Source organism: Kitasatospora sp. NPDC054939 (assembly GCF_053610105.1).
The window spans coordinates 1-57,671 of the sequence record NZ_JBSGXP010000016.1 but is presented as its reverse complement, the minus strand read 5'-3'; the positions used below and the strand labels follow the sequence as shown (position 1 = coordinate 57,671).

Here is a 57,671-nt window from a genome sequence, read left to right as displayed (position 1 = left end):
CCACGCGGTCGCCGTGGGCGAGGGCGGGCACCAGGTAGGCGAGGGACTTGCCGGTGCCGGTGCCGGCCTGCACGAGCAGGTGCTCGCCGTGGTCGACGGCGTCGGCGACGGCCTCGGCCATCCGTGCCTGGCCGGGCCGCTCCACCCCGCCGACCGCGGCGACGGCGGCGTGGAGCAGCTCGGGGATGCGGGCCCGGGGGACTTCCTCGGCGGAGGTGTCGGCCGTGTCGTCCGCGTCGTCGGGGAGCTGGGGTTCGGAGTCGTTCGTCATGACGCTCCCACCCTACGGCGCGGGGCTGACAATCCGGTCCCGTTGGCCGGGCAGCCCGCCGGGGCCGTTGTCGCGCAGGCCGTCGGGGTGGAGGGCGTTGGGGACCTTCCCGTGGACGGCGGCGTGCGGGCGGTGCGGCCGGTCGCGGTAGCCGTCGAGGAGCAGCCGGTTGCGGTTGAGGCAGAGCCGGTCGATCTCGGGGTGGAAGAGGTCGAACAGCTCGTGGCGCTCGCGCAGCTCGGGGAAGCGGGCCTGGTGGCGGAGGACCTCGGCGCGCAGCAGGGCCCAGAACTCGGCCTCGGGCAGTCCGGTCTGCGCTTCGAGGAGGGGGGCGAGGTAGCGGTAGACGCCGATGAAGAGGCCGGAGTGGAGGAACTGGCAGAGTCCGTCGGGGGCCTCGCGCAGCAGGACCCGGTCGACCTCCTCGGGGAGGTCGCGCAGCTCGGGGAGGTCCTGGTCGCTCAGGTTGACGTCGTCGACGAAGTCCTTGACGGCGAGGCGCACCGGGGCGTCGGTGTCGTCGAAGACGACGATGGCGTTCTCGCCGTGCGGGGAGAAGACCAGGCCGTAGCGGTAGAGGAAGTGCAGCAGCGGCGGGAGCATGGCGGCGAACAGCCGGGTGGTCCACTCGGCCGGGGTGAGGCCGGAGCGGGCGACGAGTTCGGCGGCGAGGGCGCGGCCGTCGGAGCCGGTCTGGAGGAGGGCGGCGAGGGTGCGGGCGCGTTCGCCGGGGTCGAGCGCGGGGCCGAGGGGTTCGCGCCAGATCGCGCCGAGGAGTTCCTTGTACTGGTAGGGGACCTCGGGCAGCTCGCGGTAGAGCGGGTGGTCGACGGTGACGGAGGCGATCTCGCCGAGCAGGACGACCCGGCAGTCGTCGCGCAGGAAGGGGTCGGCGTCGCGCAGGCCGTGGATCCAGGCGGTGACGGCGGGGGCGGCGAGGGTGCGTTCGGTGGGCAGGCCGCGCCAGACCAGGGTGTTGAGGACGGCGAGCGGCAGTTTGACGGTGCAGCGCTCGGGGCGGCTGTGGTTGAAGAAGGAGCGGATGGACTGCTGGGGGAGGCGGAGGTCGCCGTCGCTGGGCAGCGGGCGGATCTCGCCGGAGGCGATCCAGGGGGCGAAGAGCGGGACGACGGTCTCGTCCCACTGCCAGGGGTGGACGGGCAGCAGGAGGTAGTCGTCGGCGTCGGGGCCGAGGGCGGCGCGCAGGGCGTCGGGGTCGTCGAGTTCGCGGGCGTAGAGCCGGGCGGGGTCGGCGAGGGCGGGGACGCCGCGGTATTCGGCGAGCCGGCGGTGGACGGCGATCCAGGGCAGCGGCTGCGGGGTGCGGGCCTCGGGGGTCCAGCGGGCGGCGTCGGTGGCGGAGAAGCCGAGGCGGCCCTTGTTGGGGACGATCCACGGGTGGCCGCCCTGGCGGCCCTCCAGGGCGGGGTGGTCGAGGTCGGCGAGTTCGGCGGCGGTGAGGGCGGTGGCGAGCTGGTGGGCGTCGGCGGTGAGGGTGGCGGTGAGTTCGCGGATCAGGTGGCCGGTGGTGTCGCCGCGCAGGCCGAGCGGTTGCCGGGCGTACTGGAGGAAGCGGAGCGGGTCGAGGCCGTCGGGCCGGGAGCAGCGGACGGAGTCGGGGTCGACGCGCAGACTCCCGTAGGCACCGCGGCGGGCGGTGAAGCGGTAGTCGGCCTCGGGGAGTTTCAGGACGTGGTCGGCCCCTTCGGTGAGCGGGGTGATCAGTTCCTCGTACGTGAACTCGCCGAGCATTTTGGCCAGCAGGGTCCGGCCGGCCTGCTGCCAGTGCTCGGGGGTGAGGTGCGGGGGCAGGTACAGCGGGGATTCAGCGGCCGGCGGTAGCGGCACGGGTGGGCTCCTGGGGTCGGGGCAGGGCGGGTGCGGCGGGCGGGGTGGGCCCGCGGTGCCCGGCGGACGGGGCGGACTGGGGGTCGGGGGCGCGGTCGGGTACGGAGGCGTGATCGGGTACGGAGGCGTGATCGGGGTCGGGGTCGGTCCGGGTGGCCGGCGGGGTGCCGCCCGGGGCGCCGGGTTTGGCGGTGGGCGGGGCGAAGCCGGTCCAGGCGGTGCGGGTGGGCAGCCGGTGGACGGTGCGGCCGGTGAGGGCGTTGAGGACGACGGCGGCGCGGTGGGCGCCGAGTCCGAGATCGGGAGTGCCGACGCCGTGGGTGTGGAGTTCGGCGTTCTGGACGTACAGGCCGCCGGTGACCTCGGGGAGGGTGGCGACACGGTGGTCGAGGTCGACCCGGTAGCGGCCGGCGGCGTCCCAGTCGATCAGGTGGGCGAGCGGTTCGAGGGCGGCGGGCCGGGCGGCGCGGTAGCCGGTGGCGAGCACGACGGCGTCGGTGCGCACGGTGTGCCGGGTGCCGGAGTCGGTGTGCAGGCAGTGGAGTTCGAGGCCGCCGCAGGGTCCGGGCCGGGCGTCGGTGACGGCGGTGCCGGGAGTGATCTCGACCGGCAGGCTGTCGATCGGACGGCCGACGGTCTGCTCGTAGAGGTGGTCGTGGATCTCGGCGAGGGTCTCGGCGCTGGCGGCCTTGTGGAGCTGCCACTGGTCGGCGACCAGCCGGTCGCGGGTGTCGGCGGCGAGGGTGTGGAAATAGCGGGTGTAGTCGGGGGTGAAGTGCTCCAGGCCGAGCTTGGAGTACTCCATCGGGGCAAGGGCGCGGGTGCGGGTGAGCCAGCGCAGCCGGGTGCCGTCGTCGCCGCGCCGGCGCAGCAGGTCGAGGAAGGCCTCGGCACCGGACTGGCCGCTGCCGACGACGGTGATGTCGCGGGCGTCGTCGAGGCCGTCCCTGCGGTCGAGGTAGTCGGCGCTGTGGAAGGCCGCGGGGTGGCCGTCGATGGCGGCGAAGGCGGCGGGCCGGACGGGCTCGGTGCCGACGCCGAGGACGAGGTTGCGGGCGTGCGCCTGCTGGCTGCGGCCGGTGCCGGTGGCGCGCAGGACGGCGCGGAAGAGTCCGTCCTCCCAGTGGATTTCCGTGACCTCGGTGCCGAAGCGGCAGTTGGGGAGGCGGTCGGCGGCCCAGCGGCAGTAGTGGTCGTACTCGCGGCGGGGCAGCTGGAAGCGCTCGGAGAAGTAGAAGGGGAAGAGCCGGTCCTGTTCGCGCAGGTAGTTGAGGAAGGACCAGCGGTTGGTGGGGTCGGCGAGCGAGACCAGGTCGGCGAGGAAGGGCACCTGCATCCGGGCGCCGTCGACGAGCATGCCGGGGTGCCAGCGGAAGGCGGGGCGCCGGTCGCAGAAGAGGGTGCGCAGGCGGTCGACCGGTTCGGCGAGGGCGGCGAGGGAGAGGTTGAACGGGCCGAGGCCGACGCCGAGCAGGTCGTACGGGCCTGGCTGCGGTGTGTCCATGGGGGCGGTGGTGTCCTAGGTTCGGGGGCGGGCCGTGCCGGGGCTGCGGGCCGGTCGGTCGTGGGCGCGGGCCGGGTCGTGGGCACGGGCCGGGTCGTGGGCACGGGCCGGGGTGCCGATGCCCGCGGGGGCGTAGTCGTGCGTCGGGACGGGCGGGCGGGCCGCGACCCGGGCGTAGAGCATCAGGGCGGCCCGCTTGGTGGGCAGGTCGAGTTCGCCGGCGCAGCGGAAGCCGGCCCGTTCGAAGGCGCGGACGGAGGGCAGGTTGCGGACATCGGGTTCGGCGACCACCCGGCCGCAGCCGGGGCGGGCCTGGAGGATCCGTTCGGCGAGGGCGGCGAGGAGCTGAGTGCCGAGTCCCCGGCCGCGGGCGCGGGCGGGGCCGAGCAGCAGGTGGAGGCCGGTGTCGTGGGGGCGGGCGGGGTAGTGCCGGGCGAGCGGGTCGAGGTCGGCGCGGTAGACCTCCCAGTAGCTCATCGGGGTGCCGTCGAGCAGGCCGAGGCAGGGCACGCTGCGGCCGTCGCCGTCGAGTTGGGCGCGCAGGTGCTGTTCGGTGATGGCGGGGGGCCCGTCGAGTTCCCAGAAGGCGGCGATCTCGGGGTCGTTCATCCAGTCGGCGACCAGCGGCAGGTCGGCGGGGAGCCGGACGGGCCGGAGCCGGAAGTCCCCGGCGTCGGTGGGCATGGTGCCCCAGCGGGGCAGTCCGTCGAGGAGGTCGGCGGGCCGGCGGGGGCCGGCGATCCGGGTGCCCGGGAGGGTGGTCACCGCTCGGCCACCGGGTTGGGGATGTCCACGTAGACGGACTGGGTGGCGACCGGGCCGACCAGTTCGTCCAGGCCGTTGATCCGGGTGAGCAGGTTGGCCTTGCAGGGCAGGGTGGCGGAGTCGAGCAGCAGGGCGGGCAGGGCGGAGCCGGTGGCGCCGGCGGCGGGGCCGGCCAGGAAGCGGCGCAGGGCGGCCAGCAGGACGCCCTCGTCGGCGAGTTGCTGGGAGCCGAGGGCGCCGATCAGGCCGAGGACGTGGTTGATGCCGAGGTAGTAGGCGAAGTGGTGGTCGATGACGGGGTCGGGCAGGAAGGTGTCGCTGTCGGCGCCGAGGCCGGGCAGGCGGGCGGTGAGCCGGTCGGCGGCGCTCTCCCGGTAGTAGTAGCCCTGGTTGTCGCGGTAGCGCCCGCCGCTGGGCCAGCCGTCGGCGTCGAGCAGGACGACGGTGTTCTGCTGGTGGGCCTCCAGGGCGATGCCGGCCCGCCCGTCGAGCCAGAGGACGGGCAGGACGACGGTGTCCAGGTAGCGCAGGAACCATTCGGCGGCGACGGTACGCACCGGGCGGCCGCAGCGGGCGGCGAGGGCGCGCAGGGTGTCGCCGATCCGGGAGGGCACGGTGGTGCCGGTGCCGGCGGGGCGTTCGGCGACCAGTCCGGCGAGGCAGTGGGCGCGGTCGCGGGGGCCGAAGGGCTGGGCGCGCAGGACGGTGTCGAGGCCGCCGGGGTCGCCGAGGCCGGAGTGGTCGACGCCGATCCAGGCGGGGTCGCGGACGATGTCGAAGCCGGGGTGGGCGGCCTGCCATTCGGCGGCGAGGCCGGATTCCAGCAGGCGGTGCATCTCCAGGCCGCGGTGGAGCTCCTTGCGGAGGTTCTCCCGGCGGGAGTTGGTGATCCGCAGGCCGAGCGAGAGCTTCAGCATCCAGGGGGTGCCGGGCCGGTAGACGGTGCGGACGGAGGAGGTCGGGTACCAGGGGGCGCCGTGCGGGCCGAGGTCGTGCAGCAGTCCGTCGGCGAGCAGGGCGGCGACGGCGGGGCGCAGCGCGAGTTCGCGGGCCTGCCAGGGGTGCAGGGGCAGGGCGGCGGTGCCGGGGGGCAGCAGGGCGGGGTCGCCGAGGAGGTCGGCGGTGAGCCGGTCGGCGGCGTCGGGCAGGGCGGAGCCGGCGGCGAGCAGGCTGCGGTCGACGGCGTACCAGTGGAGGCGGAAGGAGCCCTGGAGTTCCGGGGAGTAGACAGCGCTCTGGGCGGGGCCGAGGCCGTCTCGGCTCTTGGGGGTGGGGTGCAGCGGGTGGCCGAGCAGCAGGGACTGTTCGGAGGCGAGGAAGTGCGAGCCCTCGGGGCCGCCGGGGGCAGGGGCGGTGCGGTGGTGGGCGAGGATGTCGGCGGTGCGGACGACGGAGTCGGCGACCCGGGCGGCGAGGTCGGCGACCTGGCCGGGGTCGGGGCGGTCGGCTACGGCGGCGGCGAGCAGCGAGGCGGCGGTGACGGCGTCGACGGGCGCCTCGGCGGGGTGTCCGGCCCCGGCTGCGGTGGCGGTGGCGGCTGCGGGTGCGGCCGTGGCCGGGGCGTCGACGGCGGTCAGGGTGGCGGGGCCGAAGCGGTGCCAGCCGCAGGGCGACCAGTGGCGGACGGGGGCGGTGAGCCGGGCTGCGCCGCCGAGGACGGCGATCCGCAGGCGGCCGTCGGCGTCCGGGACGGCCCCGGTCTCGCGGGCCCAGCAGCGCAGCAGCGCCTCCAGGGCGGCCTGTTCGGCGGCGACGGCGGGGTCGGGGTGCAGCAGGAGGTCGGCCGCCTGCCCCTGGTCGTACGCCGGGTCGGCCGGGCCCGGCCGGGTCGACGGGAGGTCGGGCGGGGCTCCGGTGAGGGCGGTGCTCAAGGCTGCTCCTTGGTGCGCGTGGGTGCGGACGCGGGCGGCTGTCGAGGGGCCGGCGGGCGCTCGCACCGTCGCGTCAACCAAGGGCTACCTATCTTCGACGGATGATCACAAGGACGGATCACTCGTTGGAGTGAAGATCGGGAGTTGTTCAACACTCAGGAGGGAGATCGGGTTCCCTCGGCGGGACGGCTCCGCGAGGACGTCACGGTTCGGTGACCCTCCGTCAGTCACGCAACCGGGGCCCGGTCGGCGCCGTCATGGAGGCCAGTGGGAGACTCCATGCTGCCGAATGCAGCCCGAGGCCGCGGCACCTGCCGTGGCGGAACACCAGGGGGACCGACAATGCCAGTGATCCACAGGTCGGCCGTGGCCGCGGCACTCGCCGCGGCGACGCTCCTGTCCGTCAGCGCCTGCGGTCCGGACGGCCCCTCGGGCGGTGGCGGCACCGCGGCACCGCCGCCCACCAGTGCGAGCGCCGCCGGCGGGAGCGGCGGGGGCGGGGTGATCGGCGGGCTGACGCTGCCCTCGGGCATCCCGACCAGCCTGCTGGAGGGGCTGCCGAAGAGCTGGGACGACCTGAAGAAGTGGAAGTTCGAGGACTGGGACGCCTGGGCGTCCAAGCACGTCTTCAACAACCCGATCGTCAAGGACTTCTGGAACCCCGACAAGATGGGCGACTCCAAGCCCGCCGAGCCGGCCCCGCCCACCGCCAAGCCCGCCGGGGACGCCGGGGTGACCGACCCGGAGCCGCCGGTGGTCAAGGCGGTACCGGTGGCCCGTCCGTACCTGAAGCAGCCCTCGGGCAAGGTGTTCTTCACCGCCCAGGGCGGCCGGGGCAACTGCTCGGCCACGGTCATCGCCGACCCTGCGAACCCGGGGAAGAGCAACCTGGTCTGGACGGCCGGGCACTGCGTGCACCCGGGCAAGGGCGGCGCCTTCTTCAAGGACCTGGTCTTCGTCCCCGCGTACAACAACTCCGGCGCCTCCAGCGGCGGCAAGAAGGCCCCGCTGTCCGAACTGGCGCCGCTGGGCACCTGGTGGGCGGTGGACGTGGTGACCTCGCCGCAGTGGACGGTCGAGGGCGGCGGCACGGGTGACGCCGCCAGCCAGTACGACTTCGCGATCATGCGGGTGAAGAACCAGAACGACACCGGCAAGTCGCTGGAGGAGACCGTCGGCGCGGCCGTCCCGGTCTGGTTCGACGCGCCGCGCGAACAGATCAGCGCCGCCGCCTGGGGCTACCCGCTCTACAAGCCCTTCGACGGGCAGGAGCTGTACAAGTGCGAGGGCGGCCGGCCCGTACGGCTCTCCTTCGACCCGAAGCGGCCGTCGATGCTCACCATCGGCTGCAACATGACCCAGGGCTCCAGCGGCGGCGGCTGGTTCGCCAGGACGCCGGACGGTCGGACCGCCCTGGTCTCCAACACCTCGATCGGCACCCAGGACCACACCTCGCTGAGCGGCCCGTACCTGGAGACGGTCGCCAAGAACGCCCTGGACTACATCTCCCGCAAGAAGAAGTAGCGGCCCGCACGAAGGGCCCCGGCCTCCCGCAGGGGAGACCGGGGCCCTTCGTCGTCCGCGCCGCCGGGCAACCCCGGCGGCAGGGTGTCGTGCGCTGCCGGTCCGCCCGCCCCCGGTACCGGGGGCGGCTGCGGCGCCGGCGCTGCGTCAGCCCTGGCTCAGGGCGACCGAGTAGCCCTCCAGCTCGGCGGCCAGCTCGGCCGAGACCTTGGCGCGCAGCAGGGTGCCCTCACCGGTGTGCTCGGTGGAGAGCAGCTCGCCCTCGGCGTGCACCCGGGAGACCAGGTCGCCGCGGGTGTACGGGACCAGCGCCTGCACCTCGACAGCCGGACGCGGCAGCTCGTCGTCGATGAGCTTCAGCAGCTCCTCCATCCCGTGCCCGCTGCGCGCCGACACCACGATGGCGTGCGGCTCGCGGCGCAGCAGGCGCTGCAGCACCAGCGGGTCGGCGGCGTCCGCCTTGTTGATCACCACGATCTCCGGCACGTTCTGTGCCTCGACCGAGACGATCACCTCGCGGACGGCGGCCAGCTGGGTCTCCGGCTCGGGGTGCGAGCCGTCCACCACGTGCAGGATGAGGTCGGCGTCGGCGACCTCCTCCATGGTGGAGCGGAACGCCTCGACCAGGTGGTGCGGCAGGTGCCGGACGAAGCCGACGGTGTCGGCCAGCGTGTAGACCCGGCCGCTCGGGGTCTGCGCCCGGCGCACGGTGGGGTCGAGGGTGGCGAACAGCGCGTTCTCCACCAGCACGCCCGCGCCGGTGAGCCGGTTGAGCAGGGAGGACTTGCCGGCGTTGGTGTAGCCGGCGATGGCCACGGACGGCACCTGGTGGCGCTTGCGCTCCTGGCGCTTGGTGTCGCGGCCCTTCTTCATGTCGGCGATCTCCTTGCGGAGCTTCGCCATCTTCTCGCGGATCCGACGCCGGTCGGTCTCGATCTTGGTCTCACCGGGACCGCGGGTGGCCATGCCGCCACCGGACGAGCCGGAACCGCCACCACCCATCTGCCGGGAGAGCGACTGACCCCAGCCGCGCAGACGCGGCAGCATGTACTGCATCTGGGCGAGCGAGACCTGCGCCTTGCCCTCGCGGGACTTGGCGTGCTGGGCGAAGATGTCGAGGATCAGGGCCGTCCGGTCGACGACCTTCACCTTGACGACGTCCTCCAGGTGGATCAGCTGGCCCGGGGTGAGCTCACCGTCGCAGACGACGGTGTCGGCGCCGGTGGAGGCGACGATGTCGCGCAGCTGCTGGGCCTTGCCGGACCCGATGTAGGTGGCGGCGTCGGGCTTGTCGCGGCGCTGGATGACGCCGTCGAGCACCTCGGAGCCGGCCGTTTCGGCGAGCGCGGCGAGCTCGGCGAGCGAGTTCTCCGCCTCCTCGACGGTGCCGTCGGTCCAGACGCCGACGAGTACCACGCGCTCCAGGCGGAGCTGGCGGTACTCGACCTCGGTGACGTCTTCGAGTTCGGTGGAGAGGCCGGCGACCCGGCGCAGGGCGGCGCGCTCACTGCGGTCGTACTGGTCGCCGTCGTAGTGGTCGAGGTCCTCGTCGATGGCCGCGAGGTCCTCGTCCATGAGGGCGTCCGCCCGGAGGCCGTCGAGGCGGCGGCGGGCGTCGGCGCTGTCGCGGGTGTCGAACGTGGAGGTCATTCTGTCCTTTGGCTGCTGGTGCGGATGGCCTGTCGTGCGACCGTACCGGACGGTCGCACCCGGAGTCTGCCCAGCTGCCGCCCCGTCTACCGCTCGGGCGAGATATGGGCTACCCCTTCGGGGCCGCGGGTGCCACTGGGGCTTCTACGTTCGGTGAACGCCGCGGCCGGGCCGTGAATTCCCCATGATGGTCGCACGCCCCCCGCGGGCCGGTCATCTCCATTTCGCCCGGTGGCGCCGCCGGGTGCGCCGCCCCCGCTCCCCCGCTCCGCCGGGCCGCCGTCGGTGACGGGCCCGGCCGGGGCGTGCGGGCGGTCGACGTCGTACACCCCGGAGACCCGCAGCATCGCCCGGAGCAGGCCGGGCAGCACCCCGGGCTCGGGCAGCTCCACGGTGTAGGTGTGCCGCACCCGCAGCTCCTGCGGCGGCTCGACCTCGGCGGAGACGATGCCGACGCCCTCCGCGGAGATCGCGGCGGTGAGGTCGGCGAGCAGCCGGGGACGGTTGAGCGCCTCGGCCCGCAGGGTGGCCCGGTAGCCGTCCGGAGGCCCGCCGCCGGGACGCCAGCCGACCTCCAGCGCAACCCGGCCGGCCGCCCGCATCCGCTCCCCGGCCGGACAGCCCGCGCGGTGCACGGCGACCGAACCGCCGCGGATCGCCCAGCCGGTGACCTCGTCCGGCGGCACCGGGGTGCAGCAGCGGGCCAGCCGCACCGCCACCCCCGGCCGGTCGGCCACCTCCACCGGGGCGCTGCCGCGCTCGGTGGCGCGGTGCGCGGGCGGTGCGGGCTGTCCGGCGGACGGGCCGGTGCGCACCACCGGGAGCCGGGGCGGGCGGTCCGCCAGCCAGCGCTCGATCGCCAGCCGGGCACCGGGGGTCCGGGCGAACCCGAGCCATTCGGGGTCGGGCCCGGACGGCCGGGCGCCCGGGCCGCCGTCCTCGGTGAGGACGGCGAGCTGGTCGCCGTCGCGCAGCGCGGTGGAGAGGGCGGTGAGCCGGCCGTTGACCCGGGCGCCGATGCAGCGGTGGCCGGTGTCCTCGCCGAGCAGGTACGCGGCGTCGACGCAGCTGGCGCCCGCGGCGAGCTGAAGCGTTTCGCCGCCCTCGGTGACCACGGTGATCTCGCGGTCGTCGGAGAGGTCGGCGGTGAGCGCCGACCAGAAGGCATCCGGGTCCGGGGTCTCCTGCTGCCACTCCAGCAGCCGGCTGAGCCAACCGGGGCGGGCCGGGTCGGTCCGGTCGAGCTCGTCGCCGGGCTGCTCGGCCGCCCGGTCGGCGCCGGGCTGACGGGGGTCGCCGAGGGCGACCACCCCGGTCTCGGCGACCTCGTGCATCCGGCGGGTGCGGACCAGCACCTCGACCACCGCGCCGCCCTCCAGCACCACGGCGGTGTGCAGCGACTGGTAGAGGTTGAACTTGGGGGCCGCCACGAAGTCCTTGAACTCGCCCGGCAGCGGCGTCCAGCAGGTGTGCAGCTCGCCGAGGACGGCGTAGCAGTCGGCGTTCTCCTCGACCACCACGAGCAGCCGCCCGAAGTCGGCCGGCTGGAGCCCCTGCGGTCGGCCGTCGGGGCCGGGCACGGCGGTGCGCTTGAGCAGCACCCGGTGCAGCGAGACGCAGTGCCGGGGGCGCACGGTCGTCTCGGCGGCGATCCCGGCCTCGGCCAGCTGGCGGGCCAGCGCCCGGGCGAACGGCGCCAGCAGGGCGTCCTCCTCGGCCTCGTGGCCGGCCATCAGGGCGCGGGTGCGGGCGTACTCCTCGGGGTGCAGGGTGGCGAAGACGATGTCCTCCAGCTCCGCCTTGAGCACCTGGATGCCCAGCCGCTCGGCGAGCGGGATCAGCACGTCCCGGGTGACCTTGGCGATCCGCAGCCGGCTGGCGGGCTTCATGTGCCGGATGGTGCGCATGTTGTGGAGCCGGTCGGCGAGTTTGATCGCCATCACCCGGACGTCGTCCGCGGTGGCGACCAGCATCTTGCGGAAGGTCTCCGCCTCGGCGGCGGCACCGAAGTCCACCTTCTCCAGCTTCGTCACCCCGTCGACCAGGTAGGCGACTTCGGGGCCGAAGCCGTCGGCGACCTGGTCGAGAGTCAACTCGGTGTCCTCCACGGTGTCGTGGAGCAGCGAGGCGACCAGGGTCGTGGTGCCCGCGCCGAGTTGGGCGAGGATCATGGTGACGGCGAGCGGGTGGGTGATGTACGGCTCGCCGCTCTTGCGCTTCTGGCCGCGGTGGCTCTCCTCGGCGAGGAGGTAGGCGCGGCCGAGCAGGTTGAGGTCGGCCTGCGGGTGGTGGCGGCGGTGGGTCCGGACCAGCGGCTCGATGGCGTCCGGCAGCGGGGCCCGGCCGGTGGCCAGCAGGGCGGCGCGGCCCGCCCGGCCGAGGGCGGCCCGGCCGAACCCGCCGAGTGGCCGCCTCGGCCCGGACTGCGCCACGCTGATCGGCCGCCCCATGGGGGGTTGCCCGGCTTCGATGGTCATCGGCACCTCCGGCAGCGGTCACCGGAGCCGAACGCCGACCCGGTGGTCCATGCTACCGAGCACAGCACGTTCCGCGACGCGCTGCTTCCCGTCCGTCAGGGGCTTCACCCGATCGGGGGGATTCAGCGCGCCGCGAAATGGGCAAACCGCGCGGGCCGCGGCGCGGCCGTCGGGGTGAGCGGCCCGGAGGGCGGCGGGCGCGGGTGGGCGCGGGTCGGGGTGGGCGCGGCTTCGGCGGGCGCGGGTCGGACCGGGCCGGGCGCCGGCGGGCGCGCCGGGGGCTCAGCCCAGGGAGGCGAGCCAGGCCGGGTCCAGCACCCCGCTCGCCACGATGACCGCCGGGCCGGTCTTCTCCACCCGGCCGTCCGGGTACTCGGTGATCGCGAGCCGACCGCCCGCCACGTCCACGGTGTAGGTGACGGACTCGCCGGTGACCGAGGGGTCGGCGCCGTCCCGGCGGGCGGTGGCCACCGCGACCGCGCAGGCCCCGGTGCCGCAGGAGAGGGTCTCGCCGGAGCCCCGCTCGTGCACCCGCATCTCGACGTGGCGCGGGCCGCGGTCGACCACGAACTCGACGTTGACGCCCTCCGGGTAGACACCGGCCGGGCTGGTCAGCGGCGCGCTCCGCAGCTCCCCGGCGTCGGCCAGGTCGGCGACGAACGCGACGGCGTGCGGGTTGCCCATGTTGACATTGCGGGCGGGCCAGCGGTGGTCGCCGACCGCGACCTCGATGCCGTCCGGGCCCGGCAGGGCGGCGTACCCCATGTCGACGGTCACGTCACCGGGGGTCCCGTCCTCGGCGTCCTCGGCGATCCGCACCTGCCGGACGCCCGCCCGGGTGGCGACGGCGAGCTCGCCGGGCTTGGCCAGTCCCGCGTGCACCAGGTAACGGGCGAAGACCCGGACGCCGTTGCCGCACATCTCGGCGATCGAACCGTCGGAGTTGCGGTAGTCCATGAACCACTCGGCCCGGTCGGCCAGTTCCGCGGCAGCCGGGTCGGCGGCGGAGCGCACCACGCGCAGCAGTCCGTCACCACCGATGCCGGCCCGCCGGTCGCAGAGCGCGGCGACGGCGGCCTGGCTGATCTCCAGCCGCCCGTCCGGGTCGGGGACGATCACGAAGTCGTTCTGGGTGCCGTGCCCCTTGAGGAAGGGGACACCGGCCGGCTGCTGCGGGGAGGATGCGCTCACCCTCCCGATGGTACTGAGCCGCTCCGAACAGCACCGTTCCGGTTCACCGGTCGGGACGGCGGCGCACACCGTACGGGCTCCGCACGCACGACGTACGGGGTACGCACCCCGTACGGCGCACGAACACCGTACGGAGCACGGACGGTGTGCGGCGCACGTACGGTGTTCGCCGCACGGACGACGTACGGAGCAGGAACTACGTACGGGACAACACCGCACCCCGCCACCGGCCACAGAGCGCGGACCGCAGACCACGGACCACGGCCGCGACCCGCAACGCCGGCCCCTCAGCGCAGGTGGACGACCCGCCAGAGCGCCAGCGCGCAGGCGGCGAGCGCGATCAGGGTGTAGACGACGATGGCCTTCCAGCCCGCGCGTTCACCGGAGCCGCGGCGCGGCAGGCCCGGCCACTTGTACCCGGCGTGCCGGGCGGCCATCGCGCCCCAGCCGAGCGAGGCGGCGGTGAGCAGCATGCCGAGCATGCCGACCATCGCGGAGCCGGCGCCGCCGGAACCGAAGGCCAGCGGGAAGGCGAACATCAGCGAACCCGCCGTGGCCAGCAGCACGATGGGCAGCAACTGCCACCAGCGCAGCCGCCGGCGCGGGCGGATCTCCCGTTCGTGGACCGCGCCCGAGGGGGCGGCGGCGTCGAGGGCGGGCAGTGCGACCGCATAGGAGGTGGGCGCGTCGAACCCCGACAGCACGGGCAGGTCGTTCAGCGTCTGGGAATCCATTCCCGACGCCTCGGCCGTGGCGCCGCTGCGCTGCCCGGTCTCGGGGCCGGTACCCGTGGACACGCGGCCTCCCCTGGCAGTTCGACACGAGTGCGCGCTCGCGGCCGGTGCGGTCGACCCGGTCGGCCGACCCTTATGGCATCGATGATGGCATGTCCAGAGTGGCGTTCAGGTCCTGACCGGGGCCATCGGGTGATCCGTGGCCATGACGTGATCCGGCCGTGACCCCCGGTGCGTCCTGCACGGCCTTCTGCGCGCGCAGGTGCACCGCCGAAGTGGCCGGATACCGACCCTCAACGGCCGATCTGATGGCCGATCAGGTCCAGCGAGCGCTCCAGCAGCTCGACGGGGTCGGCGCCGGCCGGGCGGGCGAGCCAGTGGATCCGGTCGTCGCGGCGGAACCACGACTCCTGGCGGCGGGCGAAGCGCTTGGTGGCCCGGACGGTCTCGGCGCGCGCCTCGTCCTCGGTGCAGTCGCCGGCGAAGTGGTCGAGCACCTGCTGGTAGCCGAGCGCCCGGGAGGCGGTCCGGCCGTCCCGCAGTCCGACCTTCTCCAGCGCGCGGACCTCGTCCAGCAGTCCGGCCTCCCACATCCGGTCGACCCGCAGGGTGATCCGCTCGTCGAGTTCCGGCCGCGGCACCGCGACGCCGATCTGCACGGTCTCGTAGACCGCGGTGTTCGACGGCAGGTTGGCGGTGAAGGGCTGCCCGGTGATCTCGATGACCTCCAGGGCCCGGACGATCCGCCGGCCGTTGCCGGGGAGGATCGCCTCGGCGGCGGCGGGGTCGAGCGCGGCCAGCCTGCGGTGCAGGGCGCCGGAGCCGGTCTCGACCAGTTCGGCCTCCAGCCGGGCGCGGACCCCGGGGTCGGTGCCGGGGAACTCCATCTCGTCGATCGCGGCCCGGACGTACAGCCCGGAACCGCCGACCAGGACGGGCGTGCGGCCGTCGGCCAGCAGCCGGTCGATCTCGGTGCGGGCCAGCCGCTGGTACTCGGCGACGCTGGCGGCCTCGGTGACGTCCCAGACGTCCAGCAGGTGGTGCGGGATGCCCCCGCGCTCGTCGCCGGTGAGCTTGGCGGTGCCGATGTCCATGCCCCGGTAGAGCTGCATCGAGTCGGTGTTGATCACCTCGCCGCCGAGGCTGCGGGCGATGGCCACGGCCAGGTCGGACTTGCCGGCCGCGGTCGCGCCGACGACGGAGACCACACGGGGGGTACGGGAGCTGCTCACCGAACAAGTCTCCCAAAAGTGCCGCCGCGCCGGTGACCTCCCCGACCACCCAATGCTATTGCGCGACGATATGACCGGATTCCGCCCGTTTCAGCCGTACGGCCCGCAGGGCACCCGTAGGAACGCGGTTGAGAACGGTCGGGCCGCAACGAGCGTTGTGAAGAGAGAGGAAAGGTGAGGACGCCATGGGTCTGATGGACAACCTCAAGGGCAAGGCCGGCGAGCTCAAGGAGAAGGCGAGCGAACTGGCCGGCAAGCACAGCGATCAGATCGAGCACGCGGTGGACAAGGCCGGCGGCGCGATCGACAAGGCGACCAAGGGCAAGTACAGCAACAAGATCGAACACGGCACCCACCGGGCCAAGGAGGCCGCTGCCGACTTCGCCCACAAGCCGAAGCCCGGCGAGACCCCGGCACCCGGCGAAGGCCCCACCCCGGGCAGCGCCTCCGGAACGACGCCCGGAACAGCACCCGGACCGACGCCGGGACCGACGCCCGGCCCCACCCTGGGCAGCACCACCACCCCCGGCGACGGCCAGGGCCCGACCACCTAGAGCCCGACACCCTGGTACCCCCGGCCCCGGCTGCGGCGCTCAGCTCCAGGACGCCACGACGTAGCCCACGCCGTACGGCGCGTCCCGGTAGGCGGTGCGCGCCGTCAGGCCGGCGCCCTCCGCGGCGCCGGCCAGCACCTGCCAGGGGGCCCGCCCGTCCGCCATGAGTTCGGCGGCCAGGCCCGGGTCGAGGGCGGCCAGCGCGGCGGTGTCGGCCGAGCCGAGGGCATCGGCGACAGCGGCGTCCCAGCCCTCGGCGCGCTCGTCCAGGTAGCCGGGCGCCTTGAGCGAGCGGCAGGCGCTGCCGTCGCCCATGACCAGCAGGGCGACCCGGTCGGCGAGGCCGGCCAGCCCCTGGCCGAGACCGAGCATCCGATCGGTGGGGGCGTCGGCGGGCACCGCGCAGGCGTGGGTCGGCACGGTCACGCCGGAGCGCTCCAGCAGCCAGGCGCCGACGGTCAGTGAGGGGGCCAGTTCGGGGCCCTCGACCCGGCCGCCGGGCAGCCGGGCCGCCAGCGGTACGCCGTAGCGGCGGAAGGAGCCGGCGCCGCCCTCGGTCCACACCTCGGCCTCGGGGCCGGTGCCGACCACCACGATCAGCTCGGGCCCGGCCGCCACCAGCGCGGCCACCGCGTCGGCGCAGGCGTCGCGCAGCGGCTCCAGTTCGGCCGCGGCCCCGGCGGCGACCTCGGGGACGAGCAGCGGCGGACAGGGGCACACGGCGGCGGCTACCAGCATGTGGATCACTCTAGAGCGTGCGGCGGCCCGGCCGGAGCCGGGCCGCCGCAGTGAACCGCCCGCCCGGGGGTCAGTCCCCGCAGCAGCCGCCCGCCGGGGCGGCGGTGAGCGCGGTGGGCACCGGGGCGCCGACGGTCGGCAGGCCCAGCATCACCCCGGCCGGCTTGGCGGCGGGCTTGGCCTGGCGCTTCTCCCAGGCGTCCCCGGCCCGGGTGCGGCGCACCGCGAGCGTCGGGCCCTCGGCGAGCAGGTGGTGCGGGGCGGCGTAGGTGATCTCGACGGTCACCATGTCGCCGGGGCGCACCGGCTCGCTCGGCCGGGTGAAGTGGACGAGCCGGTTGTCGGGGGCGCGGCCGGAGAGCCGGTCGGTGCGGTCGTCCTTCTTGCCCTCGCCCTCGGCGACCAGGATCTCCAGGGTGCGGCCGACCTGCTTCTTGTTCTCCTCCCAGGAGATCTCCTCCTGGAGGGCGATCAGCCGGTCGTAGCGGGCCTGCACGACGGCCTTCGGCACCTGGTCGGCCATGTCGGCGGCGGGGGTGCCGGGGCGCTTGGAGTACTGGAAGGTGAAGGCGTTGGTGAAGCGGGCCTCGCGGACTGCGTGCAGGGTCTGCTCGAAGTCCTCCTCGGTCTCGCCGGGGAAGCCCACGATGATGTCGGTGGAGATGGCGGCGTCCGGCATCGCCTCGCGCACCTTGCGGATGATGCCGAGGAAGCGCTCCTGGCGGTACGAGCGGCGCATCGCCTTGAGCACGGTGTCCGAGCCGGACTGCAGCGGCATGTGCAGCTGGTGCATCACGTTCGGGGTCTCGGCCATCGCGGCGATCACGTCGTCGGTGAAGTCGCGCGGGTGCGGGGAGGTGAAGCGGATCCGCTCCAGGCCCTCGATCTGCCCGGCGGCGCGCAGCAGCTTGGAGAAGGCCTCGCGGTCGCCCAGGTCGGAGCCGTAGGCGTTGACGTTCTGGCCGAGCAGGGTGACCTCGATGACGCCCTCGTCGACCAGCGCCTCGATCTCGGCGAGGACGTCGCCGGGGCGGCGGTCCTCCTCCTTGCCGCGCAGGGCGGGGACGATGCAGAACGTACAGGTGTTGTTGCAGCCGACCGAGATGGCGACCCAGGCGGCGTACGCGGACTCGCGGCGGGTGGGCAGCGTGGAGGGGAAGGTCTCCAGCGACTCCAGGATCTCGACCTGGGCCTTGCGCTCGACCGCGGCGCGCTCCAGCAGCGCCGGCAGGTGGCCGATGTTGTGGGTGCCGAACACCACGTCGACCCAGGGGGCCTTGCGGACGATGGTGTCGCGGTCCTTCTGGGCCAGGCAGCCGCCGACGGCGATCTGCATGCCCTTGTGGCGGGTCTTGACGGGGGCGAGCTGCCCGAGGTTGCCGTACAGCTTGTTGTCGGCGTTCTCGCGCACCGCGCAGGTGTTGAACACCACCAGGTCGGGGTCGCCCTCCTGGCCGGCCTTGACGTACCCGGCGTCCTCCAGCAGGCCGGAGAGCCGCTCGGAGTCGTGGACGTTCATCTGGCAGCCGTACGTGACGACCTTGTAGCTCTTCGTTCCGCTGTCACCGCTCACCAGACCAGGGTACGGGCAGCGGCCCAACGGTTTTCCCCCGACCGTGTCCGCCCCTCCCGTTCTCCTCCGCGGCCTGGCACTATCCCTGCATGGCCCCCTCCCCCGTCCCCCGCCTCGGCGGCACCGTCCGTACGGCGGCCCGCAGCCCGATCTGGCGTGCGGTGCTGGCGCTGGCCGTGGTGCTCGCCGCGCTCGGCGGCTGGTGGCTGTCGGCGGGCCGCGGGCCCGACTACCCGCGCGGCGAGACGGGTTTCGCGACCGGCGTCCAGCGCGGGGTGTACGACCGGTACGGGCAGCTGCTGGAGGAGCACGTCGGCCGGGCGATGCCGGGGGTGCGGCTGCGGCTGGACAGTTCGCAGGGCTCGATCGACAACCTGGCCCGGGTGACCAGCGGGCGGGACGACTTCGCGATCGCCACCGCGGACGCCGTCGCCGAGTACGCCGGGCCGGGCAAGGACCGGCTGCGGGCGATCGCCCGGCTCTACGACGACTACCTGCAGCTGGTGGTGCCGGCCTCCTCGCCGGTGCGCAGGACGGCGGACCTGAAGGGCCTGCGGGTCGGCGTCGGGCAGTCGCTGTCCGGGGTGAACCTGGTGACCCGGCGGCTGCTGTCGTCGGCCGGGCTCGATCCGGACCTCGACATCCGTCCGGCGATGCTGGGGGTCGGCGACGCCGCGGACCAGCTGCGCGACGGCCGGCTGGACGCGTTCTTCTGGTCCGGCGGGCTGCCGACCAGCGCGGTGAGCGACCTCTCGGAGCACTACCCGATCCGGATCGTGCCGCTCGGCGACCTCGCGGAGGCCGTGCACCGGGTCGAGGGCGGCGGGACGGACGCCTACCGGGCGGCCACCATGCCGAAGGGCACCTATCCGGCCGCCGAGCCGCCGGAGGCGGTGGCCACGGTGGCGGTGCCCAACCTGCTGATCACCAGGGACGACGTGGACACCGATCTGGTGCAGGGCATGACCCGGGCGGTGATAGACAGCCGCGACCAGATCGGCGCCCAGGTGCACGCCGCCCAGCTGGTGGACCTGCGGACCGCCGTCTACACCGATCCGCTTCCGCTGCACGAGGGCGCCAGGCGCTACTACCGCTCGGTGAAGCCCTGAGCCCCGCCGCAGCCCGGAGCCGCTGAGCCCCACCGGAGCCGGGACCCCGTCACGCCCTCCGAACCCGCCGTCCCCGCCGCAACCTGGATCCGCCACACCCCACCGTCCCCGCCGCACCCCACCGTCCCCGCCGCACCCGGGAGCCGCTAGATCCGCCCGCCCTTGTCCGGCCGGGGCACCGCCAGGGTGACCGCGAGGCCGGTCGGGCTGACCGCGGCGAAGGTCAGCGAGCCGCCGGAGGCCTGTACCAGGGTGCGGGCGATCGACAGGCCGAGGCCGGAGCCGTCGACGTTCTGGTGCCGGGGGCTGCGCCAGAAGCGGTCGCCGGCGCGGGCCAGCTCCTCGCCGGTGAGGCCGGGGCCGGTGTCCGAGACGACCACCACGACCTCCTTGCGGTGCACGGCCACCAGGAGCCGTACCCGGCTGCCCTCGGGGCCGAACTTGAGGGCGTTGTCGACCACCGCGTCGAGCGCGCTGCCGAAGCCGATCGGGTCGGCCAGCCCCATCGCCGTCGGCGGGCCCTCGAAGGCCAGCTCGATGCCGCGCTGCTCGGCCACCGGGCGCCAGGCGTCGACGCGGGCGAGGGTGAGCGCGGCCAGGTCGGTGGGCTCGGGTTCGGGGCGGGCGTGCTCGGCGGTGGCGAGGCCCAGCAGGTCGTCGAGCACCCGCGCGAGCCGGGTGCCCTCCTCGCGGACGCCCTCCAGCTCCTCCTCGTGGCCCTGCGGAAGTTCCAAGCCGAGCAGTTCGACCCGCAGCAGCAGGGCGGCCAGCGGGTTGCGCAGCTGGTGCGAGGCGTCGGCGACGAAGGCCTTCTGCTGGTCGAGGGCGAGCACCACGTGGTCCGCCATCTCGTTGAACGAGTGGGCCAGGCGCTGCAGCTCGGGCGGGCCGCCGCCGGGGGCGACCCGGGCGTTCATCCGGCCGGTGGCGATGGCGTGGGTGGCCCGGTCCAGGGTGCGCACCGGGCGCAGCACCCACTCGGTGAGCCGGACGGCCAGCAGCACGGCGATGATCATCGCCATCGACTCGCCGGCGCCGATGAACAGCCAGCGGTGCAGCACCCGGCTGCGCATCGGGCCGGTCGGGGATTCGCTGAGCACCACGGCGACCACGTCGCCGTCGCGCACGACGGGGGCGGCGATGGTGAGCGTCCCGTCGGTGTTCCACGGCCAGACCTGCGGCGGGTTGTGGCTGCGCCGCCCGTCCAGGGCCTCCTGGAAGGCCTGGGCGCCCCAGCCCTCGCCGGGGACCCGCCAGTCGGCGGGCGCGACGGCCATCGGGACGCCGTCGCGCTGGAAGATGCCGATCCGCACGCCGTACAGCTCGTGGTAGCGGGCGACCTCGTTGTCGAGGGCGTGCCGGCGGCTGAGGTCGCCGGGGGCGGGTTCGCCCTTGACGGCGGAGCCGGTGGTGGAGACGGCGGTGGGGAGGTCCTGGGCGAACCGGGCGGCGTCGTCGATCCGGTCGACGACCACCCGGCTCTGCTCGGCGGCGGCGACGGCGGCGGCGAGCGGCAGCCCGAGGGCGGCCAGGACGCAGGCCATCAGTGAGAGCAGGATGCCGAGCAGGCGGGTGCGCACGTGCGGTCAGTGCTCCGCGCTGGTCTGCGACGCGCCGGCGGACGGGGCAGCGGGGGCGTCTGCCGGCCGGCCGGTGGCGGGCTCGTCGGCCGGCCGGTCGGTGGCGGGGGCGTCGGCCGGCCGGGCCGCGGCGGGCTCGTCGGCCGGCCGGGCCGCGGCGGGGGCGTCGGCCGGGGAGTCGGGGATCAGCCGGTAGCCGACCCCGCGGACGGCCTCGACCAGGCCGGGCAGCGCGAGCTTGGTGCGCAGCGAGCCGATGTGCACCTCCAGGGTGCGGCCGTTGCCCTCCCAGCCGCTGCGCCAGACCTCGCTGAAGATCTGCTCGCGGCGGTAGACGACGCCGGGGCTCTGGGCGAGCAGCGCCAGCAGGTCGAACTCCTTGCGGGTGAGCGGTACGTCCCGGCCCTCCACGCTGACCCGGCGCCGTTCGCGGTCGATCCGGATGCCGCGGGACTCCAGGGCGCCGCTGCGGGGCTGGGGGACGGCGTCGGGGGCGGGTGCGGCGGCGGCGACGGCTCCGGCGGCGGCCACCGCGGCTGCGGTGCCGCGCCGGGCGACGGCGTGGATGCGGGCGAGCAGCTCGCCCATGTCGTACGGCTTGGTGACGTAGTCGTCGGCGCCCAGGTTGAGGCCGTGGATGCGGGAGCGGACGTCGGCGCGCGCGGTCACCATGATCACGGGTACGCCGCTGCCGGCCCGGATCCGGCTGCACACCTCGAAGCCGTCGCGGTCCGGCAGGCCGAGGTCGAGCAGCACCACCCGGTACGGCTCGTTGCCGTCCGGCACCAGGGCGTCGAGCGCCTCGTGGCCGCTGCGGGCGTGCCGGACCTGGAAGCCGTGCCGGCCCAGCACCGCGACCAGGGCCGCGGCCACGCGTTCGTCGTCCTCGACGAGCAGCAGTCGCATCGTCTCCTCCTTCCCGGATGGTTCCTCGTTCGATGGTCCCCGAAAGTCTTCCCGGCATGGTGCCCGGTGACGTCGGCCGGCCCTTCGCGGGCCCCGGCGGGTCCGTGCCGGGGTGGCGGCTGCGGCGCGCTCGGGGGCGGCCGACCGGGCGGGTCCCGGTCCTGCGCAGTATGGGCCAGTGCGCGCGTCGGCGCCAGGCTCGGCCGTGTGTGGCCGTTTTGTGATGCTCAAGTTCCGCTCAGATCGGCTGACGTGGCGGCGTCACCACTTCTATCGTCACACCCCACCGGGGGCTGCGGGCTCCGCCGGCTCTCAGCCCCCGGTATTCACCAGCACTGCTGCCCAAGGGAGTTCGTACCCCCTCGGGCCGACCCGAGGGAGCCAGGCGCGATGACCGAGAGCCTCACCAAGGACTCAAGCGCCACGCCGACCCCGCTGGTGGTGCTGAACGGGGTGAACAAGCACTTCGGAGCGCTGCACGTGCTCCAGGACATCGACCTGGAGATCGCGCAGGGCGAGGTGGTGGTCCTGATCGGCCCCTCCGGCTCCGGCAAGTCCACCCTGTGCCGCACGATCAACCGGCTGGAGACGATCGACTCCGGGACGATCACCATCGACGGCAGGCCGCTGCCCGCCGAGGGCAAGGAGCTGGCGAAGCTCCGCGCCGAGGTCGGCATGGTGTTCCAGAGCTTCAACCTCTTCGCGCACAAGACCGTGCTGGAGAACGTCGTCCTCGGCCAGGTCAAGGTCAAGAAGATCGCCCGCGAGCAGGCCGTACGGACCGCGAAGGAGCTGCTGGACCGGGTCGGCGTCGGCGCGCAGGCGGAGAAGTTCCCCGCGCAGCTCTCCGGCGGCCAGCAGCAGCGCGTGGCGATCGCCCGGGCGCTGGCCATGAACCCCAAGGTGATGCTCTTCGACGAGCCCACCTCGGCGCTCGACCCGGAGATGATCAACGAGGTGCTGGAGGTGATGCGCCAGCTCGCCGCCGACGGCATGACGATGGTCGTCGTCACCCACGAGATGGGCTTCGCCCGCTCCGCCGCCAACCGCGTGCTCTTCATGGCCGACGGCCGGATCGTCGAGCAGAACACCCCCGAGGCCTTCTTCACCGCCCCGCGCAGCGACCGCGCCAAGGACTTCCTCTCGAAGATCCTGCACCACTGACCCGGAGGGCCTCCCCCACCGGCCGACCCGGAGAGCCGGCGCGCACCCCACTACGCCGGCTCTCCAGCCCTCCCCTACGGAACGTCCCGTTGCCAGCGCCCGGTTGACCCGTGGCCCAGCCCCAGGAGTACACCCTCATGAGGACTCGTCGCACTCTCGCCGTCGCGCTCTGTGCCGTCGCGCTCACCGCCACCGCCGCCTGCGGCAAGGAGGGCTCGCCCGGCGACTCGGCCACCGGTGTCGGCGGCAGCGCCGCGCCCGCGCTGCCGAAGTACACCGTGAAGGCCGACGCCAAGCTGGAGGGCTCGCCGGTCTGGGCCGAGGCCAAGAAGCGCGGCTCGCTGCTCATCGGCGCCAAGTCCGACCAGCCGTTCCTGGGCTTCGAGGACCTCACCAACGGCACCCGCAGCGGTTTCGACATCGAGATCGCCAAGATGATCGCCGCGGACCTCGGCTTCACCCCCGAGCAGATCAAGTTCCAGACCCTGGTCTCCTCGCAGCGCGAGCCCGCGATCTCCAAGGGCCAGATCGACTACTACGTCGGCACCTACAGCATCAACGACGAGCGCAAGAAGTCGGTCTCCTTCGCGGGCCCGTACTACATCGCCGGCCAGGACCTGCTGGTGAAGTCCGACAACAAGGACATCACCGGTCCGGAGAACGTCAAGGACAAGAAGGTCTGCACCGCGACCGGCTCCACGTCGATCAAGAACATCCAGCAGTACGGTGCGCAGATCACCCAGTTCGACGCCTACTCGGCCTGCGTGGACAAGCTGCTGAGCGGCGAGGTCGACGCGGTGACCACCGACGACGCGATCCTCAAGGGCTACGCCTCGAAGTTCCCCGGCAAGCTCAAGGTGGTCGGCAAGCCGTTCACCAAGGAGAACTACGGCGTCGGCCTGAACAAGGACGACAAGGTGCTGCGCGACGCCATCAACGACGCCATCAAGGCGCACCAGGACAACGGCGACTGGAAGAAGGCGTACGACGCCACGCTCGGCCTGTCCGGGTCGCCCGCCCCGGAGATCCCGGCGCTGGCCCGTTACTGATCCCGGCCTAGCGCCACTGGACCGAGAGGAGGGCCGCCGGATGGGCATACTGTTCGAGAACGGCAACTTCGAGCTGTTTTGGGACGGTTTCCTGCAGACGATCGGGCTGAGCGCCGCGAGCGCCCTGCTCGCCCTGCTGCTGGGCACCCTGCTGGCGGCCTTCCGGGTCTCGCCGATCCCCGCCCTGCGGGCCTTCGGCACCGCCTGGGTGACGATCTTCCGGAACACGCCGCTCACCCTGCTGTTCTTCGCCGTCGAGTTCGGGCTCCCCCGACTGGACGTGCACTTCAGCCACTTCACCTTCGCCACGCTGGCGCTCGGCTTCTACACCGCGAGCTTCGTCTGCGAGGTGCTGCGCGCCGGCATCAACACGGTGCCGCTGGGCCAGGCCGAGGCCGCCCGCAGTCTGGGCATGACCTTCGGTCAGACGCTCACCCTGGTGGTGCTGCCGCAGGCCGGGCGCACCGTCCTGCCGCCGCTCAGCAGCGTGTTCATCGCGCTGCCGAGGAACTCGGCGATCGCCGGCGCCTTCAGCGTCAGCGAGCTGTTCCACGTACAGCAGACCCTGTCGGAGCTCGGCTACTCGATCTTCGCGATCTTCTTCTGGGTGGCCCTCGCCTACCTGGCGATCAGCTTCTCCGTCAACCTGCTGTTCCGCACCCTGGAGAACCGACTGGCGGTGGCCCGATGAGCAGCCTCTTCACCCGCTCCGCAGGCCCGGCCAGCGTCCTGTACGACGCCCCCGGCCCGCGCGCCCGGCTCCGCTACCGGATCTTCGGCGTGCTGTCCGTGCTCGGCATCGTCGGGCTGCTCTGGTACGCCTACCACTCGCTGGACGCGAACAACCAGTTCGCCGCCGAGCTGTGGGAGCCCTTCGAGTACGCCAACGTCCAGCAGCGCATCGTCGACGGGCTGCTGGACACCCTGGAGGCGTTCGGCCTGGCCGCGGTGTTCTCGCTGCTGCTCGGCGCGCTGCTCGCCACCGGCCGGCTCTCCGACCACACGCCGGTACGCTGGGCGGCCACCGCGATCGTGCAGTTCTTCCGCGCGATGCCGCTGCTGATCCTGATCGTCGCGCTCTACTACGCGTTCTTCGCGAAGGAGCCGATGTGGGCGCTGGTTCTCGGGCTCACCCTCTACAACGGCTCGGTGCAGGCCGAGATCATCCGCACCGGCATCAACGCCGTGCCGCGCGGACAGGGCGAGGCCGCGTACGCGCTGGGGCTGCGCAAGAGCCAGGTCATGCTGACCGTGCTGGTGCCGCAGGCCGTCCGCTCGATGCTGCCGGCGATCATCGGCCAACTGGTCGTCACCCTGAAGGACACCTCGCTCGGCTACGTCATCACCTACACCGAGCTGCTCTTCATCGGCAAGGCCATCGCCATGCAGTCGCCCACCGCCGAGGGCTTCCCGTACATCCCGGTGGTCCTGGTGATCACCCCGATCTACATCGTGCTGTGCCTCCTCCTCACCGGCCTCGCCCAGTGGATCGAAGCGCGCGGCCGACGCGGCGCGATCCGGCGCACATCGGCTGCTGCTTGACGGACACGCAGGCGAACTGTTGCATTGCTGTTCGTGACACCACCCGGGACCATCCTCGCGGCATATGACGCCCCCTCGTCGTCGGCCCCTGCCCTCGGCACGGTCCCGTCCTCCGGCCCCGCCGGAGCTCCGCGCAGGGTCCCGACGTGGACCCGGTGATCGTGGTCGGGGCCGGACCGGTCGGTCTGGCCCTGGCCCTCGCCCTCGCCCGGCACGAGGTGCCGACCGTCGTCCTCGACGAGGGCTCCGGGCTCTGCCCCGAGGGCCCGCGCAGCGTCGTCCTCGGCGGCGACACCGCCTCCTTCCTCACCCGGATCGGCTACACCCGCGCCGTCTCCGACGCCGCCCGCTGGGACGCCTTCGCCATCTGGCGCCGCCGCCAGGAGGTGGTGCGCTACGACCTCACCGACGAGACCGTCCTCCACCTGCCGCAGCACCGCCTGCAGCGCGGGCTGCGCGACGCCCTCACCGCCACCCCGCTGGTCCGGCTCGTCCCGCTCAACCGGGTCACCGAGCTCGAACAGGACCGCGACGGCGTCAGCGTCCGCACCCACAACCCGCAGGACGGCACCGGCACCTGGTGGCGCGGCAGCCATCTGGTCGGCTGCGACGGCGCCCGCTCGGCCGTCCGCAAACTGCTGAAGGTCCGCTTCCCCGGCCGGCCCGCCGTCGACCGCAACGCCATCGCCACCGTCCGCGTCGACCTGCCGTTCACCGGGGCCCGGCTGCACCGCGAACCCCCGTGGCGCGGCGACCGCGAGGCCTCCGCCCGCCCACTGCCCGACGGCGTCTGGCGGCTCGACTGGCGGCTGCCCCCCGGCCGACCCGCCCCCACCGAGCCCGTCGACCCGCACGCCACCTGGCCCGGCGTCGTCACCGGCGACACCCTGCTGACCCGTGTCACCTCCGCGCTCACCGGCTGGTGCGGCGAACTCCCGCGCTACGAGCTGCTCGCCGCCGCCGACCACACCGCCCAGCAGCGGCTCGCCGCCCGCTTCCGGGTCGGCCGCTGCTTCCTCGCCGGCGACGCCGCCCACCTGCACGGCGCCCTCGGCATGCAGAACCTCGCCGACGGGCTGCGCGACGCCGACAACCTCGCCTGGCGCCTCGCCCTCGCCTGGCACCTGCACTCCGGCGGGCCGCAGCCCGGCGGCTCTCTGCTCGACGGCTACGAGGCCGAACGGCGCGGCGCCGTCGGCGCCCGGCTGCGCGCCGTCGACCAGGCCATGCCGCTGCTGCGGCCGCTGCGCGGCTGGCAGGCCACCCGGCGCTCGCTGTTCACCGGCTCCTTCCGCAAGCACGCCCCGCTGCTCGCCGACGGCCAGCTCGGCACCGGGCGCTTCGGCGGCGCCCCCGCGTACCCGGCCGCGCCCTCCGGCGTCCCCGGGCGCGTCCCGGTCCAGCGGGGCGGGCGCAGCACCACCTCGCTCAGCGAACTGCTGCCCGCCACCGCGCCCGGCGTGCTCGTCCCCGACCTGCCGGTGCTGTCCACCGAGGGCACCCCGGACAGCCTGCACGCCCGGCTCGGCGCCGACTTCCTGCTGCTGCTGGTCGCGCCCGGCACCGCCGTCTGGTCCGCCGAGCACTGGCTGGGCGCCGGGCTGATGCCCCGGCTCGCGGAGGTCGCCGCGGCGCTGCCGGTGCCCGCCGAGGTGCTGGTCACCGAGGACTACCCGGGCGCCGGTCCGCACACCGTGCTGCTCATCCGCCCCGACGGCCACCTGGTCGGCGTCACCCACGGCGCCGCGGTCGAGGACCTCCAGGCGCTCGCCGACCGGGCCCGCGGCGGGCCTGCCCCGCTGGAGTCGGCCCCGGACGGCAACGGTGACGACCACCGGGCCGGCGCCGCGCAGTCGGGCACCGGTGCGCAGTCGAATGCCGGCGCGCAGTCGAGTGCCGGTGCGGGCGCGGTCGTCCCCGGGGCGACCGTCGACTCCTCCGCCGCGCCGCCCCGGTGACCCGGCTCTCCTGTACCGGCGCCACCGGCTCCCGGCCGTCCGGCCCCTGGGCGGGCCGGAGCCCGGGTCACTCCCCGTCGTTCCAGGGCTCTGCGTACCCGTCCGCGCCGGAGCCGCCCCCGTCGTCCTCGGCGTCCAGTACCTCCCGGACCACCCGGAAGGCCAGGCCCTCCGGATAGCCGCGGCGGGCGAGCACGCCGACCAGCCGGCGCGTGCGGACCTGCCGGTCCAGCCCGCCGGTCGACCGCAGCTTGCGTTCCACCAGGGCCCGGGCCGCCTCGGTCTCGTCGTCCTGGTCGACCTGGGCCACCGCCCGCTCGACCGCCTCTCCGGTCACTCCGCGGGTGCGCAGCTCCTGGGCCAGGGCCCGCCGGGAGAGCCCGCGGACACTGTGCCGGGACTCCACCCAGGCCAGCGCGAAGGCGGCGTCGTCGATCAGCCCGACCTCCTCCAGCCGGTCGAGCACCTGCGCGGCGACCTCGTCCGGGATCTCGCGCTTGCGCAGTGCGTCGGCGAGCTGTTTGCGGGTCTTGGCCGCGCCGGTGAGCAGGCGCAGGCAGATGTCGCGGGCCCGGGTCTCGGGGTCGGCCGTCTCCTCGGCCTTGGCCCGGCCGCGCGCGGACCCGCCGCGCCCGGCGGTGCGGTCGCGCCTCGACCCGTCGTCGTGCGGGCCGGTTGCACCGGGGTCGGTGTCGTAGCGGCCGGGGCCGTCCGGCCCGTCCGCGTACGGCCCGTGGTCGTCCGGCCCGTCGTCCGGGGTCGCGGCCGAGGCCCGCGCGCCGCGGGTGCCCCGGGTACTGCGGTTGCCGCCGGTGGCCGTGCGCCGACCGCGCCGGGAGCGGCCCGCCGCGGGGGCGCCGTCCTCACGGTACGGCTCACCGCCGGGCCCGTCCTCGTCGTACGGGACCGCAGCGGACCGGCCTCCGCCGTACGGGGCCCCGGCACACGAGTCGTCGTCGGTCCGCGGCGCCCCGGTCGGCGCGGCCTCCTCCTGCACGGCCGTCCGGCGCCGGCGGCGGCCGGTGGGCAGCTCGGAGGCCGGGACCAGCCCGAGGGCCGGCGGCCCTGCCACCGGCCCGCCAGGGTCGTCGGCCGCCCGCCCGGTGCCCGTCTTCCCCGCGGTCCGGACGGTACGGTCCGTCCGCTTCGGCCGTGCGGGAGCACCGGCAGCGGCGACGCTCCCGATGGGCACGGCGGCCGAGGCCCGGGAGTCGGCCGCCCCCCGGCGGCCCTCCGGCTCCGGGGGGAGCCAGTTCTCCATCGGCTCCGGCGGCGGGGCCGGCTCCTGCACCGGCTCCCACCCGGGCGCGGCGACGGCGGCGAACCAGTCCGGCGGCCCGTGGTCGTCGTCCGGCCCGGTGGCGCCGGTCGGCCCCTTGCTGTGGTGCTGCGTCAACGGCTCAGGCCTTGGCGGCTGCCGCCGTCTTCTTCGCCGCGGCCGTCTTGGCGGCGGTCGCGGCGATCGGCTTGGCGGCACCGTCGGCGTCCGGCGCCTCACCCTCGGCGGGCTCGTCCTGCTTGGGGCCGATACCGAGCTTGCCCTTGATCTTCCGCTCGATCTCGTCCGCCAGCTGCGGGTTGTCGCGCAGGAAGTTGCGGGCGTTCTCCTTGCCCTGGCCCAGCTGGTCGCCCTCGTAGGTGTACCAGGCGCCCGACTTGCGGATGAAGCCGTGCTCCACGCCCATGTCGATGAGGCCGCCCTCGCGGCTGATGCCGACGCCGTAGAGGATGTCGAACTCGGCCTGCTTGAACGGCGCGGCGACCTTGTTCTTGACGACCTTGACGCGGGTGCGGTTGCCGACCGCCTCGGTGCCGTCCTTCAGGGTCTCGATCCGGCGGATGTCGAGGCGGACGGAGGCGTAGAACTTGAGCGCCCGGCCACCGGTCGTGGTCTCCGGCGAGCCGAACATGACGCCGATCTTCTCGCGGAGCTGGTTGATGAACACCGCGGTGGTGTTCGACTGGTTCAGCGCACCGGCGATCTTGCGCAGCGCCTGGCTCATCAGGCGGGCCTGCAGACCGACGTGCGAGTCGCCCATCTCGCCCTCGATCTCCGCCCGCGGCACGAGCGCCGCCACGGAGTCGATGATCACCAGGTCGATCGCGCCGGAGCGGATCAGCATGTCGGTGATCTCCAGGGCCTGCTCACCGGTGTCCGGCTGGCTGACCAGCAGGGCGTCGGTGTCGACGCCGAGCTTCTTGGCGTACTCGGGGTCGAGCGCGTGCTCCGCGTCCACGAACGCGACCGTGCCGCCGGCCCGCTGGGCGTTGGCCGCCAGGTGCAGGGTCAGCGTGGTCTTGCCGGAGGACTCGGGGCCGTAGATCTCGACGACCCGGCCGCGCGGGATGCCGCCGACGCCGAGGGCGACGTCCAGCGCGGTGGATCCGGTCGAGATCACGTCGATCGGCTCGTTGGCCTTCTCGCCCAGGCGCATCACCGAGCCCTTGCCGAACTGCCGCTCGATCTGGGCGAGTGCGGTCTCTAGGGCCTTCTCGCGGTCCGTACCTGCCATGGCTTCCACCCTCGGGTTCTGTGCTGTGCGCTTCATCGTTCTCGACGCTAGCGCGTCCCACCGACAATCGGGCCCGAGCCGGGCTCAGCCTGTGGAAAACTCCTCGCCGGAGAGTACAAAGAACATCTGTTCGATTCAAGCGAAGATCGTTCGACGGATGTTCGAATCACTGCTTCCCGCCCTTGTCCTCCCCGTCCCGACCTGCGCCTTCGTCCTTCTTCCCGGGAGCCTCGCCCCCGCTGCGCACGATCCGGCGCAACCGGCGCGCGGTCTCCCGACGGCGCTCGCGGCGGCGCCTGCGCTCCGCCCCGCGGTCGATCCGGGGGTCGGTGGCCACCTCGTAGCGGCGCACGTAGGTGCCGACGAAGCCCTGCAGGGTGGCCGCCGCGGGGATGGCGATCAGTGCGCCGACGGCGCCGAGCAGCGCGGCTCCCGCGATCACCGAGCCGAAGGCCACCGCCGGGTGCACGTCCACCGTCCTGGCGGTGATCCTCGGGTGCAGCAGGTAGTTCTCGATCTGCTGGTAGACGACCACGAAGGCGAGCACCCAGAGCGCGTCCACCGGCTCCACGGTCAGCGCGACCAGCACCGGCAGCGCCCCGGCGAGGTAGGTGCCGATGGTCGGCACGAACTGCGACATCACGCCGACCCAGACCGCCAGCGCCGCCGCGTACGGCAGGTCGATCACCGCGAACATGATCCAGTGCGCCAGCGACGAGACCACCGCGAGCAGCGCCCGCGAGTAGAGGTAGCCGCCGGTCTTGGCCAGCGCGATCTCCCAGGCCCGCAGCACCTCGCCCTGCTTGGCGGGCGGCAGCATCGAGCAGACCGTCCGGCGCACCCGGGGCCCGTCGGCGGTGAAGTAGAAGGTGAACAGGCCGACCGTGAACACCTTGAACAGCCCGCCGATCACCGTGCTGGAGACGCCCCAGACGTTGTCGGCGGCCTGCTGCACGTACGTCTCGATGTTGCCGGAGTCCTTGAGCAGCCGCTGCTGCAGCTCGTCCAGCGAGAGGTTCTGGTGGAACGTCTCGTTGAACCAGGCGATCAGGCTCTGCAGCAGGTTCGGCAGATCGCCGGCGATCTTGGCGACCTGGTCGACCAGCAGGGTGCCGAGCGCGGTCAGGAAGCCGCCGACCGCGACCACGACGGCGACGAAGACCAGGAAGGTGCCGACCCCGCGGCGTACGCCCCGGGCCGCCATCCGGTCGACGGCCGGCTCCAGCGCCAGTGAGAGGAAGAACGAGACCAGCAGGATCACCAGCAGGTCGATCAGCTGGTGGAAGGCCCAGTCGGCGAGCTTGAACAGCCCGACCAGCATCAGGGCCATCACCATCGCCCGGGGCAGCCAGCGCGGCATCCCGGCGGCCCACGACCCGTTCGCGGGCGGGGCGGGCGGCGGGCCCGCGGCCTTGTCGCCGGCCTGCGGCGACCTGTCCGGATTCTGGGGTTCTGCGCTGCTTGCCACCCGAACAGTTTCACCCATGCGCCGCAGCGGCCCGCCGCGCGGGGTGGCGGGCCGCGACGATCCGCAGGCTGCGGCGCCGGGACGGGCGCGCGAGGGGCGGCGCGGGCGGGTGTGCGGGCGGACGCGCGGGGGTCAGCGCAGCAGGGACGAGACGCCCTGGGTGTCGCAGACGACCCGCCAGACGTCCTTCGCCTCCCAGCCTGCGTCGAGGGCCTGACGGACCGTCCGCCCGCCGAGTCCGCTCATCACGTGGTCGGACGCGAAGGACTCCGCGTAGGCCGCACCGAAGTGCTCGTACATCCGCCGCCAGAACTCCGTGAGCCTCATGCCCCCCAGTATCGCCGACCGCTCAACGGGCGCGCCGGGCCCAGTCCTGCACCGTCAGCGCGTATTCGACCTCGCCGTGCTCGCTGCCGGGAAGGGGCTCCGGCCACTCCTCGTGGAAGGTACGGACGTAGCCGAGCCCGGCCTTCTCCATCACCCGCCGGGAGCCCGCGTTCACCGCCATGGTGTACGCGACGACCCGCTCGACGCCGAGCTCGGTGAAGCCGCGCCCGATCAGCGCGCGGGCGCCCTCGGTGGCCAGCCCCCGGCCCCAGGCGGCCCGCCGCAGCCGGTAGCCGAGCTCGACCTCGCCGGGCTCCGCGTGGTCCGGCGGCCGGAACTCGAACCAGCCGAGGAACTCCCCGCCGGACCGCTCCTCGGCGGCCCACCAGCCGAGCGTCTCCCCGTACCGCTCGTAGTACTCGGCGTACAGCGGCAGGATCTCCCGCTCCACCACCTCCCGCGGGGTGGCCCGCCCGCCGCTGAGGTGGCGCATCACCTCGGGGTCGGCGTCCAGCTCCACCAGGCGTTCGGTGTCGGCGGTGGTGAAGCGGCGGAGCACCAGGCGCTCGGTGGTCAGGAATACCGTCATCCCCCGATCCTCGCCGACCGGCCGCCCGCCCGGCACCCGGATTTCCGCCGGACCCGCCCCGCCCGGGCGGCAGGATCGGCCGGACAGGACCTACTGGCGCGGCAGGACGAGCGCGCCCGCCCCGAAGTACTCCCGTCCGCCGCAGCCCACCGGTCCCGGCGGGCAGGCCGCCGCCGCGGTGTCGGCGAGCAGGGCGGCCAGCCGGTCGGCGCCGTAGTCGGGGTGCAGGGCGGCGGCCACCGCGACGGCGCCGGTGACGTGCGCGGCGGACATCGAGGTGCCGGCCAGCGCGGCGTACTGGCCGCCGGGCCAGTCGGAGACGATCGCGCCCTGGGTGCCGCCGTCCGGGTCGCCGCCGGGGGCCGCCAGCGAGACCTTGCCGCGCCCGTAGTTGGAGTAGGCGGACGGGCCGCCGTCGCGGTCCACCGCGGTGACCGTGACGACGCCGGGCAGCTCGCCGGGCAGCCGGATGCACTCGGTGCCCAGGTAGCGGCTCTCGGCGGGGCCGGAGGTGCGGTCGTTGGGGCTGCGGTCGTCGGCGCGGTCGGCGGTGAGGTCCTGGCCGTCGTTACCGGCCGAGGCGACCACCACCGCGCCCTGCCGCTGCGCGTAGGCGGCGGCCCGGGCGACGGCCGCGGTCACCGCGGCCTGGTCGGGGTCGTCCGGGCAGTTGTACTTCCACGGGTCGGCGAAGTAGCTGTTGTTGATCGCCTTGGCGCCGTGGTCGGCGGACCAGAGCATGCCGCAGACGATGTTCTCCGGGTAGTACTGGCCGAGCGGCCCCAGCAGCCGGACCGCGGCGATCCGCACGCCCGGGGCGACCCCGCTGACCCCGTGCCCGTCCCGGGCGGCCCCGACGATACCGGCCACGTGGGTGCCGTGGCCGCTCTCGCCGACCCCCTCGTCGGGCCGCCAGGCGCCGTCCCGGGCGTCCGGCCGGCCGTCGGCGCAGGAGGCCGAGTTCCCCGGGTCTACGGCGGCGCGCAGATCGGGGTGGGTGTCGTCGACCCCGGAGTCGAGCACCGCGACCAGCACCCGGCGCAGTTCCTCGGAGGAGGGCGTGCCGGCCTCGGCACCGGGGGTGCGCAGCAGGGCGGAGGCGTCGCCGGTCGGGGGCCCGGCCGCACCGACGGCGGCGGTGTTCCAGCCGTCCCGCTCGCCCGGGTCGGGGACGGTGGGGGTGGTGTCGTCGGCGCCGTCGGTGCCCGCGCGGGCGGCGTCGCCGAAGGAGCCGACGCCGTCCAGCGGGCGGGGCGGGGTGGGCACCGGCGCGGTCCGGGTGGCTCCGACGGCGGCCATCCCGGGCCGGCTGCGGACCTGCTCGGCGAAGGCGCCGGTGGCGTACGCGAGGACGGCGCCGATCTGCGGGTACTCCTGGACGACGTGTCCGCCGGCGGAGCGGGCCTCGGCGGCGGCCCGGGCGGCGCCGGCGGCGTTCTCCTCCTCGGCGAGCACCAGGTAGCTGAGGTAGTCGCGGCCGGGTCCGGCGACGTACGGGACGGCGCCGCCGAGGACGAGCGCGGTCAGCAGCATCGCGAGGAGCACCTGGACGGCCCGGTGCCCGCCGGCGCCCGCGCGGTACCCGCCGACCCGGGGACCGCTGCCGGGCAGCTGTTCCGGTGCCATCGCACGGCCTCCGCTCGTCGGTCCCGTTGATCACGGGGGGATCACGGCCTGAAACATCACCATATGAGTCGATTATCCGTTCTGCCCATTTTCGCCCACTTCGCCGGTGGCGACCCTGCCCCGCCCCCGCACGACTTGACCGCCCCGAACCGCACCCTGCCGCGCCCGCCCCGGACCCGGGCACCGAACCCCGCCCCCGAACGCCCGCCCGTTGTCAGTGCCACCCGGCACCATGGGGGCATGGCACCGCGCACCCCGAGCCAGCAGCCCGCCGACCCCCTGGACGGCTTCGCCCCCGCCACCAGGGCCTGGTTCACGGGTGCCTTCACCGCGCCCACCGCCGCCCAGACCGAGGCCTGGCGGGCCATCCGGCGCGAGACGGACGTCCTGGTGGTCGCGCCCACCGGCTCCGGCAAGACCCTGGCCGCCTTCCTCTCCGCACTGGACCGCCTCAGCAGCACCCCACCGCCCGCCGAGCCGGCCCGCCGCTGCCGGGTCCTCTACATCTCGCCGCTCAAGGCCCTCGCGGTCGACGTCGAGCGCAACCTGCGCGCCCCGCTGGCCGGGCTGCGCCAGGCCGCCGTCCGACTCGGCCTGCCCGAGCCGGAGGTCCAGGTCGGCATCCGCTCCGGCGACACCCCCGCCGCCGACCGCCGCCGCTTCACCACCCACCCGCCGGACATCCTGATCACCACCCCCGAGTCGCTCTTCCTGCTGCTCACCTCCGCCGCCCGGGAGGCCCTGCGCGGCATCGACACGGTGATCCTGGACGAGGTGCACGCCGTCGCCGGCACCAAGCGCGGCGCCCATCTCGCGCTCTCCCTGGAGCGGCTGGACGAACTGCTGGAGCGCCCCGCCCGCCGGATCGGGCTCTCCGCCACCGTCCGCCCGGTCGAGGAGGTCGCCCGCTTCCTCAGCCCGCACCGCGGCGCCGCCGTCGTCCAGCCGCCGGCTGCCAAGGAGTTCGACCTGTCGGTGGTCGTCCCGGTCGCCGACCTCGACGACCTGCCCGCCGCCCCCGGCCCCTCCGACGACGGCACCGGCCCCGCCCCCGACCCCCGGCAGAACTCGGTCTGGCCGCACGTCGAGGAGCGGATCGTCGACCTCGTCCAGGCGCACCGCTCGACCATCGTCTTCGCCAACTCCCGCCGGCTGGCCGAGCGCCTCTGCAACCGGCTGAACGAGATCGCCCTCGAACGCGCCACCGGCGCCGCCCTCCCCGAGGCCCACGGCCCCGCCGCGCTGATGGGCGGCTCCGGCGCCGCCAAGGGCGCCCCGCCGGTCCTCGCCCGGGCCCACCACGGCTCCGTCTCCAAGGAGCAGCGCGCCCTCGTCGAGGAGGAGCTCAAGGCCGGCCGGCTGCCCGCCGTGGTCGCCACCTCCAGCCTGGAGCTGGGCATCGACATGGGCGCGGTCGAGCTGGTCGTCCAGGTGGAGTCGCCGCCCTCGGTGGCCTCCGGGCTGCAGCGCGTCGGCCGGGCCGGCCACCAGGTCGGCGCGGTCTCCACCGGCGTGGTCTTCCCCAAGTACCGGGGCGACCTCGTGCAGTCCGCGGTGGTCACCGAGCGGATGCGCGCCGGTCGGATCGAGGCGCTGCGGATCCCGCGCAACCCGCTGGACGTGCTCGCCCAGCAGCTGGTGGCGATCACCGCCCTGGACACCTGGCAGGTCGACGAGCTGCTCGACCTGGTCCGCCGGGCCGCGCCGTTCGCCACCCTGCCGCAGTCCGCGTTCGAGGCCGTGCTCGACATGCTGGCCGGCCGCTACCCGTCCGACGCCTTCGCCGAACTGCGCCCCCGCCTGGTCTGGGACCGCGTGGCCGGCACCGTGACCGGCCGCCCCGGCGCCCAGCGCCTGGCCGTCACCTCCGGCGGCACCATCCCCGACCGCGGCCTGTTCGGGGTGTTCATCGCCGGCTCCGACGCCAAGAAGGGCGGCGGACGGGTCGGCGAGCTCGACGAGGAGATGGTCTACGAGTCCCGGGTGGGGGACGTCTTCACCCTCGGCACCACCTCCTGGCGGATCGAGGACATCACCCACGACCGGGTGCTGGTCACCCCCGCCCCCGGCGTCCCCGGCCGGCTCCCGTTCTGGAAGGGCGACGCCCTCGGCCGCCCGCTGGAGCTCGGCCGCGCCCTCGGCGCCTTCGTCCGCGAGATCGGCGGCCTGGCCCCGGAGGCCGCCCGCGAGCGGCTCCGGCAGGCCGGCCTCGACACCTGGGCCGCCGACAACCTGCTCGACTACCTCGCCGAGCAGCGCACCGCCTGCGGCCACCTCCCGGACGACCGCACCATCGTCGTGGAGCGCTTCCGGGACGAGCTCGGCGACTGGCGGATCGTCGTCCACTCCCCGTTCGGCGCCCAGGTGCACGCCCCCTGGGCGCTCGCCCTGGCCGCCCGGCTGCGCGAGAAGCACGGCCTCGACCCGCAGGTGATGCACGCCGACGACGGCATCGTGCTCCGCCTCCCGGACGCCGACCTGCTCGGCCTCGACTTCGACCTGCGCGCCCCGGTCGACCGCCCGGCCGCCGACGACGCCCCGGTCGGCGCCGACGCCACTCTGTTCGACCCCGCCGAGATCGAGCAGCTGGTCACCGACCAGGTCGGCGGCTCCGCGCTGTTCGCCTCGCGCTTCCGCGAGTGCGCCGGCCGCGCCCTGCTGCTCCCCCGCCGCAGCCCCGGCAAGCGCACCCCGCTCTGGCAGCAGCGCCGGCGCGCCGCGCAGCTGCTGGAGGTCGCCGCCGAGTACGGCTCCTTCCCGATCGTCCTGGAGGCCGTCCGCGAGTGCCTGCAGGACGTCTTCGACGTGCCCGGGCTGGTCGAGCTGATGGGGGACCTCGAATCCCGCGCGGTCCGGCTGGTGGAGGTCACCACCCCCGAGCCCTCACCGTTCGCCCGCTCGCTGCTGTTCGGCTACGTCGCCCAGTTCCTCTACGAGGGGGACTCCCCGCTCGCCGAGCGCCGGGCCGCCGCGCTCTCCCTCGACTCCCGGCTGCTCTCCGAGCTCCTCGGCCAGGCCGAGCTGCGCGAGCTGCTCGACCCGGCCGTGCTCGCCGAGCTGGAGGCCGAGCTGCAGCGGCTCACCGCGGACCGGCGGATCAAGGACGCCGAGGGGGTCGCCGACGCGCTGCGCCTGCTCGGCCCGCTCTCCGAGGCCGAGCTCACCGCCCGCGGCGCCGAACCGCTCTGGGTACTCGAACTCGAAGCCGCCCGCCGGGTGATCCAGGTCCGGATCGCCGGCGAGCAGCGCTGGGCCGCGATCGAGGACGCCGGCCGGCTGCGCGACGCCCTCGGCACCCCGCTGCCGGTCGGCGTCCCCGAGGCGTTCACCGAACCGGTCAAGGACCCGCTCGGCGACCTGCTCGCCCGGCACGCCCGCACCCACGGCCCCTTCACCGCCGCCGAGGCCGCCGGACGCTTCGGGCTCGGCACCGCCGTCGTCACCGGCACCCTGCACCGGCTCACCGCCGCGGGCCGGCTGGTCCAGGGCGAGTTCCGGCCGGTCGAGGGCCACACCGCCGCCGTCGAGTGGTGCGACGCCGAGGTGCTGCGCCGGCTGCGCCGCCGCTCCCTGGCCGCCCTGCGCCAGGAGGTCGAGCCGGTGCCGCCGCGCGCCCTGGCCGCCTTCCTCCCGCAGTGGCAGCACCTGGCCGGCCACCGGCTGCGCGGCCCGGACGGCCTGATCCGGGTCGTCGAGCAGCTCCAGGGCGCCGCCCTGCCCGCCTCCGCGCTGGAGAAGCTGGTCCTCCCGGCCCGGCTCACCGACTACTCCCCCGGCCTGCTGGACGAGCTGATGGCGGCCGGGGAGATCGGCTGGTCGGGCGCGGGCGCGCTGCCCGGCAAGGACGGCTGGATCAGCCTGCACCTCGCCGAGAACGCCCACCTGCTGCGCCCCGAGCCCGTCCCGCCCACCGTCACCCCCGTCCACACCGCCCTGCTGGAGGCCCTGGCGGGCGGCTACGGCCTGTTCTTCCGCCAGTTGGCCGACCGGCTGGCCGAGCAGCTGCCGGACACCCCGCTGCCCGCCGTCGTAGAGGCGCTCTGGGACCTCGCCTGGGCCGGGTACGTCAGTAACGACACCCTGGCCCCGCTGCGCGCCCTGCTCGGCTCCGGGCGGACGGCCGGGGCCACCGCCCACCGGGCCCCCCGGGCCACCCCGCGGGGCCGCTACGGCGGTGCCGGGCGGGGGCTGGGCCGTCCCGGGGGCGCGCTGCGCTCGGGCCCGCCCACGGTGGCGGGCCGCTGGTTCCTGCTGCCCGCCCCGGTGGCCGACCCGACGGTGCGGGCCACCGCCGAGGCCCAGTGCCTGCTGGACCGGCACGGCCTGCTCACCCGCGGCACGGTGACGGCCGAGCGGGTGCCCGGCGGCTTCGCCGGCGTCTACCGGGTGCTGTCCGCCATGGAGGAGCGCGGCCGGACCCGTCGCGGCTACTTCGTGGAGGGCCTGGGCGGCGCCCAGTTCGCCATGGACGGCGCGGCCGACCGGCTGCGCTCGGTGAGCGGACGGCTGGAGCGCTCGCGCGCCACCGAGTGGCCGGGCAGCACCCCCGCCGAGCCGCCGCAGGTGCTGGTGCTGGCCGCCGCCGACCCGGCGAACGCCTACGGCGCCGCACTGGCCTGGCCCGAGCCGCCGACCGCCGAGGGCGCCACGGACGGCAGGGCGCACCGCCCGGGCCGCAAGGCGGGTGCCCTGGTGGTCCTGGTCGACGGGGAGCTGGTGCTGTACGTCGAGCGCGGCGGCAAGTCCCTGCTGGCCTGGACGCAGGACGACGGCGTGCTCGGCCTCGCCACCTCGGCGCTGGCCGGCGCGGTGCGCGGGGGCGCGCTGGGCGGCGTCACCGTGGAGCGGGCCAACGGCGAGCCCGCGCTCGGCTCGCCGCTCGGCGCCGCCCTGGAGCAGGCCGGCTTCCACCCGACCCCGCGCGGGCTGCGGCTGCGCCCCTGAGGGCGGTCCGGGCCGCGGGCCCCGAGGGACGACGACGGCCGCGGGGTCTGGCCCCGCGGCCGTCGTTCACATCGTTTTCTGCGTCACCGCACACGCGCACGGTCGGCGTACCTCACCCGTTCGGGGACGGCTGCTCCGTCGGAGCGGCCGGCTCACCCGTCCGGCGGACCGGCCCGGTGGCCAGTCGGTCGGCGTGGACGGGGATCAGCCCCAGTCCCCAGCCGCCGGCCGCCAGCAGCGCCGGCGCGGCACCGTCCGGCAGCACTCCGCGGCCGGTCAGCAGCCAGCAGGCCGCCACGGCGGCGACCGCCGACAGTGCCGGCCCGAGCCGCCGGGGCACCGCGTGCCCCAGTAGCAGGCCGAGCCGTATTCGGACCCCGGTGCACACCACGGAAGCACTCCGCACAGCTGCCCTCCTTCGCTCGCCCCGGGCACAGGCGCCCGGATCGAGGCCAGGTCAGGCCGCGACCACGTCCATGGCGGCGGCCTTGGGCGAGAGGTTCGCCCGGTCGGCGCCGGGGGCGGGCAGCTGAACCGGTTCGAGCACCGGCCTCAGCAGATCACCTTCGGAGAGGGTGGCCATCGCCGCAAGTTCGGCGAGCGAGAGCTCGTCGCTGACCTCGCGCATGACCTCGGACATGCGGACGTCGAGGGCGTCGCAGATCGCGGAGAGCAGCTCCGAGGAGGCCTCCTTCTGACCCCGCTCGACCTCGGAGAGGTAACCGAGCGAAACCCTGGCGGCTGCCGACACCTCGCGGAGTGTGCGGCCCTGGCGCTGGCGCTGCCGACGCAGTACATCGCCCAGTAGGCGACGGAGCAGGATCATCGGTGCCTCCCTCCTCGGACTGCGGATCGAGATGTCACGCCCCCACCGTACCGCCTTGCCCGCGTCGCGTGCGGGGACCGTGGTCGTGTTCACTCTGGGCTGCAAGGCTGTCCCCTCCCCATCGTCGGTGTCGCACCCGGCCTTTCGGGCCCGCCGCCGTACCCGCCCGGCGGCACCCCGTCACCGCCGCGCCATTCCTTCGCCACCTGGTTTCTGCCCAACCAGGCCCATCGATGTAACACGATCCTCCAGCTGTGCATGCCGTTGCGCCAGTTCGGCAGATCTCGGTTCGGTGGAGATCCCGTACGGCGTGCGGGTCGGCGGCGATCCGGCCGTGCCCCGCGCGGTGCCCCGGTGGTGCGCGGCGGAGCCGTCAGCGCTCCGGCGCACCCGACGGGAGCCGCCCGACGAGCAGCTCCAGGGCGGACGCGACCGCCCTGCGACGGATTGTGGCACGCTCCCCGGACAACCGTGGCGAACTGACCAGAGTTCCCCCCGGACCGGCCAGCGCGAGGTGTACGGTACCGACCGGCTGCCCGTCCTGCGGGTCCGGTCCGGCCACCCCGGTCGTCGCGAGCCCGTAGGTGGCCCCGAGCAGCCGCCGCACCCCCTCGGCCATCTGCCGCGCCACCACGGGGTGGACCGCCCCGTGCACGGCCAGCAGGCCCTCGTCCACCCCGAGCACCGAGGCCTTCAGCTCGGTGGCGTACGCGGTGACCGAGCCGCGGAAGGTCGCGGAGGCCCCGGGGACGTCCACGAGGGCGGCGGCGAGCAGTCCGCCGGTCAGCGACTCTGCGACGGCCACCGTGGCGCCGGCCTCGCGCAGTGCGGCGTGCGCCCGTGCGGCCAGCTCGGCGTCGTCCCCCTGGGGCATCCCGGTCATCGTCCCTCGCGCTCCGCCGCCAGTCCCTCGCGCCGCAGCCGCAGCGCCTGGTTGACGTAGTCCAGTGCGGTGCCCACGGTCAGCAGGACCGCCACCGCCATCAGTACGGCCCGGGCGGTGGCCAGCCAGCCGGTCAGCTCCAGGACGTACATGCCGACGGCGATGCCCTGGGTGAGCGTCTTCAGCTTGCCGCCCCGGCTGGCCGGGATCACGCCGTAGCGGATCACCCAGAACCGCATCAGGGTGATGCCGAGCTCGCGGGCGAGGATGACCACGGTGACCCACCACGGGAGGTCGCCGAGCACCGAGAGGCCGATCAGCGCCGAGCCCATGATCGCCTTGTCCGCGATCGGGTCGGCGATCTTGCCGAAGTCGGTGACCAGGCCCTTGCGGCGGGCCAGTTCGCCGTCGAAGAGGTCGGTGATCATCGCGATCGCGAAGGAGGCCCAGGCCACCGCGCGCCACTTGGGGTTGTGCCCGCCGTCGGCGAAGAGCAGCGCCACGAAGACCGGCACCAGCAGCAGCCGCAGCATGGTGAGCATGTTCGCGATGTTCCAGATGCCCGGGGCCGGGGGCGCCGCGGCCTCCGGTCGGTCCGGGTGGGCCGCGGCCGGGGCGCCGGGCCCCTTGGTCATGCTCCGGCTCCCGGCGCCTCGGCCCCCGGAGCCCCGGGGAGGCGGACCTGCTCGAGCGCCTCGGCGACCAGGTCGACGCCCTCGCTGGCCACCACCCGGGCGCGCCAGAACTGGCCGACCTCGGGGTGCTCGACGCCGGTGAGGGTGGTCAGGCCGTCCGTCTCGGGCGCCTGGTGGCCGGCCCGGCCCTCGACCTCGCCGTCCTCGACGGACTCGATCAGCACCTCGACCTCGGTGCCGATCCGCTGCTCGGCGCGCTGCGCGGTCATCTCCTCGGCGAGCCGGGTGAGCCGGTCCAGCCGGTCCGCGACGACGTCCTCGGGAAGCTTGCCGTCGTAGGTCGCGGCCTCGGTGCCGTCCTCGTCGGAGTAGCCGAAGACGCCGATCGCGTCCAGGCCGGCGTTCGCGACGAAGCGCTCCAGCTCGGCGAAGTCCTCCTCGGTCTCCCCGGGGAAGCCGACGATGAAGTTGGAGCGGGCGCCGGCCTGCGGGGCCTTGGAGCGGATCGTCCCGAGCAGCTCCAGGAACTGGTCGGTGGAGCCGAAGCGGCGCATCCGGCGCAGCACCGCGGGCGCGGAGTGCTGGAAGGACAGGTCGAAGTAGGGCACCACGTCGGCGGTGCCGGTCATCGCGTCGATCAGGCCGGGCCGCATCTCGGCGGGCTGCAGGTAGGAGACCCGCACCCGCTCGACGCCCTCGATGGCGGAGATGTCGCCGAGCAGGGTCTCCAGCAGCCGGATGTCCCCGAGGTCCTTGCCGTACGAGGTGTTGTTCTCGCTGACCAGGACGATCTCGCGGACGCCCTCGCCGGCCAGCCACTGCGCCTCGTGCAGCACGTCGGAGGGGCGGCGGGAGATGAAGGAGCCGCGGAAGGCCGGGATGGCGCAGAAGGAACATCGCCGGTCGCAGCCGGAGGCGAGCTTGACCGAGGCGACCGGGCTGGCGTCGAGCCGCTTGCGCAGGGTGCGCGGGCCGGAGGCCGGGGCGACGCCCTCGGGGAGGTCCTCGGGGGCGCCGTGGCCGGGGAGGGCGACCTCCTCGGCGGCGGCCTGCCGCTCGGCCGGGCTGATCGGCAGCAGCTTGCGGCGGTCGCGCGGGATGTGCGGGGCGTGGTGGCCGCCGGACAGGATGGTCTGCAGGCGGTCGGAGATGTCGGCGTAGTCGTCGAAACCGAGCACGCCGTCCGCCTCGGGCAGCGCGTCGGCGAGCTCCTTGCCGTACCGCTCGGCCATGCAGCCGACCGCGACGACGGCCTGGGTGCGGCCGTGCCCCTTGAGGTCGTTGGCCTCCAGCAGGGCGTCGACCGAGTCCTTCTTGGCGGCCTCGACGAAGCCGCAGGTGTTGACGACGGCGACGTCGGCGTCGGAGGCGTCGTCGACCAGCTGCCAGCCGTCGGCCTCCAGTCGCCCGGCGAGTTCCTCGGAGTCCACCTCGTTGCGGGCGCATCCGAGCGTGACAAGGGCGACAGTACGGCGTTCAGGCATAGGGCCAAGATTAACGCGCGGCCCCCGGTGCCGTTCGCCCCGGAGGCCGCGCGCCTCGGATTACCGGATCTTCGACGGGCCTGGACCCGCCCGTGGTCAGCCCGCCTGCGGGTCGCCGGGGGTGTACGTGACATGCACCACCTGGCCGTCCTTGCCCGCCTTGCCCAGGTCCTTGCCGTTGACGTACACGTGCACGGCCCCGGCGTTGCCGATCACCAGCTTGATCTTCTTGGCGTCGGTGAAGGTCTGGTCCTGGCCCTCCTCCAGGTTGTTCTGGAAGAGCGACTTGCCGTTGCCGTCCAGCGCCGAGACCCAGCTGGTGGCCTGCTCGGCGACCAGCTTCACGGTGACCTTGTCGGCCGGGGCGGCGGCGATCGCCGCGACGCTGGGTGCGGGGGCCGGCGGCTGGACGCTCGGCGAGGGCGCGGGGGCGACCGAGCCGGTGCCGGAGCCGGAGGGCAGCGGGGCGCTGGCGGAGCCGGTGGTCGACCCGCCGGTGGTGCCGTTGACCAGGTTGAAGCCGATCAGGGCGACCACCGCGACGATCGCGGCGACCATGGCGGCCGTCCAGTTCGGGCGGCGGCGGTCGGTGACCTTGATCGGCCCGCTGTCGATCAGCTGGGTGGGCCGCTTGAGCGCCGGGGCGCCGCCGTGGGCGGCGTCGTAGCGGGCGACCAGGCCGTCGCCGTCGATGCCGACCGCCTTGGCGATCGCCCGGATGTGGCCGCGGGCGTAGAAGTCCCCGCCGCACCGGGCGAAGTCGTCCTCCTCGATGGCATGGACGATCGGTACCCGCACGCGGGTGGCGGCACTGACCTGATCCGCCGTGAGCCCGGCGTCGATCCGGGCGGTGGCCAGCACGCGGCCGATGCTCGGGGCATCGGCCGACTGCTCCGCGGCACCGGGCACGTCGGCGGACGGCCGGGCGGCGGCTTCGCGGTTCTCGCGGTCGGGGGACTTGCCGATGGTCACTGGGCGCGCCTTTCGAGCGGATGGCCACCTGCTGGAGAACAGTCTAGGGGCGTGGGCGGATCGTTTCTCAAGCGGAACAGGCCCGAATGCGCGCACCCGCCCCGTCGGGCCGCTGACCGCCGGTCAGCCGGGGTGGTCACGGTGCCTTCCGGCCTGTGACGCGGTGCGGACCCGTCCGGTTCCCGCACCGCGCCCACCCTCCTCCGAACGAGTGAAGCGGGCCGGGTGACGCCCGCTCCGGGCGGCTGTCGTACGGTCAGCCCCGGATGGTGAGGATGACCCCGTCCAGCTCGTCCGGCTTGACCAGGACGTCGCGGGCCTTGGAGCCCTCGCTCGGGCCGACGATCCCGCGCGACTCCATCAGGTCCATCAGCCGGCCGGCCTTGGCGAAGCCGACCCGCAGCTTTCGCTGGAGCATCGAGGTCGACCCGAACTGGGTGGAGACCACCAGTTCGGCGGCCTGGATCAGCAGGTCGAGGTCGTCGCCGATCTCCTCGTCGATCTCCTTCCTCGGCCCGCCGCCGACCGTGACGTCGTCCCGGTAGACGGCCGCCAGCTGGTCCTTGCAGTGCTGGACGACCGCGGCGATCTCCGCCTCGGTGACGAACGCGCCCTGCATCCGGATCGGCTTGCTCGCGCCCATCGGCAGGAAGAGCGCGTCGCCCTTGCCGATGAGCTTCTCGGCGCCGGGCTGGTCCAGGATGACCCGGGAGTCGGCCAGCGAGGACGTCGCGAAGGCCAGCCGGGACGGCACGTTGGCCTTGATCAGACCGGTGACCACGTCCACCGAGGGCCGCTGGGTGGCCAGCACCAGGTGGATGCCGGCCGCGCGGGCGAGCTGGGTGATGCGGACCACCGAGTCCTCGACGTCGCGCGGGGCGACCATCATCAGGTCGGCCAGCTCGTCGACGATCACCAGCAGGTACGGATAGGGCGTCAGCTCGCGTTCGCTGCCGAGCGGCGGGGTGACCTTGCCGGCCCGGACCGCCGCGTTGAAGTCGTCCACGTGCCGGAAGCCGAACGCGGCGAGGTCGTCGTAGCGCAGGTCCATCTCGCGCACCACCCACTGGAGGGCCTCGGCGGCCTTCTTCGGGTTGGTGATGATCGGCGTGATCAGGTGCGGGATGCCCTCGTACGCGGTCAGCTCGACCCGCTTGGGGTCGACCAGCACCATCCGCACCTCGTCCGGGGTGGCCCGGGCGAGCACCGAGGTGATCAGGCAGTTGATGCAGGACGACTTGCCCGCGCCGGTCGCGCCGGCGACCAGGATGTGCGGCATCTTGGCGAGGTTGGCCATCACGGTGTGGCCCTCGACGTCCTTGCCCATGCCGACGACCATCGGGTGCGTGTCCTCGGCGGCCGTGCGCGAGCGCAGCAGGTCGCCGAGGTTGACCATCTCGCGGTCCCGGTTGGGGATCTCGATGCCGACCGCGGACTTGCCCGGGATCGGGCTGATGATCCGCACGTCCGGGCTGGCCACCGCGTACGCGATGTTCTTGGCGAGCGCGGTGATCCGCTCCACCTTCACGGCCGGGCCGAGCTCGACCTCGTAGCGGGTGACCGTCGGACCGCGGGTGAAGCCGGTGACCCGGGCGTCCACCTTGAACTCGGCGAAGACTCCGGTCAGCTGGGCGACGACCTCGTCGTTGAGGGCGCTGCGGGCCTTGGCCGGGCCGCCGCGCTCCAGCAGGTCCAGGGGCGGCAGCGCGTAGGTGATGTCGCCGGAGAGCTGGAGCTGCTCCATCCGGACCGGCGCGGGCCCGTGCTCCTCGGGGGCGCCGCCGCTGCGGGCGGCGGGGACGGCCGGCTCCTCCGGCGGGACGGTGCGGTCCTGCACCTGGCGCATCATGTCGGCCACCGCCGAGGACGGCGAGACGCCGTAGACCAGCGCGCCGTCGAGGTCGGCGGCGGCGCCCGCGGCGAGGTCCCGGGTGGCGTACGGGTCGAGGTCCGGGTCCTTGGCGAACACGTCGGGCACGGCGGAGGAGAGCTCCGGCTCGTCGACCTTCTTGCGCCGGCGGCGGCGCCGGCGGGCGGCGATCTCGTCGTCGGGGTCGTCGCTGTCCACGGTGTACGGCAGGGCCGACGGATCGGCGTCCTCGGGCGGCTCGGTGGACGGCTCGCGCTCCGGCGTGCGCCCCTCGGCGGCCCGGTCGGCCGGGTCGGGCTCGACCACGCCCAGCCGGACGCCGAGCGAGCGCAGCCGCTCCGGGATCCGGTTGACCGGGGTGGCGGTCACCACCAGCAGGCCGAAGAAGGCCAGCAGCAGGAGCAGCGGGACGGCGAGCGGGGGGCCGGCGGCGGCCATCATCGGGGTGGAGGCGGCCCAGCCGGCGATGCCGCCGGCCGCCCTTATCCGGGTCGCGCCGCTGCCCATCATGGGCGCGCCGCAGCCGATGTGGACCAGGCCGAGCACGCCGACCACCAGGGCGCTCAGACCGATCACGATCCGCCCGTTGGCCTCGGGGACCTCGGGGTGGCGCATCAGCCGGACGGCCATCCCGGCGAGCAGGAACGGCACCAGCACGTCCAGCCGGCCGAACAGGCCGGAGACCACGTTGGTGGCGGCCTCGCCGAGCCAGCCCTGCGGGCTGAACCAGGTGCCGGCCGCGGTGACCAGGGCGAGCGCGAGGAGCAGCAGGCCGACGCCGTCCTTGCGGTGCGCCGGGTCGAGGTTCTTCGCACCGTCACCGAAGCCGCGGAAGAGCGCGCCGACGGCGTGCGCCAGGCCGAGCCAGACGGCGCGTACGGCGCGGAGGAGTATCGGCCGGGGCGGGGGCGCCGCCGGGGCGGCCGGAGCGGCCTTCCGGGCCGCCGCCTTCTTCGCCGGGGCGGCCTTCCTGGCGGCCGGTTTGGCCGCCGGCTGCTTGGCCGGCGCCTTCGCCGCGGCCTTCTTGGACGGTCCCGGACCGGGGTTGCGTGCCGCGCTGCCGGGCGTACGTGTGGCCATGGGTCAGCAGCCTACCGGGGGCGGCGACCTGTGCACATATGCCCGAGTCGGGCGGCCGGACGTGTCGCAGACACTCCGTCATCCCGCCGCGGTTTCACTCGCACGGGTGAAGCCGAGTGGCGTTCGGCCGGAGCCGGGGGCGCGGCCGGGCCGGGCCCGGGCGGACCGGTGCCGGACCCGTGTCGCACGCACGCCGGAGCGCAAGGGGCGTGCGGGAGCCGGAGGGGGCGCGGGTGTCAGTCGGCACCCGGGCGCATCGCCTCCAGCGCCCGGCGCAGTCCGACGAGCTTGCGCTCCAGGTGCGCGGCGGTCGCGGCGGCGGCCCGGTCCTCGGTGCCGTCCAGCTGCTTGGTGAGCGCCTCGGCCTGCTCCTCCACCGAGGCCAGCCGGGCCGACAGCTCGCCGAGCAGTCCGTGGCCGACCTCGGGCTCCCCGCCGGCCTCCAGCTGCAGCCGCAGCAGCGCGGCCTGGTCCTTCAGCTGGCAGTTCTTCATGTAGAGGTCGACGAAGACCGAGACCTTGGCGCGCAGCACCCACGGGTCGAAGGGCTTGGAGATGTAGTCGACCGCGCCGGCCGCATAGCCGCGGAAGGTGTGGTGCGGACCGTGGTTGATCGCGGTCAGGAAGATGATCGGGATGTCCCGGGTGCGCTCCCGCCGCTTGATGTGCGAGGCGGTCTCGAAGCCGTCCATGCCGGGCATCTGGACGTCCAGCAGGATCACCGCGAAGTCGTCGGTGAGCAGCGCCTTGAGCGCCTCCTCGCCGGACGCCGCGCGCACCAGCGTCTGGTCCAGCGCCGAGAGGATCGCCTCCAGCGCCAGCAGGTTCTCCGGTCGGTCGTCGACCAGGAGGATCTTCGCCTTCTGCACCGCGGCCCGCCCTCCTGATGTCTGCCTGCCTGGGGAAGGCACCCGCGCACTGCCCACCACTACCCCGGTCATGCTAGCCGCACCCCCTCGCCCGGCACATCGCTCCGTCGCCGGACGATGCGGAGCCGTGCGCGCCCAGTGCTCCGGCGCACGCTCAGCACTCCGTTGCCATTCGGTCACTGTTCGCAACGATCGGTGACCCTACCCGGTTCCCGGCCCCCGCCGCCAGCAAACCGGGTCAACCGCCGGAGCGAACTCCGGAGCGGGTGGGGCCCGCACGCCCCCGCCGGTCGGCGGGGGACGCGCCCCGGCCGGTCAGGCCCGGCCGAGCCGCTGGCGCATCACGGCGAGCAGGTGGTCGGTCTCGACCGGCTTGGTGATGTGGTCGGTCGCCCCGGCCTGCAGGGACTTCTCCCGGTCCCCCTTCATCGCCTTGGCGGTCAGCGCGATGATCGGCAGCCCGGCGAACTGCGGCATCCGCCGGATCGCCTCGGTGGTCGCGTAGCCGTCCATCTCCGGCATCATGATGTCCATCAGGACCAGCGCCACGTTCTCGTGCTGCTCCAGCATCTCGATGCCCTCGCGGCCGTTCTCGGCGTACAGGACGGTCAGGCCGTGCTGTTCCAGGACGCTGGTGAGGGCGAAGACGTTGCGGACGTCGTCGTCGACGATCAGGACCTGCTCGCCGTCGAAGCGGGCCTGCGCCTTCGCGGCCGTCCGGGACGCCTGGGCGGGCGGCGCGGGCCGGTCGCTGCGGCCGGTGGCCTCCAGCGCGGCGGCCCGGCGGCGCTCCACGGCCCCGCGGCGCCGCTCCTCGGCGAGTTCGCGGACCTCCTGGGCCCAGTGCTCGGCCGGGTTCTCGCCGACCGGGACGGGCGTGCCGGCGGGGGTGACGGCGATCGCGGCGCGCGGTCCCGGGGCGTGCTGCGCGGGCTGCGGCCGGTCGCCGGCCGCGGGGGCCGCCGAGGGGCCCGCGGGGTCCGGGGCGTCGGTGCGCAGCGGCAGGTAGAGGGTGAAGGTTGAGCCCTTGCCGAGCTCGCTCTCGGCGTGGATCTCGCCGCCGAGCAGGCGGGCGATCTCCCGGCTGATCGACAGGCCCAGGCCGGTGCCGCCGTACTTGCGGCTGGTGGTGCCGTCGGCCTGCTTGAAGGCCTCGAAGATCTCCCTGAGCTTGTTGCCGGGGATGCCGATCCCGGTGTCGGAGACCGAGAAGGCGATCAGCGCGTCGTCCGGGCCGGTGATCGAGCCGGACTCCAGCAGCCGTTCGCGCACGTGCGGGGGGACCTCCGGGCCGGCCTGGCTGATCGAGAAGTCGACGGCGCCGGTGTCGGTGAACTTGACCGCGTTGGAGATCAGGTTGCGCAGCACCTGCTGGAGCCGCTGCTCGTCGGTGTGCAGGGTGACCGGCAGGGCGGGTGAGACCCGGACGGCGAAGTCGAGGTGCTTGTCGACGGCGACGGGCTGGAAGGTGGCCTCCACGTAGTCGACCAGCTGGACGAGCGCGATCCGGGCGGGGCGGACGTCCATCTTCCCGGCCTCGACCTTGGAGAGGTCGAGGATGTCGTTGATCAGCTGGAGCAGGTCGGAGCCGGCGCCGTGGATGGTGTCGGCGAACTCGACCTGCTTCGGGGAGAGGTTGCCCTCGTTGTTGTCGGAGAGCAGCTTGGCGAGGATCAGCAGCGAGTTGAGCGGGGTGCGCAGCTCGTGCGACATGTTGGCGAGGAACTCGCTCTTGTAGCGGGAGGCCAGGGCAAGCTGTTCGGCGCGCTCCTCCAGGACCTGCCGGGCCTCCTCGATCTCGCTGTTCTTGATCTCGATGTCGCGGTTCTGCTGGGCGAGTTGTTCGGCCTTCTCCTGCAACTCCTCGTTGGTGCGCTCCAGTTCCTCCTGGCGGGCCTCCAACTCGGCCGAGCGCATCGAGAGTTCCGCGGTCAGCCGCTGGGACTCCAGCAGCAGGCCCTCGGTCTTGGTGTTGACGCTGATGGTGTTGACGGTGACGCCGATCAGGTCGGCGATCTGGTTGAGGAAGTCCAGCGCGACGGTGGTGAAGGAGGAGAAGGTGGCCAGCTCGATCACCCCGAGCAGCCGGCCCTCGAAGAGCACCGGGAGCACCACGATGTGCGCGGGCGACGCCTCGCCGAGCCCGGAGGCGATCTTGAGGTAGCCGGGCGGGGCCTCCTTCACGATGATCGAGCGCTTCTCCACCGCCGCCTGGCCGATCAGCGACTCGCCGGGCCGGAAGGTGGTCGGCATCGAGCGCCGCTGGTAGCCGTAGCTGCCGATCAGCCGCAGCACGCTGTCGTTCTCGTCGTCGTCCTCGGTGACCAGTTCGGCGGTGCGACCGGCCGGCTGGGCGAGGAAGAACGCGCCGTGCTGGGCGGAGACCACCGGGGTGAGCTCGGTCATGATCAGCGAGGCGACGGCCTCCAGGTCGCGCCGGCCCTGCAGCAGGCCGGAGATCCGGGCCAGGTTGGTCTTCAGCCAGTCCTGCTCCTGGTTGGTCCGGGTGGTCTCGCGCAGGTTGGCGATCATCTGGTTGATGTTGTCCTTGAGCTCGTCGAGCTCCCCGGACGCGTCCACGTCGATCCGCAGGCTGAGGTCGCCCCGGGTCACCGCGGTGGCGACCTGGGCGATCGCGCGCACCTGCCGGGTCAGGTTGTTGGCCAGCTCGTTCACCGATTCGGTGAGGTCCTTCCAGGTGCCGGACACCCCGGGCACGCTGGCCTGGCCGCCGAGCCGCCCGTCGGTGCCCACCTCGCGGGCCACCCGGGTCACCTCGTCGGCGAACGCGGACAGCTGGTCGACCATGGTGTTGATGCTGGTCTTCAGCTGGAGGATCTCGCCGCGCGCGTCCACGTCGATCTTCTGCGACAGGTCGCCGCGGGCGACCGCCGTGATGACCAGCGCGATGTTGCGGACCTGGCCGGTCAGGTTGTTGGCCATCAGGTTGACGTTGTCGGTCAGGTCCTTCCAGATGCCGGCCACCCCCGGCACCCCGGCCTGGCCGCCGAGGATGCCGTCGGTGCCCACCTCGCGGGCCACCCGGGTGACCTCCACCGCGAAGGCCGACAGCTGGTCGACCATCGTGTTCAGGGTGCCGGCGAGCGCCGCGACCTCGCCCTGCGCCTCGATGGTGATCTTCTTGGAGAGGTCGCCGCGGGCCACCGCCGTGGCGACCTCGGCGATATTGCGCACCTGGCTGGTCAGGTTGGACGCCATGAAGTTGACGTTGTCGGTCAGGTCCTTCCAGATACCCGACACCCCGCGGACCTTCGCCTGCCCGCCGAGGATGCCCTCGGTGCCCACCTCGCGGGCCACCCGGGTCACCTCGTCGGCGAAGGCCGACAGCTGGTCCACCATCGTGTTGACGGTGGTGACCAGCTCCAGGATCTCGCCGCGCGCATCGACGGTGATCTTCTTCGAGACGTCGCCGCGGGCCACCGCCGTGGTCACCTCGGCGATGCTGCGCACCTGGTTGGTCAGGTTGTTCGCCATCAGGTTGACGCTGTTGGTGAGGTCCTTCCAGGTGCCGGAGACGCCCGGCACGCTCGCCTGGCCGCCCAGGATGCCCTCGGTGCCGACGTCCCGGGCGACCCTGGTCACCTCGTCCGCGAACGCGCCCAACTGGTCCACCATCGTGTTGATGGTGTTCTTCAGCTCCAGGATCTCGCCCCGCGCGTCCACCTGGATCTTCTGCGACAGGTCGCCCTTGGCGACGGCCGTGGTCACCTGCGCGATGTTGCGCACCTGATCGGTGAGGTTGTTGGCCATGAAGTTGACGTTGTCGGTCAGGTCCCGCCACACCCCGGCCGCACCCGGCACCTGCGCCTGGCCGCCGAGGCGCCCCTCGGTACCCACCTGGCGGGCGACCCGGGTCACCTGCTCGGCGAAGCCGGAGAGCTGGTCCACCATCGTGTTGATGGTGTTCTTCAGCTCCAGGATCTCGCCCCGCGCGTCCACCTCGATCTTCTGCGACAGGTCGCCGCGGGCCACCGCGGTCGTCACCTGCGCGATGTTGCGCACCTGGCCGGTCAGGTTGTCGGCCATGAAGTTCACCGAGTCGGTGAGGTCCCGCCAGACCCCGGCGACCCCGGGCACCTGCGCCTGACCCCCGAGCCGTCCCTCGGTGCCCACGTCCCTGGCCACCTTGGTGACCTGCGCCGCGAAGGAGTTGAGCTGGTCCACCATCGTGTTGACGGTGTTCTTCAGCTCCAGCATCTCACCGGCCACCTCGACGGTGACCTTGCGCGACAGGTCGCCCTTGGCCACCGCCGTGGTCACCTGGGCGATGTTGCGCACCTGCGCGGTCAGCCGGCCCGCCATGGTGTTGACCGAGTCCGCGAGGTCCTTCCAACTGCCGGAGACGCTGCGCACCTTGGCCTGCCCGCCGAGCTTGCCCTCGGTACCGACCTCGCGGGCCACCCGGGTCACCTCGTCGGTGAACTCCGACAGCTGGTCCACCAGCCCGTTGACCGTCCGCCCGATCCGCAGGTACTCACCGCGCAGCGGATGGCTCATCCCGTTGGAGTGCAGCGAGCGCAGCTCCATCTTCTGGTCCAGGTCGCCCTCGGCGATCGAGGTCAGCACCCGGCCGACCTCGGCCATCGGCCGCGCCAGGTCGTCGATCAGCGCGTTGCAGTTGTCGACCGCCGCCATCCAGGCGCCCTCGCCGGCCCCGGTCTCCAGCCGTTCGTTCAACCGGCCCTCGCGGCCCACCGCCCGCCGCACCCGCGCCAGTTCGCCGGTCAGGTGCTGGTTGCGCTCGGCCACCTCGTTGAACACCGCGGCGATCTCCGCCAGCGGGCCGTCGCCCGACACCGTCAGACGGCGCTTGAAGTTGCCGTCCCGCATCGCGGAGAGGGCGGCCAGCAGCTTGCGCAGCTCGGCCGGCTCGGCCCCCCGCCCGTGGCTCGTACGCCGCCCGGCCGCGCTCCGCGGCGCGGCGCCGGACCGACCGCCGCGCGGGGCGGTCGGTGTCGTACCGGTTGCGTCCTTGGTGGCCGAACTCAACGGGACCCTCCCACATCGTGAACTGTCCGGCGCCCGCCCCGCTTCCCGCGGGGACACCACCGGCGGCACTCCTGCACACCGGCGGCCCTCCCGGCCCACCGGCGCCCGCACCGACCGTACTGCCCGACCGGTCGTCGCGGACCCCCCAGTCTGGCAGGACCCGCACCGGGTATACGGCCGGTTGCGCTCGGTTGGTACCGCACCGGCCGAAACAGGTGGGGAGAATCACCCTCAGGTGCCTGTTTCGGCGCCCCGCCCCCACGGGGAACCCAGCGGAAAGTAGGGTGGAGCGCTGCACCGGGCCACGACCGGGCCTGCGCCCGCCGCCACCCCGCGGGCGCGCACGCCGACGTCGCCGCCGCACCCGGTCAGCCAGGGCCCGAGCAGAGGAGAAGTGGCAACGTGGTCACCGCGCGCGCAGCCGCCACCTTCGACCCCGACGGCCGGTCGGCCGCCGCCGCCCGCGCCTTCGTCCGGGACGCCCTGCTCGGCTGGGGCCTGCCCGAGGTCGTCGACGACGCCGTCGTCCTGGTCAGCGAACTCGTCACCAACGCCGTCGTGCACGCCGGCACCGCCGCCGAGGTCTGCTGCCTGCACGAGGACGGCACCGTCCGCATCGAGGTCACCGACCACCACCCCGAACGCGGGCTGCCCGCCCTCTCCGACGGCCCCGTCACCGCCTCCGAGCGCTACGCCGACCCCGACGGCGAAGGCGGCCGCGGCCTGCTGATGTGCTCCGCCCTCGCCAGCCGCTGGGGCGTCGAGTACGGCTCCGGCTGCAAGACCGTCTGGTTCCGCCTCGCCCTGCCCGCCCCCGTCACCGGCACCCGCTACGCCCTCCCCGCCGCGCCCGGCGGCGAACTCCCGCGCACCACCGGCCCGGTGCACGTCGCCGTCGTCCAGATCGACGACGACGGCCGCGTCCTCGCGTGGAACCCCGACGCCGAGGAGCTCTTCCACCACCGGGCCGCCGACGTCCTCGGCCGCCCCTGGGCCGACCTCGCCCTCTGGCCGCAGACCCCCGGCCGCGGCCTCGGCCTCGCCGACACCCTCCGGCTGGCCCGCTGGGAGGGCAGCTACGCCCTGCACACCGGCGCCGACACCGTCGACGTGTACGGGCTGCACGTACGCGTCCGCGACGCCGTCGGCACCCCCTCCACGCTCTGCCTGCTGGTGCGCGAGCCGGACCGCGCGGTGCTCCGCTCCCCCGCCCGCGCCCTGTCCGGCGACTCCCCCGAACCCGCCGGCACCCTCGACCTGCTCAGCGGCCCCGTCCCCGAGGACCTCGGCACCCTGCTGCAGCGCACCGTCGAACGCGCCCGCGACCTGCTCGACGCCGACGCCTCCTACCTGCTCCTCACCACCGACGACGAGACCGAGTTCGAGGTCCGCGCCGCCACCGGCCTCACCACCGGGCACCGCCGGCACACCCGCTTCCCCGTCGACGGCCCCAACCGCTACGACTCCGCCCGGCTGCCCTCCGTCCACGAGGACCTCGCCCTGCGCCCCGCCGGACTGCCCGTCCTCACCGGCAGCGGACTGCGCTCGCTGGTCACCGTCCCGCTCAAGGTCGAGGGCCGGCTCATCGGCTCCCTCGGCGTCGCCGCGGCCGCCCCCGGCCGCTACGACAACGAGGACGCGCTGCGCCTCCAGTTCGCCGCCGACCGGGTCGCGCTGGCCCTGGAGAGCGCCCGCCTCGCCGAACTCGAACGGCTGCGCCGCGGCTCGCTCTCCTTCCTCGTCGAAGCCTCCGAACTGCTGGCCGGCACCCTCGAACACGAGCAGACCCTCGCGCTGATGGCCCAGATGGCCGTCCCCACCCTCGCCTCCTGGTGCGCCGTCTACACCAACGGCGACCACGGCGCCGGCACCTCCCTGGCGTTCGTCCTGCACGAGGACGAGGACCGCATCGACCCGCTGCGCGCCCTGCTCGACAAGACCCCGGCCCCCGACCCCGACCCGGCGCCCGGCACCCGCTTCTGGACCGCCCCCACCGAGACCGCCCGCGGCAGCGGCCTCACCGACAGCCCCGAACTCGCCGGCCTGCTCGGCGAGACCGTCGTCCTGCCGCTCGCCGCCCGCAACCGGGTCATCGGCCTGCTCACCCTCGGCACCTCGGCCGGCGTGCGCTTCCGCCAGGAGATCCTCGAACTCGCCGAGGACCTCTCCCGCCGGGCTGCCCTCGCCCTCGACAACTCCCGCCTCTACTCGGAGCGCACCGCCACCAGCCAGGCCCTCCAGCGCAGCCTGCTGCCACCGGAGTTGCCCGAGATCCCGGGCGTCGAGGTGGACGTCTACTACCAGGCCGCCGGCGAGGGCAACGAGGTCGGCGGCGACTTCTACGACCTCTTCCCGATCCGCGAGGGCACCTACGGCTTCGCCATCGGCGACGTCTGCGGCACGGGCCCCGAGGCGGCCTCCGTCACCGGACTCGCCCGGCACTCCCTGCGCCTGCTCGCCCGCGAGGGCCTGGACGCCCCGCAGGTCCTCACCCGGCTCAACGCCGCCATCCTGGACGAGGGTTCGCGCAGCCGCTTCCTCACCCTGCTGTACGGCGAACTCACCCCGCTCCCCGACGGCAGCACCGAGCTCTCCCTGGTCTGCGCCGGCCACCCGCTGCCGCTGCGGCTGCGCACCGACGGACAGGTCGACCGCGCCGCGACCCCGCAGCCGCTGCTCGGAGTGATGGACGAACTGGAGCTCACCGCCGAGCGGTTGGTGCTCGAACCCGGCGAGGTCCTGCTCTGCGTCACCGACGGCGTCACCGAACGTCGCGAGGGCCGGCGGATGCTCGGCGACGACGGCCTCGCCGAGGTCCTCACCGGCTGCACCGGCCTCACCGCCGGCGCCGTCGCCCTGCGGGTCCAGCGCGCCGTCGAGCGCTTCGCCCCCGAGCCGCCCTCCGACGACATGGCGATCCTCACCCTGCGGGTCCCCGCCCAGCGCACGGGCTGAGCCGGGGCCGTCCGGGGTCGGCGGCGGGCCGTGGGCGGACGGGTCTGCCGGCCGGTACCGGAAGCGGCCGGTTCGCGAACACACGGACGTCAAGCCTGAGCGTTCCACAGCTGACGACGCCACAAATTGTGCGATTCACAAGGGTACAAGCCTGTTCGGCCGGGTACACCGATCTCACACCGATCCCACCGGGGAATCCCCCCGGCGGGGACACCCGCCGACAGCAGCGCTGCCGGCCCATCACCTGACCGCAGCCGCACGCACGCCCCGAGCCGTGCGTCCTCGGCACGGTCGCGCGCACCCTCTCCCTCTCGCACGCTCGCTCGTCCGAGCCACACGAGTCACACTGCTGCGCCCCCACGCGCCCCCAGAGTGAAAGGAGCCTCCGGTGAGCAACGAAGCTACCGGGGCAACCGCCCGATCCACCGGAGCCGACGCAGGTAACCTCGGCTACCTCGCACTCGGCCTGACTCTCCTCGCCTTCGGCCTGCTCTCCACCGGGATCTTCAGTGGCACCGGGGTCAAGAACGCGGCCGGTGTCGCCCATGTTGTCGGTGGTCTCACCCTCTTCGTCGCCGGGATCTGGCAGCTGCGCGGGGGCGAGGCCTTCACCGGCACCGCCTTCACCAGCCTCGGCGCGTTCTGGGCCGCCTGGTCCCAGGCGGCCGGCACGAGCAAGAACGCCGCGGGTCTCTTCCTGCTCCTCTGGGCCCTGCTGGCGCTCACCCTCGCCCTGGCGAGCTGGAACTCCGGCCTGTTCAGCCGGGCCGTCTACGGCCTGCTGACCGTCGCCCTGGTACTCGCCGCGCTCGGCGTCCTCAACGAGTCCGGCGGGCTCGGCAAGGCCGCCGGCTGGGTCGCCGCGGCGTCCGGCGCGGCGTCCTGGTACTGGGCCACGGCCAACCTCACCAACAGCGGCTGGGGCCGGGAGGCCCTGCCCGTGAAGTGACCGCACAGCGGAAGGGCCGGCCCTCCCCGGAGGAGTGCCGGCCCTTCTGCGCATCCTCGCGGGTTCCCCGTGGCTTCCTCGTGGCTTCCTCGTGGCCTTCGCGCGGGGGTCGGCGGGCGCTCCGCTGCCCGTACGCCGGGCCCGGGCCGCTCAGCGCGCGGCTGTGGCCGCCGTGGTCCCCGGCCCGGTCCCGGCTGCCGTCCCCGTGCCCGTCCCCGCGCCCACGGACGGGGCAGGGGCGTCCTGCCGCCTCCGGGCCCCGCGCAGGGCGAGCAGCCGAGCCCCGTAGGCCTGCGCCGCGTACGCCAGCAGCAGGATCGCCACCGCCACCAGGCCGTCCGCCCAGAAGTGGTTCGCCGTGACGACGACCACCACGACCGTGAGCACCGGGTGCAGCACCATCAGCCAGCGCAGCGGGCTCGCCGACACCTTCACCACGGCGACCGCCGCCAGGACGCACCACGCGACGTGCACCGAGGGCATCGCCGACAGCTGCGCGGCCACCACCCCGCCCACCGCGCCGCCGTACACCGACTGCCCGTACTCCAGCGCCACGTCGACGAACCCGTTCTCCGGCAGCATCCTGGGCGGCGCCACCGGGATGAACTGCACCAGCAGGCAGATCGCCGTGGTGATCACCACCGTGTTCCGCACCCAGCCGTAGCGGTCCCGGTGCCGCAGGAAGACCCAGAGCAGCACCCCGAGCATCACCGAGAAGTGCATGACCGCGTAGTAGTAGTTCGCCGCCTTCACCAGCACCGGGTACGGCGTCACCGCGGCCTGCCAGACCGCCTCGTCCGGCAACCCGAAGGCCAGCTCCGTCCGGTGGATCCAGTCGGCCCGGTCCAGCGCGTGCTCGGTGCTCATCAGCGACAGGTGGCCGACCAGCTGCCAGAGCGTGAACAGGGCCAGCAGCGTGCCGGCCTCCCGTAGCAGGGCTGCGACACCGCTCCGCTGTATCCGCGCGGCCGCGTACGAGGCGCCGTAGAGCGCAACCGAGGCTCCTCCGGCGGACTGCCACGTAAGGGTCAGATTCTGCACTGGCCGCGCCTCTCGCCGTACTCGGGGCTTGCTGGCCGAGAGGGTAACGCAAAAACGCCCCCTCCCGTACGGGAGGGGGCGTTTTTGGAATGATTGTTCGGCGGCGTCCTACTCTCCCACAGGGTCCCCCCTGCAGTACCATCGGCGCTGTGAGGCTTAGCTTCCGGGTTCGGAATGTAACCGGGCGTTTCCCTCACGCTATGACCACCGAAACACTATGAAACTGTCAACCGCACCCCACCCAGGCCATGGGCAGGGGGTCGTTGTTTCAGAACAACACAGTGGACGCGAGCAACTGAGGACAAGCCCTCGGCCTATTAGTACCGGTCAACTCCACCCATTACTGGGCTTCCATATCCGGCCTATCAACCCAGTCGTCTACTGGGAGCC

General features: G+C 74.0%; 41 protein-coding genes and 2 rRNA genes (1 of these 43 running past the window's edge). 11 read left to right on the top strand and 32 right to left on the bottom strand.

The genetic code is table 11. The features are described 5' to 3' along the window. The 5 genes in view from ACWGB8_RS07215 to ACWGB8_RS07195 are tightly spaced (at most 15 nt apart) and all read right to left on the bottom strand, a layout consistent with a single transcriptional unit that may run on beyond the window. A protein-coding gene (locus tag ACWGB8_RS07215; protein ID WP_452211093.1) for an ATP-dependent DNA helicase crosses the window boundary here: on the bottom strand, positions 1–271 show its beginning. It extends 1,871 nt beyond the left edge of the window; only the first 271 of its 2,142 coding nucleotides appear in the window; its start codon is at positions 269–271; its stop codon lies beyond the left edge, outside the window. A gap of 12 nt (positions 272–283) precedes the next feature. Next, positions 284–2,119 (bottom strand): IucA/IucC family protein, encoded by a 1,836-nt coding sequence (locus ACWGB8_RS07210; RefSeq protein WP_452211091.1) that lies wholly within the window; start codon positions 2,117–2,119, stop codon positions 284–286. Continuing rightward, a complete protein-coding gene (locus ACWGB8_RS07205; protein WP_452211090.1) occupies positions 2,097–3,623 on the bottom strand; it encodes a lysine N(6)-hydroxylase/L-ornithine N(5)-oxygenase family protein in 1,527 nt (508 codons plus the stop codon). Before ACWGB8_RS07205 ends, ACWGB8_RS07210 begins: the two co-directional genes overlap by 23 nt. A 15-nt stretch (positions 3,624–3,638) precedes the next feature. Then, entirely contained in the window at positions 3,639–4,388 is a 750-nt protein-coding gene (locus ACWGB8_RS07200; RefSeq protein WP_452211088.1) for a GNAT family N-acetyltransferase, read from the bottom strand. Further along, entirely contained in the window at positions 4,385–6,259 is a 1,875-nt protein-coding gene (locus ACWGB8_RS07195) for an IucA/IucC family protein (RefSeq protein ID WP_452211086.1), read from the bottom strand. The genes ACWGB8_RS07200 and ACWGB8_RS07195 overlap by 4 nt, the downstream gene beginning before the upstream one ends. A gap of 342 nt (positions 6,260–6,601) precedes the next feature. Here ACWGB8_RS07195 and ACWGB8_RS07190 point away from each other — a divergent pair, with 342 nt between their 5' ends. Then, complete coding sequence (locus tag ACWGB8_RS07190) at positions 6,602–7,783, top strand: trypsin-like serine peptidase (RefSeq protein WP_452211085.1); 1,182 nt, start codon at positions 6,602–6,604, stop codon at positions 7,781–7,783. Between the two features lie 147 nt (positions 7,784–7,930). On the opposite strand, the gene hflX is transcribed toward ACWGB8_RS07190, so the two are convergent. The 5 genes from hflX to miaA all read right to left on the bottom strand — a co-directional run bounded on the left by hflX (position 7,931) and on the right by miaA (position 15,067). After that, positions 7,931–9,433: a GTPase HflX gene (gene hflX, locus ACWGB8_RS07185; RefSeq protein WP_452211084.1), complete on the bottom strand. Its 1,503-nt coding sequence runs from the start codon at positions 9,431–9,433 to the stop codon at positions 7,931–7,933. An 86-nt stretch (positions 9,434–9,519) separates the two neighbouring features. Beyond that, positions 9,520–11,910 (bottom strand): RelA/SpoT family protein, encoded by a 2,391-nt coding sequence (locus ACWGB8_RS07180; protein ID WP_452211082.1) that lies wholly within the window; start codon positions 11,908–11,910, stop codon positions 9,520–9,522. A 282-nt stretch (positions 11,911–12,192) separates the two neighbouring features. After that, on the bottom strand, positions 12,193–13,101 hold the full coding sequence (dapF, locus tag ACWGB8_RS07175; RefSeq protein WP_452211080.1) for a diaminopimelate epimerase: 909 nt from the start codon (positions 13,099–13,101) through the stop codon (positions 12,193–12,195). Positions 13,102–13,388: 287 nt separating this feature from the next. After that, positions 13,389–13,898, bottom strand: coding sequence for a hypothetical protein (locus ACWGB8_RS07170; RefSeq protein ID WP_452211079.1), 510 nt, complete (start codon positions 13,896–13,898; stop codon positions 13,389–13,391). Positions 13,899–14,128: 230 nt separating this feature from the next. Beyond that, the gene (gene miaA / locus ACWGB8_RS07165) at positions 14,129–15,067 is read right to left on the bottom strand and encodes a tRNA (adenosine(37)-N6)-dimethylallyltransferase MiaA (protein WP_452211077.1); all 939 of its coding nucleotides are present in this window, start codon (positions 15,065–15,067) and stop codon (positions 14,129–14,131) included. Between the two features lie 185 nt (positions 15,068–15,252). Here miaA and ACWGB8_RS07160 point away from each other — a divergent pair, with 185 nt between their 5' ends. After that, complete coding sequence (locus ACWGB8_RS07160) at positions 15,253–15,621, top strand: antitoxin (RefSeq protein WP_452211075.1); 369 nt, start codon at positions 15,253–15,255, stop codon at positions 15,619–15,621. A gap of 39 nt (positions 15,622–15,660) precedes the next feature. On the opposite strand, the gene ACWGB8_RS07155 is transcribed toward ACWGB8_RS07160, so the two are convergent. Both ACWGB8_RS07155 and miaB read right to left on the bottom strand, forming a co-directional pair. Next, a complete protein-coding gene (locus ACWGB8_RS07155; protein ID WP_452211073.1) occupies positions 15,661–16,359 on the bottom strand; it encodes a class III extradiol dioxygenase subunit B-like domain-containing protein in 699 nt (232 codons plus the stop codon). Between the two features lie 70 nt (positions 16,360–16,429). Continuing rightward, positions 16,430–17,932: a tRNA (N6-isopentenyl adenosine(37)-C2)-methylthiotransferase MiaB gene (gene miaB, locus ACWGB8_RS07150; protein WP_452211072.1), complete on the bottom strand. Its 1,503-nt coding sequence runs from the start codon at positions 17,930–17,932 to the stop codon at positions 16,430–16,432. 89 nt (positions 17,933–18,021) lie between these two features. On the opposite strand from miaB, the gene ACWGB8_RS07145 reads away from it, so the two are divergent. Then, on the top strand, positions 18,022–19,041 hold the full coding sequence (locus tag ACWGB8_RS07145; RefSeq protein ID WP_452211070.1) for a TAXI family TRAP transporter solute-binding subunit: 1,020 nt from the start codon (positions 18,022–18,024) through the stop codon (positions 19,039–19,041). Between the two features lie 146 nt (positions 19,042–19,187). On the opposite strand, the gene ACWGB8_RS07140 is transcribed toward ACWGB8_RS07145, so the two are convergent. Further along, on the bottom strand, positions 19,188–20,621 hold the full coding sequence (locus tag ACWGB8_RS07140) for a sensor histidine kinase (protein WP_452211068.1): 1,434 nt from the start codon (positions 20,619–20,621) through the stop codon (positions 19,188–19,190). A gap of 6 nt (positions 20,622–20,627) precedes the next feature. Next, positions 20,628–21,527, bottom strand: a complete 900-nt coding sequence (locus tag ACWGB8_RS07135; protein ID WP_452211066.1) for a response regulator transcription factor — start codon at positions 21,525–21,527, stop codon at positions 20,628–20,630. A gap of 390 nt (positions 21,528–21,917) precedes the next feature. Between ACWGB8_RS07135 and ACWGB8_RS07130 the strand changes: the two genes are divergently transcribed. From ACWGB8_RS07130 to ACWGB8_RS07110, 5 genes are all read left to right on the top strand, one after another. Then, a complete protein-coding gene (locus ACWGB8_RS07130) occupies positions 21,918–22,691 on the top strand; it encodes an amino acid ABC transporter ATP-binding protein (protein WP_452211064.1) in 774 nt (257 codons plus the stop codon). 137 nt (positions 22,692–22,828) lie between these two features. Then, positions 22,829–23,740: a transporter substrate-binding domain-containing protein gene (locus ACWGB8_RS07125; protein WP_452211062.1), complete on the top strand. Its 912-nt coding sequence runs from the start codon at positions 22,829–22,831 to the stop codon at positions 23,738–23,740. Between the two features lie 40 nt (positions 23,741–23,780). Then, complete coding sequence (locus tag ACWGB8_RS07120; RefSeq protein ID WP_452211060.1) at positions 23,781–24,431, top strand: amino acid ABC transporter permease; 651 nt, start codon at positions 23,781–23,783, stop codon at positions 24,429–24,431. Next, a complete protein-coding gene (locus ACWGB8_RS07115; RefSeq protein ID WP_452211058.1) occupies positions 24,428–25,282 on the top strand; it encodes an amino acid ABC transporter permease in 855 nt (284 codons plus the stop codon). The genes ACWGB8_RS07120 and ACWGB8_RS07115 overlap by 4 nt, the downstream gene beginning before the upstream one ends. Before the next feature lie 146 nt (positions 25,283–25,428). After that, positions 25,429–27,240: an FAD-dependent monooxygenase gene (locus ACWGB8_RS07110; RefSeq protein ID WP_452211056.1), complete on the top strand. Its 1,812-nt coding sequence runs from the start codon at positions 25,429–25,431 to the stop codon at positions 27,238–27,240. A gap of 67 nt (positions 27,241–27,307) precedes the next feature. Here ACWGB8_RS07110 and ACWGB8_RS07105 read toward each other — a convergent pair whose 3' ends face one another. The 6 genes from ACWGB8_RS07105 to ACWGB8_RS07080 all read right to left on the bottom strand — a co-directional run bounded on the left by ACWGB8_RS07105 (position 27,308) and on the right by ACWGB8_RS07080 (position 33,763). Continuing rightward, the gene (locus ACWGB8_RS07105; RefSeq protein WP_452211055.1) at positions 27,308–28,636 is read right to left on the bottom strand and encodes a RecX family transcriptional regulator; all 1,329 of its coding nucleotides are present in this window, start codon (positions 28,634–28,636) and stop codon (positions 27,308–27,310) included. Between the two features lie 4 nt (positions 28,637–28,640). Further along, positions 28,641–29,753, bottom strand: coding sequence for a recombinase RecA (gene recA, locus ACWGB8_RS07100; protein ID WP_452211053.1), 1,113 nt, complete (start codon positions 29,751–29,753; stop codon positions 28,641–28,643). A gap of 166 nt (positions 29,754–29,919) precedes the next feature. After that, entirely contained in the window at positions 29,920–31,221 is a 1,302-nt protein-coding gene (locus ACWGB8_RS07095; RefSeq protein WP_452211051.1) for an AI-2E family transporter, read from the bottom strand. A 132-nt stretch (positions 31,222–31,353) separates the two neighbouring features. Further along, complete coding sequence (locus ACWGB8_RS07090) at positions 31,354–31,548, bottom strand: DUF3046 domain-containing protein (RefSeq protein WP_452211050.1); 195 nt, start codon at positions 31,546–31,548, stop codon at positions 31,354–31,356. A 22-nt stretch (positions 31,549–31,570) separates the two neighbouring features. Continuing rightward, the gene (locus tag ACWGB8_RS07085; RefSeq protein WP_452211048.1) at positions 31,571–32,137 is read right to left on the bottom strand and encodes a GNAT family N-acetyltransferase; all 567 of its coding nucleotides are present in this window, start codon (positions 32,135–32,137) and stop codon (positions 31,571–31,573) included. 90 nt (positions 32,138–32,227) lie between these two features. Further along, a complete protein-coding gene (locus ACWGB8_RS07080) occupies positions 32,228–33,763 on the bottom strand; it encodes a S8 family peptidase (RefSeq protein ID WP_452211047.1) in 1,536 nt (511 codons plus the stop codon). A gap of 240 nt (positions 33,764–34,003) precedes the next feature. Between ACWGB8_RS07080 and ACWGB8_RS07075 the strand changes: the two genes are divergently transcribed. Further along, entirely contained in the window at positions 34,004–38,707 is a 4,704-nt protein-coding gene (locus tag ACWGB8_RS07075) for an ATP-dependent helicase (RefSeq protein ID WP_452211045.1), read from the top strand. Between the two features lie 112 nt (positions 38,708–38,819). On the opposite strand, the gene ACWGB8_RS07070 is transcribed toward ACWGB8_RS07075, so the two are convergent. The 9 genes from ACWGB8_RS07070 to ACWGB8_RS07030 form a co-directional block, all read right to left on the bottom strand. After that, positions 38,820–39,113 (bottom strand): hypothetical protein, encoded by a 294-nt coding sequence (locus ACWGB8_RS07070; protein ID WP_452211043.1) that lies wholly within the window; start codon positions 39,111–39,113, stop codon positions 38,820–38,822. 51 nt (positions 39,114–39,164) lie between these two features. Continuing rightward, positions 39,165–39,533 carry a helix-turn-helix domain-containing protein gene (locus ACWGB8_RS07065; protein WP_380732251.1) on the bottom strand — a complete coding sequence of 123 codons (369 nt, stop codon included), beginning with the start codon at positions 39,531–39,533 and terminating at the stop codon, positions 39,165–39,167. Positions 39,534–39,906: 373 nt separating this feature from the next. Continuing rightward, on the bottom strand, positions 39,907–40,407 hold the full coding sequence (locus ACWGB8_RS07060) for a CinA family protein (RefSeq protein ID WP_452211042.1): 501 nt from the start codon (positions 40,405–40,407) through the stop codon (positions 39,907–39,909). A 5-nt stretch (positions 40,408–40,412) separates the two neighbouring features. Continuing rightward, positions 40,413–41,051 carry a CDP-diacylglycerol--glycerol-3-phosphate 3-phosphatidyltransferase gene (pgsA, locus tag ACWGB8_RS07055; RefSeq protein ID WP_452211040.1) on the bottom strand — a complete coding sequence of 213 codons (639 nt, stop codon included), beginning with the start codon at positions 41,049–41,051 and terminating at the stop codon, positions 40,413–40,415. Continuing rightward, the gene (gene rimO, locus ACWGB8_RS07050) at positions 41,048–42,535 is read right to left on the bottom strand and encodes a 30S ribosomal protein S12 methylthiotransferase RimO (protein WP_452211038.1); all 1,488 of its coding nucleotides are present in this window, start codon (positions 42,533–42,535) and stop codon (positions 41,048–41,050) included. Before rimO ends, pgsA begins: the two co-directional genes overlap by 4 nt. A 96-nt stretch (positions 42,536–42,631) precedes the next feature. After that, on the bottom strand, positions 42,632–43,507 hold the full coding sequence (locus ACWGB8_RS07045) for a helix-turn-helix domain-containing protein (RefSeq protein WP_452211036.1): 876 nt from the start codon (positions 43,505–43,507) through the stop codon (positions 42,632–42,634). A 256-nt stretch (positions 43,508–43,763) separates the two neighbouring features. Beyond that, positions 43,764–46,457: a DNA translocase FtsK gene (locus ACWGB8_RS07040; protein WP_452211034.1), complete on the bottom strand. Its 2,694-nt coding sequence runs from the start codon at positions 46,455–46,457 to the stop codon at positions 43,764–43,766. Between the two features lie 236 nt (positions 46,458–46,693). After that, a complete protein-coding gene (locus ACWGB8_RS07035; RefSeq protein ID WP_452211032.1) occupies positions 46,694–47,326 on the bottom strand; it encodes a response regulator in 633 nt (210 codons plus the stop codon). 315 nt (positions 47,327–47,641) lie between these two features. Further along, entirely contained in the window at positions 47,642–52,177 is a 4,536-nt protein-coding gene (locus tag ACWGB8_RS07030) for a HAMP domain-containing protein (protein ID WP_452211122.1), read from the bottom strand. Between the two features lie 561 nt (positions 52,178–52,738). Between ACWGB8_RS07030 and ACWGB8_RS07025 the strand changes: the two genes are divergently transcribed. Continuing rightward, positions 52,739–55,291 (top strand): SpoIIE family protein phosphatase, encoded by a 2,553-nt coding sequence (locus ACWGB8_RS07025; RefSeq protein ID WP_452211030.1) that lies wholly within the window; start codon positions 52,739–52,741, stop codon positions 55,289–55,291. Between the two features lie 388 nt (positions 55,292–55,679). Beyond that, positions 55,680–56,240 carry an acetate uptake transporter gene (locus ACWGB8_RS07020; RefSeq protein ID WP_452211029.1) on the top strand — a complete coding sequence of 187 codons (561 nt, stop codon included), beginning with the start codon at positions 55,680–55,682 and terminating at the stop codon, positions 56,238–56,240. Between the two features lie 150 nt (positions 56,241–56,390). Here ACWGB8_RS07020 and ACWGB8_RS07015 read toward each other — a convergent pair whose 3' ends face one another. From ACWGB8_RS07015 to ACWGB8_RS07005, 3 genes are all read right to left on the bottom strand, one after another. Continuing rightward, positions 56,391–57,281: a phosphatase PAP2 family protein gene (locus tag ACWGB8_RS07015; protein ID WP_452211027.1), complete on the bottom strand. Its 891-nt coding sequence runs from the start codon at positions 57,279–57,281 to the stop codon at positions 56,391–56,393. Between the two features lie 95 nt (positions 57,282–57,376). Beyond that, positions 57,377–57,493 (bottom strand): 5S ribosomal RNA (rrf, locus tag ACWGB8_RS07010). A gap of 85 nt (positions 57,494–57,578) precedes the next feature. After that, positions 57,579–57,671, bottom strand: a 23S ribosomal RNA gene (locus ACWGB8_RS07005); the annotation flags it as partial.

Coding starts and splice junctions, on each gene's coding strand:
- ACWGB8_RS07180 (WP_452211082.1), bottom strand. CDS start 11,910: ATGACCATCGAAGCCGGGCAACCCCCCATGGGGCGGCCGATCAGCGTG.
- rimO (WP_452211038.1), bottom strand. CDS start 42,535: ATGCCTGAACGCCGTACTGTCGCCCTTGTCACGCTCGGATGCGCCCGC.
- ACWGB8_RS07060 (WP_452211042.1), bottom strand. CDS start 40,407: ATGCCCCAGGGGGACGACGCCGAGCTGGCCGCACGGGCGCACGCCGCA.
- ACWGB8_RS07085 (WP_452211048.1), bottom strand. CDS start 32,137: ATGACGGTATTCCTGACCACCGAGCGCCTGGTGCTCCGCCGCTTCACC.
- ACWGB8_RS07075 (WP_452211045.1), top strand. CDS start 34,004: ATGGCACCGCGCACCCCGAGCCAGCAGCCCGCCGACCCCCTGGACGGC.
- ACWGB8_RS07205 (WP_452211090.1), bottom strand. CDS start 3,623: ATGGACACACCGCAGCCAGGCCCGTACGACCTGCTCGGCGTCGGCCTC.
- ACWGB8_RS07030 (WP_452211122.1), bottom strand. CDS start 52,177: ATGCGGGACGGCAACTTCAAGCGCCGTCTGACGGTGTCGGGCGACGGC.
- ACWGB8_RS07125 (WP_452211062.1), top strand. CDS start 22,829: ATGAGGACTCGTCGCACTCTCGCCGTCGCGCTCTGTGCCGTCGCGCTC.
- ACWGB8_RS07080 (WP_452211047.1), bottom strand. CDS start 33,763: ATGGCACCGGAACAGCTGCCCGGCAGCGGTCCCCGGGTCGGCGGGTAC.
- ACWGB8_RS07190 (WP_452211085.1), top strand. CDS start 6,602: ATGCCAGTGATCCACAGGTCGGCCGTGGCCGCGGCACTCGCCGCGGCG.
- pgsA (WP_452211040.1), bottom strand. CDS start 41,051: ATGACCAAGGGGCCCGGCGCCCCGGCCGCGGCCCACCCGGACCGACCG.
- recA (WP_452211053.1), bottom strand. CDS start 29,753: ATGGCAGGTACGGACCGCGAGAAGGCCCTAGAGACCGCACTCGCCCAG.
- ACWGB8_RS07120 (WP_452211060.1), top strand. CDS start 23,781: ATGGGCATACTGTTCGAGAACGGCAACTTCGAGCTGTTTTGGGACGGT.
- ACWGB8_RS07155 (WP_452211073.1), bottom strand. CDS start 16,359: ATGCTGGTAGCCGCCGCCGTGTGCCCCTGTCCGCCGCTGCTCGTCCCC.
- ACWGB8_RS07145 (WP_452211070.1), top strand. CDS start 18,022: ATGGCCCCCTCCCCCGTCCCCCGCCTCGGCGGCACCGTCCGTACGGCG.
- ACWGB8_RS07090 (WP_452211050.1), bottom strand. CDS start 31,548: ATGAGGCTCACGGAGTTCTGGCGGCGGATGTACGAGCACTTCGGTGCG.
- ACWGB8_RS07160 (WP_452211075.1), top strand. CDS start 15,253: ATGGGTCTGATGGACAACCTCAAGGGCAAGGCCGGCGAGCTCAAGGAG.
- ACWGB8_RS07130 (WP_452211064.1), top strand. CDS start 21,918: ATGACCGAGAGCCTCACCAAGGACTCAAGCGCCACGCCGACCCCGCTG.
- hflX (WP_452211084.1), bottom strand. CDS start 9,433: ATGACCTCCACGTTCGACACCCGCGACAGCGCCGACGCCCGCCGCCGC.
- ACWGB8_RS07135 (WP_452211066.1), bottom strand. CDS start 21,527: ATGCGACTGCTGCTCGTCGAGGACGACGAACGCGTGGCCGCGGCCCTG.
- ACWGB8_RS07065 (WP_380732251.1), bottom strand. CDS start 39,533: ATGATCCTGCTCCGTCGCCTACTGGGCGATGTACTGCGTCGGCAGCGC.
- ACWGB8_RS07115 (WP_452211058.1), top strand. CDS start 24,428: ATGAGCAGCCTCTTCACCCGCTCCGCAGGCCCGGCCAGCGTCCTGTAC.
- ACWGB8_RS07040 (WP_452211034.1), bottom strand. CDS start 46,457: ATGGCCACACGTACGCCCGGCAGCGCGGCACGCAACCCCGGTCCGGGA.